At 62.5% G+C, this 57671-nt stretch carries 47 protein-coding genes (1 of these 47 running past the window's edge); 24 read left to right on the top strand and 23 right to left on the bottom strand.

Annotation, left to right across the window (positions count from 1 at the left end; translation table 11 throughout):
• The 3 genes from ASE11_RS26980 to ASE11_RS06770 all read left to right on the top strand — a co-directional run.
• A protein-coding gene (locus ASE11_RS26980) for a calcium-binding protein (protein WP_156406254.1) crosses the window boundary here: on the top strand, positions 1-3001 show its 3' end. It extends 4832 nt beyond the left edge of the window; 3001 of the gene's 7833 nt are visible here — the last part of the coding sequence; its start codon lies beyond the left edge, outside the window; its stop codon occupies positions 2999-3001.
• A gap of 104 nt (positions 3002-3105) precedes the next feature.
• Positions 3106-5295, top strand: coding sequence for a type I secretion system permease/ATPase (locus ASE11_RS06775; protein ID WP_414842433.1), 2190 nt, complete (start codon positions 3106-3108; stop codon positions 5293-5295).
• Between the two features lie 4 nt (positions 5296-5299).
• Positions 5300-6727, top strand: a complete 1428-nt coding sequence (locus ASE11_RS06770; protein ID WP_056268417.1) for an HlyD family type I secretion periplasmic adaptor subunit — start codon at positions 5300-5302, stop codon at positions 6725-6727.
• Between the two features lie 46 nt (positions 6728-6773).
• Here the strand turns inward: ASE11_RS06770 and ASE11_RS06765 are convergent, their stop codons facing one another.
• From ASE11_RS06765 to gspG, 13 genes are all read right to left on the bottom strand, one after another.
• Positions 6774-8552, bottom strand: a complete 1779-nt coding sequence (locus tag ASE11_RS06765; protein ID WP_056268412.1) for an ABC transporter ATP-binding protein/permease — start codon at positions 8550-8552, stop codon at positions 6774-6776.
• A 13-nt stretch (positions 8553-8565) separates the two neighbouring features.
• A complete protein-coding gene (locus tag ASE11_RS06760) occupies positions 8566-9462 on the bottom strand; it encodes a 5'-nucleotidase (RefSeq protein ID WP_056268409.1) in 897 nt (298 codons plus the stop codon).
• A gap of 2 nt (positions 9463-9464) precedes the next feature.
• Complete coding sequence (gene gspF / locus ASE11_RS06755; protein ID WP_056268406.1) at positions 9465-10694, bottom strand: type II secretion system inner membrane protein GspF; 1230 nt, start codon at positions 10692-10694, stop codon at positions 9465-9467.
• 5 nt (positions 10695-10699) lie between these two features.
• The gene (gspE, locus tag ASE11_RS06750) at positions 10700-12142 is read right to left on the bottom strand and encodes a type II secretion system ATPase GspE (protein ID WP_056268403.1); all 1443 of its coding nucleotides are present in this window, start codon (positions 12140-12142) and stop codon (positions 10700-10702) included.
• Between the two features lie 10 nt (positions 12143-12152).
• On the bottom strand, positions 12153-14324 hold the full coding sequence (gspD, locus tag ASE11_RS06745) for a type II secretion system secretin GspD (protein ID WP_082585591.1): 2172 nt from the start codon (positions 14322-14324) through the stop codon (positions 12153-12155).
• A gap of 44 nt (positions 14325-14368) precedes the next feature.
• Positions 14369-15163 (bottom strand): type II secretion system protein N, encoded by a 795-nt coding sequence (locus tag ASE11_RS06740; protein WP_056268401.1) that lies wholly within the window; start codon positions 15161-15163, stop codon positions 14369-14371.
• The gene (gene gspM, locus ASE11_RS06735; RefSeq protein WP_082585577.1) at positions 15160-15705 is read right to left on the bottom strand and encodes a type II secretion system protein GspM; all 546 of its coding nucleotides are present in this window, start codon (positions 15703-15705) and stop codon (positions 15160-15162) included. Before gspM ends, ASE11_RS06740 begins: the two co-directional genes overlap by 4 nt.
• A gap of 5 nt (positions 15706-15710) precedes the next feature.
• The gene (gene gspL, locus ASE11_RS06730) at positions 15711-17063 is read right to left on the bottom strand and encodes a type II secretion system protein GspL (protein ID WP_056268399.1); all 1353 of its coding nucleotides are present in this window, start codon (positions 17061-17063) and stop codon (positions 15711-15713) included.
• A gap of 70 nt (positions 17064-17133) precedes the next feature.
• Positions 17134-18105, bottom strand: a complete 972-nt coding sequence (gene gspK, locus ASE11_RS06725; RefSeq protein WP_235501215.1) for a type II secretion system minor pseudopilin GspK — start codon at positions 18103-18105, stop codon at positions 17134-17136.
• Positions 18106-18275: 170 nt separating this feature from the next.
• Positions 18276-19010 carry a type II secretion system protein J gene (locus ASE11_RS06720; RefSeq protein WP_268766277.1) on the bottom strand — a complete coding sequence of 245 codons (735 nt, stop codon included), beginning with the start codon at positions 19008-19010 and terminating at the stop codon, positions 18276-18278.
• Between the two features lie 187 nt (positions 19011-19197).
• Positions 19198-19566: a type II secretion system minor pseudopilin GspI gene (gspI, locus tag ASE11_RS06715; RefSeq protein WP_056268390.1), complete on the bottom strand. Its 369-nt coding sequence runs from the start codon at positions 19564-19566 to the stop codon at positions 19198-19200.
• Positions 19563-20027 carry a prepilin-type N-terminal cleavage/methylation domain-containing protein gene (locus ASE11_RS06710; RefSeq protein ID WP_056268387.1) on the bottom strand — a complete coding sequence of 155 codons (465 nt, stop codon included), beginning with the start codon at positions 20025-20027 and terminating at the stop codon, positions 19563-19565. Before ASE11_RS06710 ends, gspI begins: the two co-directional genes overlap by 4 nt.
• A 267-nt stretch (positions 20028-20294) precedes the next feature.
• Entirely contained in the window at positions 20295-20744 is a 450-nt protein-coding gene (gspG, locus tag ASE11_RS06705; protein ID WP_056268384.1) for a type II secretion system major pseudopilin GspG, read from the bottom strand.
• Between the two features lie 125 nt (positions 20745-20869).
• On the opposite strand from gspG, the gene ASE11_RS06700 reads away from it, so the two are divergent.
• Positions 20870-21379, top strand: coding sequence for a type II secretion system protein N (locus ASE11_RS06700; RefSeq protein WP_235501214.1), 510 nt, complete (start codon positions 20870-20872; stop codon positions 21377-21379).
• Between the two features lie 36 nt (positions 21380-21415).
• On the opposite strand, the gene ASE11_RS06695 is transcribed toward ASE11_RS06700, so the two are convergent.
• Both ASE11_RS06695 and ilvA read right to left on the bottom strand, forming a co-directional pair.
• The gene (locus ASE11_RS06695) at positions 21416-22513 is read right to left on the bottom strand and encodes a nicotinate-nucleotide--dimethylbenzimidazole phosphoribosyltransferase (protein WP_056268381.1); all 1098 of its coding nucleotides are present in this window, start codon (positions 22511-22513) and stop codon (positions 21416-21418) included.
• 17 nt (positions 22514-22530) lie between these two features.
• Entirely contained in the window at positions 22531-24075 is a 1545-nt protein-coding gene (gene ilvA, locus ASE11_RS06690) for a threonine ammonia-lyase, biosynthetic (RefSeq protein WP_056268772.1), read from the bottom strand.
• A gap of 285 nt (positions 24076-24360) precedes the next feature.
• On the opposite strand from ilvA, the gene ASE11_RS06685 reads away from it, so the two are divergent.
• Positions 24361-24810 carry an OsmC family protein gene (locus tag ASE11_RS06685; RefSeq protein WP_056268379.1) on the top strand — a complete coding sequence of 150 codons (450 nt, stop codon included), beginning with the start codon at positions 24361-24363 and terminating at the stop codon, positions 24808-24810.
• A gap of 11 nt (positions 24811-24821) precedes the next feature.
• Here the strand turns inward: ASE11_RS06685 and coq7 are convergent, their stop codons facing one another.
• The gene (gene coq7 / locus ASE11_RS06680; protein ID WP_056268375.1) at positions 24822-25481 is read right to left on the bottom strand and encodes a 2-polyprenyl-3-methyl-6-methoxy-1,4-benzoquinone monooxygenase; all 660 of its coding nucleotides are present in this window, start codon (positions 25479-25481) and stop codon (positions 24822-24824) included.
• Positions 25482-25795: 314 nt separating this feature from the next.
• Between coq7 and ASE11_RS06675 the strand changes: the two genes are divergently transcribed.
• On the top strand, positions 25796-26776 hold the full coding sequence (locus ASE11_RS06675; protein ID WP_056268373.1) for a porin: 981 nt from the start codon (positions 25796-25798) through the stop codon (positions 26774-26776).
• A 295-nt stretch (positions 26777-27071) separates the two neighbouring features.
• Complete coding sequence (locus ASE11_RS06670) at positions 27072-27998, top strand: porin (protein WP_056268370.1); 927 nt, start codon at positions 27072-27074, stop codon at positions 27996-27998.
• Positions 27999-28077: 79 nt separating this feature from the next.
• Here ASE11_RS06670 and ASE11_RS26470 read toward each other — a convergent pair whose 3' ends face one another.
• The gene (locus tag ASE11_RS26470) at positions 28078-28587 is read right to left on the bottom strand and encodes a ComEA family DNA-binding protein (RefSeq protein ID WP_235501213.1); all 510 of its coding nucleotides are present in this window, start codon (positions 28585-28587) and stop codon (positions 28078-28080) included.
• A gap of 45 nt (positions 28588-28632) precedes the next feature.
• Here ASE11_RS26470 and ASE11_RS06660 point away from each other — a divergent pair, with 45 nt between their 5' ends.
• From ASE11_RS06660 to ASE11_RS06620, 9 genes are all read left to right on the top strand, one after another.
• Entirely contained in the window at positions 28633-29412 is a 780-nt protein-coding gene (locus ASE11_RS06660) for a DUF3047 domain-containing protein (RefSeq protein ID WP_162258028.1), read from the top strand.
• A gap of 100 nt (positions 29413-29512) precedes the next feature.
• On the top strand, positions 29513-31099 hold the full coding sequence (locus tag ASE11_RS06655) for an ABC transporter substrate-binding protein (protein ID WP_056268360.1): 1587 nt from the start codon (positions 29513-29515) through the stop codon (positions 31097-31099).
• A 64-nt stretch (positions 31100-31163) separates the two neighbouring features.
• The gene (locus tag ASE11_RS06650) at positions 31164-32144 is read left to right on the top strand and encodes an ABC transporter permease (RefSeq protein WP_056268357.1); all 981 of its coding nucleotides are present in this window, start codon (positions 31164-31166) and stop codon (positions 32142-32144) included.
• A 12-nt stretch (positions 32145-32156) separates the two neighbouring features.
• The gene (locus ASE11_RS06645; RefSeq protein WP_056268355.1) at positions 32157-33437 is read left to right on the top strand and encodes a M20 aminoacylase family protein; all 1281 of its coding nucleotides are present in this window, start codon (positions 32157-32159) and stop codon (positions 33435-33437) included.
• Entirely contained in the window at positions 33434-35011 is a 1578-nt protein-coding gene (locus ASE11_RS06640) for an ABC transporter substrate-binding protein (protein ID WP_056268352.1), read from the top strand. Before ASE11_RS06645 ends, ASE11_RS06640 begins: the two co-directional genes overlap by 4 nt.
• Before the next feature lie 128 nt (positions 35012-35139).
• The gene (locus ASE11_RS06635) at positions 35140-36051 is read left to right on the top strand and encodes an ABC transporter permease (protein ID WP_056268348.1); all 912 of its coding nucleotides are present in this window, start codon (positions 35140-35142) and stop codon (positions 36049-36051) included.
• A gap of 3 nt (positions 36052-36054) precedes the next feature.
• Positions 36055-37029 (top strand): ABC transporter ATP-binding protein, encoded by a 975-nt coding sequence (locus tag ASE11_RS06630; RefSeq protein WP_056268345.1) that lies wholly within the window; start codon positions 36055-36057, stop codon positions 37027-37029.
• A gap of 71 nt (positions 37030-37100) precedes the next feature.
• Entirely contained in the window at positions 37101-38123 is a 1023-nt protein-coding gene (locus tag ASE11_RS06625; RefSeq protein ID WP_056268770.1) for an ABC transporter ATP-binding protein, read from the top strand.
• Between the two features lie 132 nt (positions 38124-38255).
• Positions 38256-38888, top strand: coding sequence for a hypothetical protein (locus ASE11_RS06620; protein WP_056268341.1), 633 nt, complete (start codon positions 38256-38258; stop codon positions 38886-38888).
• Between the two features lie 12 nt (positions 38889-38900).
• Here ASE11_RS06620 and ASE11_RS06615 read toward each other — a convergent pair whose 3' ends face one another.
• Positions 38901-39749, bottom strand: a complete 849-nt coding sequence (locus ASE11_RS06615; RefSeq protein WP_056268338.1) for a MurR/RpiR family transcriptional regulator — start codon at positions 39747-39749, stop codon at positions 38901-38903.
• 64 nt (positions 39750-39813) lie between these two features.
• Between ASE11_RS06615 and tal the strand changes: the two genes are divergently transcribed.
• Positions 39814-40755 (top strand): transaldolase, encoded by a 942-nt coding sequence (gene tal, locus ASE11_RS06610; RefSeq protein ID WP_056268335.1) that lies wholly within the window; start codon positions 39814-39816, stop codon positions 40753-40755.
• A gap of 300 nt (positions 40756-41055) precedes the next feature.
• Here the strand turns inward: tal and groL are convergent, their stop codons facing one another.
• Positions 41056-42699, bottom strand: a complete 1644-nt coding sequence (gene groL / locus ASE11_RS06605; protein WP_056268332.1) for a chaperonin GroEL — start codon at positions 42697-42699, stop codon at positions 41056-41058.
• 45 nt (positions 42700-42744) lie between these two features.
• A complete protein-coding gene (groES, locus tag ASE11_RS06600; RefSeq protein ID WP_056268329.1) occupies positions 42745-43035 on the bottom strand; it encodes a co-chaperone GroES in 291 nt (96 codons plus the stop codon).
• Between the two features lie 843 nt (positions 43036-43878).
• Here groES and ASE11_RS06595 point away from each other — a divergent pair.
• The 4 genes from ASE11_RS06595 to ASE11_RS06575 all read left to right on the top strand — a co-directional run bounded on the left by ASE11_RS06595 (position 43879) and on the right by ASE11_RS06575 (position 48321).
• Positions 43879-45210 (top strand): ImmA/IrrE family metallo-endopeptidase, encoded by a 1332-nt coding sequence (locus ASE11_RS06595; protein WP_056268326.1) that lies wholly within the window; start codon positions 43879-43881, stop codon positions 45208-45210.
• 21 nt (positions 45211-45231) lie between these two features.
• Positions 45232-46836 carry an adenylosuccinate synthetase gene (locus tag ASE11_RS06585; protein ID WP_082585573.1) on the top strand — a complete coding sequence of 535 codons (1605 nt, stop codon included), beginning with the start codon at positions 45232-45234 and terminating at the stop codon, positions 46834-46836.
• Between the two features lie 16 nt (positions 46837-46852).
• Positions 46853-47503: a DUF7002 family protein gene (locus ASE11_RS06580; RefSeq protein WP_056268314.1), complete on the top strand. Its 651-nt coding sequence runs from the start codon at positions 46853-46855 to the stop codon at positions 47501-47503.
• A gap of 254 nt (positions 47504-47757) precedes the next feature.
• Positions 47758-48321, top strand: a complete 564-nt coding sequence (locus ASE11_RS06575) for an AAA family ATPase (RefSeq protein WP_056268311.1) — start codon at positions 47758-47760, stop codon at positions 48319-48321.
• 348 nt (positions 48322-48669) lie between these two features.
• Here the strand turns inward: ASE11_RS06575 and ASE11_RS06570 are convergent, their stop codons facing one another.
• From ASE11_RS06570 to ASE11_RS06560, 3 genes are all read right to left on the bottom strand, one after another.
• Positions 48670-49857: a hypothetical protein gene (locus ASE11_RS06570; RefSeq protein WP_156406252.1), complete on the bottom strand. Its 1188-nt coding sequence runs from the start codon at positions 49855-49857 to the stop codon at positions 48670-48672.
• A complete protein-coding gene (locus tag ASE11_RS06565) occupies positions 49838-50887 on the bottom strand; it encodes a nucleoid-associated protein (protein ID WP_056268303.1) in 1050 nt (349 codons plus the stop codon). Before ASE11_RS06565 ends, ASE11_RS06570 begins: the two co-directional genes overlap by 20 nt.
• Positions 50888-51582: 695 nt before the next feature.
• A complete protein-coding gene (locus ASE11_RS06560; protein WP_156406251.1) occupies positions 51583-55563 on the bottom strand; it encodes a hypothetical protein in 3981 nt (1326 codons plus the stop codon).
• A 409-nt stretch (positions 55564-55972) separates the two neighbouring features.
• Between ASE11_RS06560 and ASE11_RS06555 the strand changes: the two genes are divergently transcribed.
• The 3 genes from ASE11_RS06555 to ASE11_RS06545 all read left to right on the top strand — a co-directional run bounded on the left by ASE11_RS06555 (position 55973) and on the right by ASE11_RS06545 (position 57649).
• Complete coding sequence (locus ASE11_RS06555) at positions 55973-56626, top strand: hypothetical protein (RefSeq protein WP_200959318.1); 654 nt, start codon at positions 55973-55975, stop codon at positions 56624-56626.
• Positions 56627-56891: 265 nt separating this feature from the next.
• Positions 56892-57266: a nucleotide pyrophosphohydrolase gene (locus tag ASE11_RS06550; RefSeq protein WP_056268768.1), complete on the top strand. Its 375-nt coding sequence runs from the start codon at positions 56892-56894 to the stop codon at positions 57264-57266.
• Positions 57263-57649, top strand: coding sequence for a hypothetical protein (locus ASE11_RS06545; protein ID WP_056268292.1), 387 nt, complete (start codon positions 57263-57265; stop codon positions 57647-57649). Before ASE11_RS06550 ends, ASE11_RS06545 begins: the two co-directional genes overlap by 4 nt.
• Positions 57650-57671: the final 22 nt, after the last annotated feature.

Raw genomic sequence — 57671 nt, 5'->3', positions numbered from 1 at the left:
CGAAGGCTTGATGAGTGTCGAAGGGTTTTTCACGAATCTGTCGCAGTCATGGGTGCTCCAACTGGACGGCGGCGCCACGCTGGACTTGCGTCGATGGGCGGCGTCTCGCTTGCAAGTAGACGCCTCGGATGCCAGTCTGCGTGAACAGCATCTGTCGGCGGCGCTGCCCTTTCTGCTGGCAGAACCGTATGAAGTGTTCACCGATGAGTCGGCTTCAGGCGACATTTATACAAACGAGTCCCTCTGGAATCGGATCAATGTGCAAGCCGATGGAACCCCCTTGCTTGTTGATCCAAGCGACTATGACACCTCGGTGTATTCCAGCGAAGTGTTGAGCGAGGCATGGGTGGAAGGCATACAAAGTGTCTATCAAGGCAGTCAGACCGTGGTGGTGGAGCCTGAGCGCATCCGCTACCTTGGGCCTCTTGATCTTTATCGCATGCAACTCACCGGCTCTTACCAGCTTCCACCCGGTGCTTTCACGCTATTTCTTGAAGACGGATACCACATCTATCAGCACATAGCTGCAGTGACACGGGTGGAGTACTTCTACGAAGATGTTTCGTATGCATATTGGCAAGCCACATACCACCATGTGTGGCGCGAAGAGAAGCCTGTGCTTGATGTCCTTGGGACATCGGGTGACGATCGTATCGTTGTTGAAGCGTCTCGCTGGTTCGAATCTTCAAACACGAGCGCGATGACCGGAGGAGAAGGAGCGGACTGGTTGCAACGCAAGATTGATCGTACGGACAGCACCTACGGAGGCGCTTACACCGGCGATCTGATGCTGGGTGGAGCAGGAAGCGATATTTTGCTCGGTGGCTTCTATGCGGACCAGCTCCTTGGGGGCTACGGCGCAGACTGGCTGTCGGGCGACAGCGGTGATGACACCTACTACATTGCAAGCTCCGACGATGGGGTTGACATTGTGTTCGACCTGGAAGCCTATCTGTACGACGCCTATCAGTACCAGCCCAACGGCGATGAGGGCTACGGCACATCAGAGTGGTATCTGGACGAGAAGGCGCGCGGCTTGGACCGCGGCGAGGGATACCGCGACACCATTGCGTTCGGTGTGGGAATCGACGCGAGTGCTCTGCATGTTGAACGTACCCGCCTGAGCCTGCCCACGTGGCTAATCGAGAACACCTTGCTGCAGATCGAGCCGTCGATGGACGTGAGCGGTTGGGATGAGGTAGACGCCCTGCGAATCAGTTGGGTGGGTGCGGACGGAGTCGACGTCGGATCGGTTGTCGTCGCGGATGACGAGCTCTTGGCGGCAGCAGTCGGATTTGGTATTGAGCGCTACACCTTTGCCGACGGCCGCACGCTGTCTCGCGCGCAGATACTGGACATGATTTCTGCACCAGCGGCCCTTTACGGCACAAATGGTGCTGATCGCTTGACTGGCAATACGCGTGGCAACGTGTACGTGGTGAATGACGCCGGAGATCGGGTGGTTGAAGCCGTTGATGCTGGTGTTGATGTCGTGCATAGCAGCGTCGACCACACGCTTGGCAACAACGTGGAAAATCTGATCCTTACTGGAATGTCTGCTCTGCGTGGCACCGGCAATTCGCTGGATAACCGCATCGGCGGCAACGACCTGGACAACCGGTTGGATGGTCGTGGAGGCGCCGACTGGCTGGAGGGGGGGCTGGGTGACGATGTGTACTTGGTCGACGACGTCGGCGACATTGTGGTCGAATCGTTCATCGCTGGGGGAACCGACACCGTTCATAGCCGGGTGGACTACGCTCTGCCGGATAGCATCGAACGCGTTTATCTGCAGGGCACAGAGACCATTCACGCCCGTGGTAACGAACTCGACAATGTCCTGTATGGACACGCCAATTCAGCAGCCAATACGCTCGACGGTGGGCTCGGCGACGATGCGTACCACGTGGGTACGGGCGACACTGTTGTCGAGGGTGTTGACGGGGGCACAGACAGGGTGATCACGGTTGTCAACTACGTTCTAGATAGAAACGTTGAGAACCTCAGTGGCAATGTCGACACCGGATTGCAACTGAGCGGCAATGAACTTAACAACACCATCACCGGACATCTTGGGGACGACACGTTGCATGGTGAGGCGGGCGACGACACCTTGAACGGCAAAAGCGGCGCAGATGTCATGGCTGGGGGTGTTGGTGAAGACCGCTACTTTGTGGACAACGCCGGGGATGTGGTGATCGAACAGGCGGGTGAAGGGACGACCGACATCGTCTACAGCACGGTCAGTTACAACCTGGGGTCCAACGTCGAGCGTATCTACCTGCAGGGGGCGGAAGCCATCAACGCTGGTGGTAACGAACTCGACAACATTCTCTACGGGCACGTCAATGCAGCGGTCAATGTAATGAGCGGAGGCTTGGGCAACGACACCTACTACGTAGGCGCGGGCGACGTGGTCATGGAAGCCGCTGACGCGGGCACGGACCGGGTCATCACAAACGCGAACCACACCCTGCGCAGCCACGTGGAGAACTTGAAGGGCAACGCCGACACCGGGCTGTACTTGAGCGGCAACGAACTGAACAACGTGATCACCGGCGACATCGGAGACGACACGCTGGACGGCGGCGCGGGCAAAGACACGCTGGCGGGCGGAGCAGGCAATGACACCTATGTGCTGGGCTTTGCGTATGGAGCCGATGTCATCAAGGAAGACGACGCCACCAGTGGCAACACGGATTTGCTTCGTTTCCTTGACGGAGTTTCCACCGAGCAGATCTGGTTCCGGCAGGTGTCCAACAACCTGGAAGTGAGCATCATCGGCACAAGCGACAAGGCCACCATCAGCAACTGGTACACCGGCAACCAGTACAAGGTGGAGCAGTTCCAAACTGCTGACAACCAGACACTCTTGAGCACCCAGGTCGATAGCCTCGTCCAGGCCATGGCGGCCTTCTCCCCACCGCCCCCGGGCCAGACCACGCTCACGCCAGCGCAGCAGTCGGCGCTGAGCCCGGTGATTGCGGCCAACTGGAACTGAGCTTCAGCCACTCGGCGCCACTTTCGCCTTGAGCCCTTCGACAGGCTCAGGGCGAACGGTGTTTCGCACAACCGTTACTCCGGCAACACAAAGATATGACTGAAATGACCCTGGGAGGGCCGGGCGCAGTGCGCCTCGGCGCGAGCGAACCCACAGCCGAGAGGCCGGCCGAACCACAACCGCTGGACACCGGCCTGGCCTGCCTGGTATTGCTGGCCCGCTTGCACGGTGTGGCGGTGGACGCGGACCAGCTGGCCCATGAGTTCACCAACATTGGCCAGCCGTTTCAGGTGCAGGACATCTTGCTCGCCGCCAAAAAGCTGGGGCTGCAGGCCAAGCAGGTGGGCGTTGGTGTGGCTCGGCTGGACAAGACGCCGCTCCCCGCCATGGCCATTGGCCGCGACGATCAAGGCCGTGTGGAGTTCTTCATCCTCGCCAGGGTCGAGGCAGACAAAGCCCTGATCCAGTCGCCCAAGGCCGGTCGACCGGAGTCGATTTCTTTGGTCGAACTGCAGGCGCGCTGGACGGGCGAGCTGATCCTGTTCACCTCGCGTGCCTCGCTGGCAGGGGACATGGCCCGCTTCGACTTCACCTGGTTCATCCCTGCCATCGTGAAGTACCGCAAGCTGTTGCTGGAGGTGCTGGCCGTCAGCTTCGTGCTGCAGCTCTTCGCGCTCATCACGCCATTGTTCTTCCAGGTGGTGATGGACAAGGTATTGGTCCACCGTGGTTACACCACGCTGGATGTGATTGCCCTCGGCTTTGCCGTGGTGGTGGTGTTTGAAGTGACGCTCACGGCCCTGCGCAGCTTCGTGTTTGCCCACACCACCAGCCGCATTGACGTGGAGCTCGGCGCCCGGCTGTTCCGCCACCTGCTCGGCTTGCCGCTGGCGTACTTTCAGGCGCGGCGCGTGGGCGACTCGGTGGCGCGGGTGCGTGAGCTGGAGAACGTGCGCTCATTCCTCACCGGCAACGCGCTCACCGTGGTGCTCGACTTGCTGTTCTCGGTGGTGTTCATCGCCGTCATGGCGTACTACAGCGGCTGGCTCACGCTGATCGTGGTGATCTCGCTGCCGTGTTATGCCCTCCTCACGGCGGTGTACACGCCTGTTTTGCGCGCGCGGCTGAACGATAAATTCAACCGAGGCGCGGAAAACCAGGCTTTTCTGGTGGAGACCATCAGCGGCATCGACACCGTGAAAAGCATGGCGGTGGAGCCGCAGTGGACGCGCCGCTGGGACAACCAGCTGGCGGCCTACGTGTCGTCGAGCTTTCGCACCGCCACCATCGGCACCATGGCCAACGGCGGCGTCACGCTCATCTCCAAGCTGGTGACGGTGGCCACGCTGTACTTCGGCGCCCGGCTGGTCATCGAAGGCAAGCTCAGCGTGGGCCAGTTGATCGCTTTCAACATGCTCGCCGGCCAAGTGGCGCAGCCGGTGATGCGTCTGGCTCAACTGTGGACGGACTTCCAGCAGACCGGCATCTCGGTGCAGCGCCTGGGCGACATCTTGAACAGCCGCACCGAGGTGGCCGGCGCCAAGAGCGCGCTGCCGCCGCTGGTGGGCCGCATCACGCTGGACGATGTGGTGTTTCGCTACCGGCCCGATGGGCCAGAGGCTTTGAAGAACCTCTCCATCGACATCGCGCCGGGCGAAGTCATTGGCGTGGTGGGCCGGTCTGGCTCGGGCAAGAGCACGCTGACCAAGCTGATCCAGCGGCTTTACGTGCCCGAGCGCGGGCGTGTGATGGTGGACGGCATGGACCTCGCGCTGGCCGATGCCAGTTCGCTGCGTCGGCAGGTGGGTGTGGTGCTGCAAGAGAACGTGCTCTTCGCCCGCAGCATCCGCGACAACATTGCCCTGGCCGACCCCGGTGCCCCGCTGAATGCGGTGGTGACCGCCGCGCGCCTGGCCGGCGCGCACGACTTCATCACCGAACTGCCCGAGGGCTACGACACGCTGGTGGGGGAGCACGGTTCCACGCTCTCGGGCGGTCAGCGCCAGCGCATTGCCATTGCGCGCGCGCTCATTTCAAACCCGCGCATCCTGATCCTGGACGAAGCCACCAGCGCGCTGGACTACGAGAGCGAACGCATCATCCAGGACAACATGAAGGCGATCGCCAAGGGGCGCACCGTGATCATCGTGGCGCACCGGCTGAGCGCCGTGCGTGACGCCCACCGCATTGTGGTGATGGAGCGCGGGCAGATCGTGGAGATGGGTTCGCATGCCGAACTGCTGCAAAACCCATCGGGCGCTTACGCGGCGCTGCACCGGCTGCAACAGGGGTGAAGCCATGAGCATGACCATTCGACTACAAGCCCTGGGCGATCTGCTGAATCGCTACGGCGCCGCGTTTCAACACGCGTGGCAGCGCCGGAGCGAGATGGAGCCCACGCCACGCCTGCCCCACGAGGCGCAGTTCCTTCCCGCGGCCCTCTCGTTGCAAGAGACGCCCGTGTCCCCCGCACCCCGCGTGGCCATGTGGCTGCTCATCGCTTTCATGCTGATCGCGCTGCTGTGGGCCATCTTTGGCCACATCGACGTGGTGGCCACGGCGCAGGGCAAGATCGTGCCCAACGACCGCACCAAGACCATCCAGTCTTTCGACACCGCGTCGGTAAAGGCGATTCACGTGACCGATGGCCAGCGTGTGAAGGCGGGTGATTTGCTCATCGAGCTGGACGCCACCACCACGCAGGCCGACACCGAGCGCGTGGTGGGCGAGCAGGCCGTGGCGCTGCTGCAGGTGGCGCGCGGCCGGGCACTGCTCGAATCCCTGCAATCGGGGCAAGAGCCTCGACTCGCCCGACCCACCGGTGTGGACGACGCGCGCTACCTGGAGGCTCAGCGTTTGCTGGCTGGGCAATACGCCGAATACACAGCGAGACTGAGCCGCATTACCGCCGACACCGCACGGCGCGAGGCCGAACTTCGCTCCACCCAGACGCTGGTGCGCAAGCTGGAGCAGACGCTGCCCATTGCCCAACAGCGCGCAGAAGATTTCAAGAACCTGGTGGACCAGAACTTCGTCTCGCGCCACGGCTACCTGGAGCGCGAGCAGGTGCGCATCGAACAAGAGGCGGACCTGGCCAACCAGCGCAGCCGGTTGCGCGAAACAGAGGCCGCGCTGCGCGAGGTGCAAGGGCAACGCCAGGCCTTGATGGCCGAGACCCGCCGCGCCACGCTGGACAGCACCACCGAAGCCCAGCAACGCCTGGACGCGCTGGATCAGGAGTGGAAGAAGGCCGACTCGCGCGGCAAACTCATGCGCCTGACCTCACCCGTGGACGGCACCGTGCAGCAGCTCGCGGTGCACACCGAAGGCGGCGTGGTCACCGAGGCACAGCCGCTCATGGTGATCGTGCCCAGCGACAACCCGCTGGAGGTGGAAGCGTTCTTCGAAAACAAGGACATCGGCTTTGTGAGGGCGGGGCAAGAGGCCGCGGTGAAGATAGAGACTTTCCAGTACACCAAGTACGGCACGCTCGATGCCGAAGTGGCCTCGGTTTCGCACGATGCGATCAACGACGAGAAGCGTGGGCTGATCTATTCAAGCCGCGTTCGCATGCCCAAAACCACGCTGATGGTGGACGGAACGGAGGTCAGTCTTTCCCCGGGCATGGCGGTGACGGTGGAGGTGAAGACCGGGCAGCGCCGGGTGATCGAGTATTTCCTCGCGCCTCTCATCCAGCACGGGAGCGAGGCTCTCCGGGAACGCTGAGGTGTACCGTTCGGGCTGAGCCTGTCGAAGCCTTTTTGCCTGGCGTTCACACAGCCGACGGCACGAGTTTGTAGCGCGCATCCCCCGTCGCATCGGGCGTGAACGTCCACTGCGTCCGGTGAAACGCGGCCACACCCGGCCGGTGGGCGATGGACACCAGCGCGCCATTGCTCTCTTTCACCAAGGCCTGCAGCCGCGCGTACAGCTTGGCTTCGGCCGCTTCGTCCAGCGCGCTCGTGGCTTCGTCCACGAACAGCCAGCGCGGCTTTTTCAGCAGGGCGCGGGCGATGGCCAGGCGCTGCTGTTCGCCGCCCGACAACTTCTGGCCCCAGGCATCTTGCTCGTCCAGGCGCGTGCTCAGGTCGGGCAGCAGGGCATCCATCAGGGCGTGTTGCAGGTCGGCGTCGCTGTAGTGGTCGGCGGGTTCGGGGTAGGCCAGGGCGTCGCGCAGCGAGCCCAGTGGGAAGTAGGGTCGCTGCGGCAAGAACATCACCTTGTCGGCAAAACCGGCCGGTGTGCGCAGGCTGCGCTGTGCCCAGGGCCAGATGCCCGCGAGGCCGCGGAACAGGGTCGATTTGCCGCTGCCCGACGGGCCCTTGACCAGCACGGTGTCGCCCGGTGACACCTTCATGCCCTTCACCGCCAGCAGCGCCACGCCACCGGGCAGCGAGAGCCGCATGTTGTCGAGGGCCAGCGCGTCTTCGGTGTTGGGCACAGGGGCGGCCAGGTGCTCGGCGGCTTCCAGTGCCTGGAAGCTTTCTTCAAAGCTGGTGATGCGGTCGGTGGTGGCGCGCCAGGCCGCCAGGCTGCTGTAGTTCTCGACAAACCACGAGAGCGAGTCCTGCACGCGGCCGAAGGCCGACGAGATCTGGATCAGCTCGCCGAGCTGGATGGCGCCGCTGAAGAAACGCGGAGCGGCCACGATGAAGGGGAACACCACGGCGGCCTGGCCGAAACCCACGGTGAACCAGGTCAGGCGCTTCTGTGCGTTGATGAGCTTGAAATAGTTGGACAACACGTCGGTGAAACGCAGACCGAGTTGCTGGCGCTCCACGGGTTCGCCTTTGTCCAGCGCGATGGATTCGCTGTATTCGCGCACGCGCACCAGATGGTGGCGGAAATCGGCTTCATAGCGCTGTTGCTTGAAATTGAGCGCGATCTGCGAGCGGCCCAGGTAGTGCGTGATCACGCTGCCGAGCGCGCAGTAGAGCACCGCCATCCACACCATGAAACCGGGGATGGTGTATTCGCTGCCGTTGAACGAGAAGGCAAAACTGCCTGAGAGCGCCCACAAAATGCCGACGAAGCTCACCAGCGTGACCACCGCGTTGAGCAGGCCCATGGTCAGGCTCACCGTGAAGCTGGTGAACAGGTTCATGTCCTCGGCGATGCGCTGGTCCGGGTTGTCGGGCGGGGCGTCTTCACCTTTGGCAAAACGCGCAAGTTCGAGGTGGTAGAAGGCCTTGTGGGAGAGCCAGCGGTCCAGGTAGTGGCCGGTCATCCAGGCGCGCCAGCGCATCTCGAGCAGTTGCGTGAGGTAGAAGCGGTAGACCGCGATGATGATGAAGCCGAAGGCAAGATAGGTGAAACGGCCGAGCTCGCGCCAGAACACCACAGCGTCCTTGTTCTGCAGGGCGTCGTAGAACACGCGGTTCCACTCGTTGAGCAGCACCAGCATGTAGACCGAGCCGAGATTGAGCGCCACGATGGCCGCGAGCAGCGCCCGCGCCTTCCACTTTTCTTCGGACTGGAAGTAGGGCATGGTGAGCCGGCCCACCTTGCGGGCGAACACCCGGAAGCTCTGAAATTTTTCGCTGAACGTCATGGTTTCACCTGTCTCAGGGATTCGAAATGCCGCTGGCCACGTGGCCCGAGGGCACATGGCGGGATGCCGATTCGATGTGACCGGTCTGGTCGTCGAAGAAGAAGTCGGGCTCGAACTCGCGCAGGAATTCGCCCTTGGGCAGGCCGCCGAGGAACATGGCTTCGTCGACCTCGATGTTCCAGTTCATCAGCGTGCGGATCGCGCGCTCGTGCGCCGGGGCGCTGCGCGCGGTGACCAGGGCCGTGCGCACACGCATGAGCGGCGTGCCCTCGCTCTGCAGGCGGTGCAGGGCTTCGAGCAGGGGTTTGAACGGGCCGCCGGCCAGCGGCGAGCCAGCGTGGGTGGCCTCGTGCGCCTGAAAGGCCGACAGCCCCTCGCTCTGGTAGACCCGTTCGGCTTCGTCGGAGAACAGCACGGCGTCGCCGTCGAAGGCGATGCGCACTTCGTGCGGGTGCGCGTCGCTGGCATGCACCGAATGCGGGTACACCTGCGCGGCGGGCACGCCGGCGTCCAGCGCGGCGCGCACGTCGGCCAGGTGGGTCGAGAGGAACAGGTTGGCGCGCAGCGGGCGCAGGTAGCGCCAGGGCGGCTGACCGCGCGTGAAGCTGCCGCGCTGGATGGGCAGGCCGTAGTGCTGCGCGGAGCGGAACACCCGCATGCCCGAGACCGGGTCGTTGCGCGAGAGGATCACCACCTCCACCCGCTGCGCATGCGCGTCGTTGAAGGCGAGCAGCTTGTGCACCAGCGAAAACGCCACGCCGGGCTGCGCGGGCGTGTCCAGGCGGTCAAGCTGCAGCTTCATGTAGGCGCGGTCGTCACCGGTTTCAAACAGCCGGTTCTCTTCTTCAAAATCGAACAGGGCACGGGAAGAAATGGCAACGACGAGTTTGCCGTCGAGAGATACACCCATGTTCAGGACACCAGTTGATTCAATTGGATGATGGGCATGAGCACCGCCAGCACGATCAGCATGACCACCACACCCATGCCCACGATGAGCAGCGGCTCCAGTATGGTGGCCAGGTGCATGGCGCGACGTTGCACCTCGGCGCTCAGTTGTTCGGCCGCGCGGTCCAGCATGGCGGGCAGCTGGCCGGTCTGCTCACCCAGTCGGGCAAACATCGACACCAGCGGCGGAAAACGCTTCTTGCTGGCCAGCGCGGAGGCCAGCGGTGCGCCTTCGCGCACCAGCACCAGCGCGTCCAGCGCATCGGCGCGCATGGCCTGGTTGTTCAGGGTTTCGGCGGCGGTCTGCAGCGCCCGAAGGATGGGCACGCCCGCGCCGGCGAGCATGGCCAGTGTGGCCGCGAAGCGCGCCGCGTTGAAGCCACGCGCCAGGCGCCCCACCAGGGGCAGGCGCAGCCAGGCGGCGTCCATGCGCAGGCGCAGCGGCGCGTTGCGCCGCGCCATCACCAGCGCGCCGCTGCCCGCCACCAGCGCGGCCAGCATCAGCCAGCCGTAGCTGCGCACGAAGCTGCTCAGGCCCAGCATCATCACCGTGAGCACGGGCAGGGCGCGCTTGCTGCCGGCAAACACGCTGGCCACCTGCGGCACCACGTACGACACGAGGAACACCACGATCACGATCGCCACGAGCGTGACGATGGCGGGGTAGAGCGACGCGGCGACCAGCTTGTTCTTGAGCGCTTCGCGTTCTTCGAGGTCGTCGGCCAGGCGCTCCAGCACCGTGCCCAGTTGCCCGCTCTGTTCGCCCGCGGCGATCACCGAGGTGTAGATGGACGTGAACTCGCGTGGGTGCTGCGCCAGCGCCTGCGCAAAGGGCGAACCGGCATTGACCTCGGAGCGCAACGAGGCCATGAGGTTGCGCTGCTGGTTGTCCTCGGCCTCTTCGGTCAGGGCCGAGAGCGCCCGCTCCAGCGGCAGACCCGCGGCCACCAGCCCGGCGATCTGCCGGGTCCACACCGCGAGCGAGGTGGCGCTGAACACGCGTCCGCCCCACAGCGTGACGTTGAGCCCGCTGCTCTTGACCTGCGTGCCACCGCCGGTGGCGGGCTCCACCTGCAGCGGCACCAGCGCGCGTGCGCGCAACATGCTGCGCGCCGAGCGGGCGGTGTCGGCATCGATCAGGCCCTTTTGTGTGGCGCCCTGGGCGTCGAGGGCTTCAAAGGTGTAGGCGGGCACAGCCTTCAGTCTCGGGTGACGGACATGACTTCTTCGAGCGACGTGATCCCCGCGTCGATCAACCGCTGCCCGTCGGCACGCATCGACTGCAACCCACCGGCCTCGGCCGCGGCAAGGATCTGGCTCTCGGCCGCCCGGTTGTGGATCAGCGCGCGGACCTGTTCGTTGGCCACCATCAGCTCGTAGATGCCGGTGCGGCCCTTGTAGCCGCTGTGGTTGCAGTGCTCGCAGCCCACGGGGTGCCACAGGCCGTGGTCGTCCTGGCGGCGGCAGTGCACGCACAGCTTGCGCACCAGCCGCTGCGCCAGCACGCCCAGCAATGACGAGCTGAGCAGGAAGGGCTCCACGCCCATGTCGGTCAGGCGGGTCACGGCGCTGGGCGCGTCGTTGGTGTGCAGCGTGGCCAGCACCAGGTGGCCGGTGAGCGAGGCCTGAATCGCGATCTGCGCGGTCTCGAAATCGCGGATCTCGCCGATCATGATCACGTCGGGGTCTTGCCGCAGGATGGCGCGCAAGGCCTTGGCAAACGTGAGGTCGATGCGGGCATTCACCTGCGTCTGGCCCACGCCCGGCAGCTCGTATTCGATCGGGTCTTCCACCGTCATGATGTTCTGCGTGCCGGCGTCCAGCCTTTGCAGGCCCGCGTAGAGCGTGGTGGTTTTGCCCGAGCCGGTGGGCCCGGTCACGAGGATGATGCCGTGCGGTTGGCCGATGAGTTTGCGAAAACGCGCGAGCACATCGCCCTGCATGCCCACCGATTCCAGGCTGAGCTTGCTCTCGCTCTTGTCGAGCAGGCGCAGCACGGCACGCTCGCCGTGGGCGCTGGGCAGGGTGGACACGCGCACGTCCACCGCACGGGTGCCGATGCGCAGCGAGATGCGGCCATCTTGCGGCAGGCGCTTCTCGGAGATGTCGAGCTCGGCCATGATCTTCAGGCGCGAGATCAGCGCGGCGTGCAGCGCGCGGTTGGGCTGCACCACCTCGCGCAGTGTGCCGTCCACGCGAAAGCGCACGCTGGACGTGCGCTCGAAAGGCTCAATGTGAATGTCGCTCGCGCCGTCTCGCGCGGCCTGCGTAAGCAGGGCATTGAGCATGCGGATGATGGGCGCATCGTCGGCCGTCTCCAGCAGGTCTTCGATGGCCGGCAGCTCCTGCATCATGCGGCTCAGGTCGGCGTCACTTTGCACCTCGCTCACCACGGCCGCCGCACTCGACTCACCTTGCGAATAGGCCACGCTGATGCGCTGTTTGAGGCTGTCGCCGTCCTCCCATTGCAGGTCCTGCACCGGGTGGCAGCGCAGGATTTCCGACAGGGCCGAGAGACGGCGGGTCTGCGCGGGGGCATCCACGGCGGGTGTGCTGCTGCCCAGCAAGGTTTGCGAGGCGCCGTCGTCCTCGATCAACCAGAGGTGTTCGCGCGCGAAGGCGTAGGGCAGCGGGTACTTCACGGCCCGGGCCTCACTGCTGCGGTGCGGGTGTGGGTGCCGCCGGCGCCGCGGGTGGGTTCAGCGGGGGCGACGACTGGGGGTTGGCCAGCGAGGGCGCCTGCGGCGTGAGTGTCATGCTGGCGGGTGAGAGTGGTGCCGGCATGACCGGCGCCTCGTTGATGCCCAGCACGCCGCTGGGTTTGGGCTGCGAGTCCTGCTGCACCGAGCGCATGAGTTCGTAGCGGTCCAGCGCCAGGGTGCTGGTCTCGCGCGCATCGCGCACCACCACGGGCCGCAGGAAGACCATCAGGTTGGTTTTGCGGCGCGAGCGGCTTTCGCTTCTGAACAGGTTGCCGAACACCGGTACATCGCCCAGGCCGGGCACCTTGTCCTGGTTGGCGGCAAATTCGTCCTGCAGCAAACCACCCAGCACCACGATGGCGCCGTCGTCCACCAGCACGGTGGACTCGATGGAGCGTTTGTTGGTGATCAGGCCCGAGGCCGAGTTGATCGACGAGGCCTGCACGCTGCTGACCTCCTGGAAGATGGTCAGCTTGATGGTGCCGTTCTCGCTGATCTGCGGCTTCACGCGCAAGGTCAGGCCGACGTCCTTGCGCTCGATGGTCTGGAAAGGGTTGACCGAGCCGTTGTTGCTGCCGGTGTTGGTGAACTGGCCGGTGACGAAGGGCACGTTCTGGCCAATCACGATCTTGGCTTCTTCGTTGTCCAGCGTGAGCAGGTTGGGGGTCGAGAGGATGTTGCCCTCGCCGTTCTGCTGCAGGAAGCGCGCGAGGAAGCCCAGCACGTAGACACCATTGGTGCGCCGGGCCACGCCCGCGTTCAGGCCCGGTGTGGGTGTGGCGTTGCCGCTGGCCAGGTCGATGATGTTCTGCCCGCCGGTGCCGAAGTTGGTGCCCAGCAGGCCGATGAGCGAGTCGCCCGATTTGCCTAGCGCACCTTGCCATTGAATGCCGAACTCGGCCGCCTTGTCGGCATTGACCTCGGCGATCAGGCTCTCCACATAGACCTGTGCGCGGCGCGAGTCGAGTTGGTCGATCACCGCGCGCAGTTGGCGGTATTGCGGTTCCGGCGCGGTGATGATGAGCGAATTGGTCGCCGGGTCGGCCTGGATCTGGCCGCCGGTGGACGGCTGCGCGCTGGCAGCCACCGGGGTGCTGGCCGGGCTGTTGGCCGGGTTGGCGGAACCTGAGCTGGCCACGGTGGTGAACGCGCGGGCGCTGCTGCCGTTGCCGCCCGCTGCCGCGGACTCGCCCGCCAGGGCCGCCCTCAAGGTGGAGGCCAGCGCCACCGCATCCGCGTTCTTGAGGTAGACCACGTGGATGTTGCCGCTGACATTGGCCGACGAAGGCTGGTCGAGTCGGGCCACCAGAGAGCGCACCAACGCCAGCCGGGCGGGGTTGGCCGCGCGCAGCACCAGGCTGTTGCTGCGCGGCTCGGCGATCAGCGTGGTCTTGTACGAGGCATCGGGCTGCCCGGCGCCGCCAGCGGCCACGGCCGGGTCGATCAGGCGCGTCACCAGGGCCGCCAGATCGGCCGCCACCGCGTGCTGCAGTGGAATCACCTCCACGTCGGTCGCGCCCGAGACGTCCAGCGCCGTGATGATGCGGCCGATGCGTTGCAGGTTGTCGGCGTAGTCGGTGATCACCAGCGAGTTGTTGCCGGGGTTGACGTTGATGGTGTTGTTGGGCCCGATCAAGGGGCGCAGCACCGGCACGAGGTTGTTGGCCGACTCGTGGTTGAGGCGGAAGATCTGTGTGACGACCTGGTTGGAGGTGGGCAACGCGTTCACCGAGCCTGCGTTCACCACATTGCCCTGCAGCTTGGCGTCGGCCTCGGGCACGATCTTGTAAAGCCCCCCGGTGTCCACGATCGAGAAGCCCTGCAGGCGCAGCACGGCGGCGAACTGGTTGAGCGCGGCGGTGGGTGACACCGGGCGCTCCGTGGCCAGGGTGATGGTGCCCTTGACGCGTGGATCGACCACCACGTTGCGGCCCGTGATGGTGGCCATGGTGCGCGCCACCGACTCGATCTCCGCCGCCACAAAGTTCAGCGTGACCGGCTCACCGTTGCGGTTTTGTGCCTGCGCGGGCGACACGGTGGAGAGCCCGAGCGCCAGCAGCGTGGCCAGGGCCATGGCCGTCAGGGTCTTGGCCGGTGCGGCAGCGGTGGAGCTCGGTTTCATGGCGCGATCGTAAGGGTAAGTGGGGTGCTGAAACATCGGAGATGTCAGCCAATGTTGAGCAGTGAGCGCAGACCCTGCCGGCGCCCGATGATGTTGAGCAGGTTGGCCAGGGCGGCCTCGCTGTCGGGTGCGGCCTCGGCCACCCCCTGAAAGCGCAAGCGCCCACCCACCCACTGGCCCTGGCCCTGCAGTTGCAGGCGCCCGCTGAGGGTGTGCAGCGACAGAGAAGTGTTGTTGCCATCGGCGCCGGTGCGCAGGTCCATGCGGTAGCTGCCCAGCGGGCGCAGCGTTGACAGGCGCGAGGCGATGTCTTGCGCCTCCAGCGCCAGGGCGCCTTGCAGGCTGCTCCCGCTGCCGTGCCAGCGCAGCGTCAGCCCCGCGGTCTGCAGGCTCAGCAGGCCTTCCACGCGCAGGGTGTTCCACGGTGTGCCCAGACCGATGAGCACGTTGGCGGGCCAGCGACTGCTGAAAGCGGCCAGGTGGATTTCCGCGCCGCCGAAGCGGGGCCTGAGCGTGAATGCCATGGGCTGTGGCGTGCAGCACGGCGCGCCAAGCTGCAGTGCCATGGCGGGCACGCCGGCCCACAGCGTGGGTGACAAACGCCATTGCACGCCTTGGGGCAGCGATGTCTGTGTCTGGCTGCCTTGGCCGCCGGTGAGCAGCACATCGGCCTGGCCGCGCCACACCGAGCCACGCGCATTGACCAGCTGGAGCCGCCCATCCGTGGCCGAGGTGATGGAGTCCGCCAGCCAGCGCGCTGGCGCGAACAGCAGCAGGGCCGTGACGAGCCCGAGAAGTGCGCCCAGCCAGGCAAGACGGGTGGGCCAGCGTGCGTTCATGGGCCACCGGCCAAACCTGGCCCGGTGAGCACCACGGTGCCGGTCCATCCGCCGGTGGCGGCGTCGCGTGTGAGCCGCGTCTCCAGCGGGAGCAGCCGGGCGTTGATGCGCACCTGTGCCAGCCATTGCGCCAGCGCTGCAGGCGCTGTGCCACGCAGGGTGGCGGTGGCGCGGTCGCCCAGCACCGAGAGCTGGACCGTGGTGCCCAGCGGGGCGGTGGCTGCTTCGAGCGCGCGCAGCACCGCGTCGCGTCCCGGCGGCTGGGCATCGCGTTCCGAGCGCAGCGCGTTGGCGGTGGCCGCCATGCCCTGCATCTGGCTCAGCTGGACATCCAGCCGGATGTGTCGCTCGGGGGCTTCGCGCAGTGTGGCGAGGGCGGGTGCCACCGCCAGCCACCACACCAGACCCAGCCCCACGACCCAGCCGGCGATCAGCACGGCCTTGCGCTCGCGGGGGGACAGGCGGTCCAGCGCGGCCGACAGCGGCGCTGCGAAGCGGGCCAGAGGCGGCGCGGGAAAAGGGGTGCGGTTGCGGGTGGCCATGGGGTTCAGGGTGCCGGAGGTTTGATGGACATCTCTTCGCCGTCCAGGCGCACGCGCCAGCCGCCGCGTTCCAGCGCCTGCTGCAGTGCGCGCAACTGGTCTTCGGTGGCGCGCCAACCTGAAAAGCGCCCGTCGCCCGGTGCGTAGGTGATCGTGGCCGGCAGGAAGCTCTGGCCGCCGGAGGCCTGGTCGATCGCGCCCAGCAGCGTTTCCAGGTCGCCCGACGACAAGGTCCCGCTGGCTTGCTGCAGACGCGCCAGCTCGCGCTGCATCTGCACCGGGGCGTCGAGCACCAGCGTGACCTGCGGAAAGGTCTGCTGCAGCGCCTGGCGCACGGCTTGCTGTTTCGCGGCGAGCATGCTGCGCTCATGCCAGGCGGCGGTGTTGAGTCCCACCAACTGGACCGCCACCAGTGCGGCCACACCCCAGCGGGCGGGGCGCCATTCGGGTGCGCTGAGCCAGCGCTGAAGGCTGCGCCGCCAGCGCTGGCCGCGCCGCGCGCCGGCGGACAGGCTGAGGTCGAACTGCGCCAGGTTCCAGTCGGACTGGGCGCAGCGCAGCAGCCACTGTGGCAATGCCACGAGCTCGAAGCGTTGGTTCAGCACCCGCTCGGCGACGGCGGCCACGCCGGGGTCTGCCAGCCAGATATCGTGCTCCCCGGGCTCCCCCGGGAGGTTGGGTGGGGAGGGCATCAAGGCCTTGACGGCGGCAGAACTGGTGCTGCCGCCCAGGCTGCTGCTGGTTTCGAGCAGCGGTGTGCAGCTCACGCCCAGCAGACTGGCACTGCCCAGCCAAGCCTGCTCGCCTTCGTTGTGTGCCCAGTGAATGGGGGCGGGCACGTCGAGTTCGAAGCTGCGTGAAGCGCCGGGCTGGGCCAGCGGTGCTCCGGCCTGGGTCAAAGGCCACATCGCGGGCACGATGCGGGTGACGGGTCGGCCCGCGCCTTCCAGGACCTGCAGCCAGCTGCGCAGCCAGACCTTGTTGCAGGCCGCCACCCACACCGTCTGGCCCGACTTGCCGCCCGGCTCCAGCGCGAAATGCAGTTCGGTCACCTCGGTGAGCAGGCGGTCTTCCAGCATGCCCTCGAGCGCGGCTCGCAAGCGGTTGGAGGCCACCTTGGGCAGCGCGACCCGGTGCCAGGACAGCGCGCGAGGCGGCAGGACCAGAACCACGTCATCGTCGCGGGGGAGCAGCGATGCGCCGCATTGGCCGGAGTCCTTGATCTGCTGGCCATTGGCCGACTCGGCCCAGTCGAACAGGGCCGACGCGGGCGCTGGTGTGGCAACAGAAAAGTCCGACGGGGTGACGATCAGCACAATGACTCGACTGGCGTGGCGCAAGGCCACAGAGCGGACCATTCTAGAGAGCCTGTGCGACAAGTGCGCACACAGCGGAAGGCGGCGCGAGGCCGGTTGTTGGCTGCGGGCATCACGGGCGGGCAAAACGCTCGCGCCAGCGCACACGCACATCCAGGTTGTTGCGCACGACCAGCGACCGCTCTTCGATCACCGCGTTCTCCAGCCGCAGGCGCCCCCGCACCTCGAAGTAGCGGCTGCGGGTGCCATGGGCCTGGTCGGTGAGGTTGCCTGCGGTGGCCGGCGCGGCCGTGAGCACGTCGCCCAGGGCCTTGAACGGATTGCGCTCGCGCGCGGTCACCACCTCGCGGGCCTGGGCCAGATCCAGCCCGGGCACGCTGGCAAAAATGGCCAGGGCGCTGGCGGTGTTGAGGTTGAGGGAGGTGCGCTCGGGCAACACGGTGACATGCGGCTCCAGCGCGGCCAGGCTGGCGCGGCTGATGCCCAGCCAGCCCAATTGCGAGAGCTTGTGTGGCACCAGCGCGGTCCGCGAGGGCAGGGGGTCGGTGAGCGCGAGCTGTGTGGTGTTGCGCAGCTCCTCGGTGGCGTTGACGAGCTCACTCAGTGGCAAGCCAAGTTGCTCGAAGAGCCGCGTGAACGCGAGCAGATCGGCTTCGGATGTCTCCACTTTGGCCGTGGCGCCACCCCCCGTGGTACGCACGAGGTTGTTGAAGTTCAGACGCGACTGCATGTCGAGGATTTCGCCGGAGAGAAAGGCCTGCAGGGTGTCGTTGTCGGCGTTGTTGGCCTTGTCGGCGGCCAGAAAACTGGAGAGGCGCGCTTCCTCCAGCGGCAACGCCCAGGGTTCACCCAGGTGGTCGGCGTTGCCGCTGCTCTGGTTGCCGCGCGCGTCTTCGCGCAGGATCAGCCGGGCCCAGTCGAGTGCGCCGGTCAGGATCCAGCCGGCCTGCACACGCTGGCGCTCGGCCTGCTCGATCTCGGTGGAACGCCACTGCTGCAAGAGCGCCGCCGAAGCCAGTGTGGCCACCAGCGTGACGGTGAGCATGGCCAGCAGCAGCGCCGCGCCGCGTTGTCTACTGCGCAAGGGAACGGCCGCCGCGCCGGGCCGCCCCAAGCAAGGCCAGCCCCCTCGGGGGGCAGCGACCCGCGAAGCGGCGGAGCGTGGGGGCATGGTTTCGCCGCCGGGCCGCCCCAAGGCGAAACAGCCCCCTCGGGGGGCAGCGACCCGCGAAGCGGCGGAGCGTGGGGGCAACCTCATCGGCCCGCTTCCAGGGTGGGGCGAACCCAGTCGCGCAGTAGCTCGCCGCTCAGAGCCTGGCCGGTGGCGATCGTGAGCTGCAGCCGCACGCCGTTGGGCATGCTGCCGCCGCCTGCAGTCTCGGTGCCCACTGACGAGAGCGGATTGCCCCAGGTTTCGCCTCGGTGGTAGAAGACCTGCCATTGGTCAATGGCGATCAGGGGCAGGGAGCTGTCAGCCCCCGCGTCAACGGCAGTGACGGCAGCCGAGGGCCTGGACGATGCGGCGCCGCGCCCCCAGTCGGCTGCCCGCTGCCAGGCCCGCGCCAGCTCATCGCGCTGCAGCAGCGGCCCCGATTGCCAACGCGACCATTGCCTGCCCGCTGCCGTGGGCTGCAGAGCCCAGGCCACCACCCGCACACCCCGGCTGTCCAGGCCTGTTTCGGCGCTGTCGCGTCGGGTGATGCGCAGTGTCTGCCCGTTGAAATCCACCGGCGTGACCTCACCCGTGTCGAACACCGCGTCCAGATCGGCGACCCATTGGCCCACCGCCGATTGCAGCCGCAGCAGACCGTCGGAGCGCTCCTGCGTGAGGGTCTGCGTGCGGGTCATGCCGTCGATGGAGCGCCAGCTCAGCAGCGCCAGCATGGCCATGACCGCTATCGCGACCAGCAGTTCGATGAGGGTGAAGCCGTGGGGGCAGCGTTTCGCCGCCGGGCCGCCCCAAGGCGAAACAGCCCCCYYGGGGGGCAGCGACCCGCGCAGCGGCGGAGCGTGGGGGCAAGGTTTCGCCGCCGGGCCGCCCCAAGGCGAAACAGCCCCCTTGGGGGGCAGCGGCGGAGCGTGGGGGCAAGGTTTCGCCGCCGGGCCGCCCCAAGGCGAAACAGCCCCCTTGGGGGGCAGCGACCCGCGCAGCGGCGGAGCGTGGGGGCAGTCCATGTCAGTAGCGCCCCAGGATGGTCGAGAGGGACAGCAATCTCACGGTGTTGCCGTCCACATCACCCTGCACGACAGCATCGATGCGCCTGAAGTTGGGGTTGGGCGTGGGCAGCACCGCCACCCGGACCAGCATGTCCCGACCAGCTTGCAAGCACGGCACCTCGCTGTCGCCCGTGCCCGGCAACTGGCGCAACAGGCGCAGCCGGGTGAGTTCGTTTTCAGCGCAGATCTGGGCCAGCCACTGGTCGCTCTGCCGGGTTGCTGCCCGTGTGAGTGCGCCGGTGGCCTGCAGTCCGGCGGCCAGGGTGATAGCGATCACGGCGAGCGCCACCAGCACTTCGATCAGTGTGAATCCCCGCTGTGCCGTCATGGCGTCTCGGGCACGACGGCAAAGGGCGAGAGGCCGTCGGTGGCCAGGGTCAAGCGCCGATCACCTTGTAGCAGCATCACGCGCTGCGCGGCAATGAGGGGCTCGGGGCCGAGCACCAAGGTCAACGCCCCCGGGGGCTGGATCACCTGCGACCGGGTGTCAGGGCTGAGCCAGCTGCGCGGCTTGTCGAGGCTGTCGGGGTTGGCGGCTGCGCCGTTGCGCGGGGGAGGCAGTCCGACGAACTCGAAGCCCTGCGGCAGGCTGCGCCACACCACCGGCAGACCCCTGGTGCGCGATTGCGCGCGGGCCGACTCGATGAGCGCCGACAGGCGCAACGCCTCCCGTTCCAGCCGCGTCGAGCCGTCGTCGCGCAAGGAAAGCGTCACGCCGGCGGTGGCCAGCGCCACCAGCGCCACCACCACCATGAGTTCGATCAGGGTGAAGCCGCGGTTGCGCTGCATGAGGTGGCCTCAGACCGCGGACGAAGCGGCGGAGCGTGGGGGCAAGGTTTCGCCGCCGGGCCGCCCCAAGGCGAAACAGCCCGGCGGAGCGTGGGGGCAAGGTTTCGCCGCCGGGCCGCCCCAAGGCGAAACAGCCCCCTTGGGGGGCAGCGACCCGCGCAGCGGCGGAGCGTGGGGGCAAGGTTTCGCCGCTGGGCCGCCCCAAGGCGAAACAGCCCCCTTGGGGGGCAGCGACCCGCGCAGCGGCGGAGCGTGGGGGCACCACCTTCACTGCCAGCTGCCGACATCGGCGTCGCGGTTCTCACCGCCGGGTTGACCGTCGGCACCCAGCGAGAGCACGTCCACCTCGCCCTTGAGACCCGGGTTGAGGTACTGATACGGACGACTCCAGGGGTCGGCAGGCAGTTTGTCGAGGTACGGGCGCCAGTTGGGCGGCACCGGGCTGGCGGTCGGCTTGACCACCAGCGCGTTGAGGCCTTGTTCGCCTGTGGGATAGCGCTGGTTGTCCAGGCGGTAGAGCTTGAGCGCCTGCATCAGGTTGTTCACATCGGTCTTGGCGGCGGTGACCCGCGCATCGTCGGCGCGGTCGAGCACGTTGGGCACGATCAGCGCGGCCAGCACGCCAATGATGACCAGCACCACCATGAGTTCGATCAGGGTGAAGCCACGCTGGAGCGCGCGCGCGCGAGGTTGAAGGCGCGAGCCGCCTAGAGACATGTGTTGGCTGTGGCTTGTCAAATCGAACTCCAGGTAACTGGCATCTGTGCATGGCCGCAAAAGTGGATCTGCAGGCTTGTTGCCCCGCCTCATCGGCAGGGGCCAAAAGATCATAATCCGGTCGTATGAACAAGCACCCCACGTTCGGTCATTCCGGATTTCCGATGGAAAGCCCGGCAGCGCTTCAAAGCGCCAGCCGGCGCGCGCCGGCGTGGGTGGCGGGTCTGTTGTGGTTGGCCGCTGGCCTCAGTGCTGGCTATTGGATCTTGCTCGCCGCAGGGCGTTCACCGGTCACGCCGCTCAGTGTTGCAGCGTCGTCGACCCCCCCGGTGGACTCGGCCGCCGTGGCGCGTGTGCTGGGAGCATTGCCCGAGGCAGCACAGTTGCCTGGCACGCCCGTCGCCAAGGGTACCGAATACAGCCTGTTGGGGGTGGTGGCCGCCAACGCACCGGATGGCGCGGCCCTCATCGCCGTGAATGGCCAGCCACCCAGGCCCTACCGGGTGGGGGCCTCGCTGGAAGGCGGACTGGTCCTGCAAGCCGTGTCGCGCCGGGGTGCGCGGTTGGGCGCGTCGATCAACGGGCCGGTCACCGTCGAATTGACCATGCCCGAGACCAACCTCGCTCCCTTCTGATTTCAAGGGTCATCACGCCGCCGCGCGGCGTATGACCTACCGCTCCAGCAGACTCTGCGCGGCCAGCAGCATGGGCCACGCCATCAAGGCACCCGTGCCCTGACCGATACGCAAACCCATGTCGAGCAGCGGTTGTGTCTGCATGTGGATGAGCAACAGGCGGTGCCCGGCATCGGCTGCGCGGTGGGTGAACACCAGGTAGTCCACCACATCCGGACACAGGCCACGCGCCACCAGGGCCGCGGCCCCGGCCACGTAACCGTCCACGAGCACCACGCGGCGCTCGCTCGCGGCCTGCAGCATGGCGCCAGTCATCATGGCGATCTCGAATCCACCGAGCGCCGCCAAGGCTTCAAACGGGCCAATGGCGTTGCGGTGCCGTGCGGCCGCCGCAGAGAGCTTCTCCACCCGCTGCACATGCAGTGTGTCGTCCAGGTTGCCGGCCTCGGTATCGTCGCGGCTGAATGCGTCCACCAGCGGCACGCCACACAAACGCGACAGCAGCAAGGCCGCGCTCACCGCATTGGCCACGCCCACATCGCCCAGTGCGATCACGTTGCCCGGCAGGTGGCGCACCACGTCCATGCCGGCATGCACCGCTGACACCGCCTGCGCGGTGGACATGGCCGGCCCGAGCAACACATTGCGCGTGCCGTAGGCGATCTTGCGCAGCAGCAGGGAGCCGCGCAGCTTGGTGTCGTTGGGCGGCGAGATCGGCTTGGCCATGCCGGCGTCAACCACAGTGAGATCAAAACCGTGCAGCGCGGCGAGCGCGTTCACGGGCGCCTGACCGCGCAACAGCTGCATGACCATCTGTTCCGTCATGGACGCACCCATCGACGACATGCCTTCGTCGGCGATGCCGTGGTCGGCGGCAAACACCACCAGCTGCGGCGAGTCGAAGGCCAGCAGATCGAACTCGATGGACATGCCGTTTTGCGCGCGCGCCAGCTGCAGAACCAAGGACTCCATGCGACCCAGTGCGTGCTCCGGCAAGCCTTGAGGTGTCAGGCGCTGGCGCAGTGCGAACTCCAGCATGGTGTCTGCAGTGCCCGCCACCATCGGCAGCCGCAGCGTCTCGGGCAGCGCCGCCGAACGTTTGAAGATGGGTGCGAAGATGGGATCTTGTGCCATGGTGCGCTCCGTCCCTTTCAACTCCGCAGGAACAGGCGGTAGACCGGATTGTTGGTCTCTTCCACGCAGGGGTATCCGAGGGTTTCCAGAAACTTGTCGAAGGCCTTGTGGTCCTTGGCCGGCACCTGCAGGCCCACCAGGATGCGCCCGTAGTCGGCGCCCTGGTTGCGGTAATGAAACAGGCTGATGTTCCAGCCAGGTCGCATCAGGCTCAGGAACTTGAGCAGTGCACCCGGACGCTCTGGAAACACGAAGCGCAACAACCGCTCGTCATGCGCCAAGGGCGAATGCCCGCCCACCATGTGCCGGATGTGTTCCTTGGCCAGATCGTCGTGGGTCAGGTCCAGCGTCAGGAAACCGTGCTTGATCAGGTTTTTCGCGATCTTGGCCGACTCGCCCTTGCCCTGGGTGGTCAGCCCCACGAACACATGGGCCTCGCTGCCGTCGTGGATGCGGTAGTTGAACTCGGTCACGTTGCGCACGCCGCCTGGCAAATCGCCAATGAGCTCGCAGAAACGCCGGAAGCTGCCGCGTTCCTCGGGAATCGTCACCGCAAACAGTGCTTCGCGTTCCTCACCCACCTCGGCGCGCTCAGCCACGAAACGCAGGCGGTCGAAGTTCATGTTGGCGCCACACAGGATGGCAGCGTAGGTCTGGCCGCGTGTCTTGTGGGTGGCCACATATTGTTTGACGGCCGCTACCGACAACGCTCCGGCCGGCTCCACGATGCTGCGCGTGTCCACGAACACGTCTTTGATGGCAGCGCACACGGCATCCGTGTCCACGGTGATGAATTCGTCCACCAGGCCGCGGGCGATGCGGAAAGTCTCTTCGCCCACCAGCTTGACCGCCGTGCCGTCCGAAAACAGCCCCACGTCGGCCAGCGTGGTGCGCTCACCCTCGCGCACCGAACGGATCATCGCGTCCGAGTCGTTCATCTGCACGCCGATCACCTTGATCTCCGGGCGCAGCGCCTTGATGTAGTTGGCCACGCCCGAAATGAGGCCGCCACCGCCGATGGCCACGAACACCGCATCCAGGTGGTCGGAGCCCAGGCTCTGCAACTGGCGCAGGATTTCCATGGCGATCGTGCCTTGCCCGGCGATCACGTCCGGATCGTCGAAAGGATGCACAAAAGTGAGTCCCTGCTTCTTTTGAAGCTCGACCGCGTGGTTGTAGGCGTCCGTGTAGCTCTCACCATGCAACACGACCTCGCCACCAAAGCCGCGCACCGCATCGATCTTGACCTGCGGCGTGGTGGTCGGCATGACGATCACCGCCCGTGTGCCCAGCTTGCGCCCGCTCAGCGCCACGCCCTGGGCATGATTGCCGGCCGAAGCGCAGATCACGCCGTTCTTGAGTTGCTCGGGCGTGAGGTGCGCCATCTTGTTGTAGGCGCCGCGCAGCTTGAAACTGAAGACCGGTTGCTGGTCTTCGCGCTTGAGAAGCACCGTGTTGTGCAGCCGCTCGCTCAGGTTGCGTGCCGGCTCCAGCGCAGACTCCACCGCCACGTCATACACGCGAGCGGTCAGGATCTTTTTCAGGTAGTCGGCCGGCCCCATGGTGGTGACGGGCGACGGTGTCGGTTGAGGCGGTTTTTGAGGCTTGGCTGCGCGGGCGGTCATGAATTTTCTCCAACCGCATCATATCGATGGCGAAAAAAAGCCCGGACTGGCAGAACCGGTCCGGGCTTGAATCCACCCAGGGAGGGTAGAGGAGACAACCTTACATACAATGCCGCGAGTATATCGAAGCCATGTTGCGACGCAACATGTGCCGTCGTTTTTTGGCGCTTTCTAGGGCGCTGCCCCCAACTCTGTTGACTATTTCACGACTGGACATCTTCCATGGAATGCACCGTCACCTGGACCGGCGCGGCCGGCACCCGTTCCCACATGGGGTTCGTGGCAGAAACCGGCAGTGGGCACGTGATCACCATGGACGGTGCTCCCGACGCCGCCAAGCCTGAAAACGGCGGCGCCAACATGGCGCCGCGCCCCATGGAAACCGTGCTGGCCGGCACCGGCGGTTGCACGGCCTACGATGTGGTGCTCATCCTCAAGCGCGGTCGCCACGATGTGCGCGGCTGCAGCGTCAAGCTCGAGACCGAACGCGCCGAAACCGATCCGAAAGTCTTCACCAAGATCCACATGCACTTCACCGTGAGTGGCAAAGCCATCCCGCCCGTCGCGGTGGAGCGCGCCATCGCCATGAGCCACGACAAATACTGCTCAGCCAGCATCATGCTGGGCAAGACGGCAGCCATCACCACCAGCTTCGAGGTTCTGGAAGCCTGAGCCCCACCGCTTCAGATTCGGTGCGCCACCGTCGTCATGACTTTGGCCGCCAGCTTCATCAGCCCCTTCACCGGCGCCGGCAACTCCACCGCCCCCGCGTCCCGGGCTTCGCGCGCATGCCGGGCTTCGTCCTGCTTCATTTGCGCCACGATGGCGCGCGAAGCGTGGTCGCCTGCTGGCAGACGCTCCATGTGCTCGGCCAGATGTGCCTCCACTTGCCGCTCGGTCTCCACCACGAAACCCAGGCTCACCGCTGGCCCCAGGCGCCCCGCCATCAGACCGAGCCCGAAGGCCCCCGCGTACCACAGCGGGTTCAGCAGCGAAGCACGCGCTCCCAGCTCGTCCAGCCGTGTCTGGGTCCAGGCCAAGTGATCGGTTTCTTCCTTGCATGCAGCTTCCAGCTGTACCGCCAGGGCGGTATTCGGCTGGCCTGAACGCCTCGGCCAGCGTGCCGTGAGGGCTTGCGCCGTGTACAGCGCTTGCGCGCACACCTCGCCCACATGGTTCACGCGCATCAAGGCACCAGAAAGGTGCTTGTCGGCCTCGCTGAGCTCGTGGTCGGTGGCTCGCTCGGGCAGCGTCGGACAGTCTCGTGAGGCCCTGGGGCTCACGAACAAGGTCCGCAAAGCGGAATCAGCGGCATTGATCAAGGCGTCTGTGGCTGTGGTCATGGATGGATTGTGATCAATAGCGAAGAAGAGATGCTGCCACGATCTGTCGGATACGGACTTGTCGAAGCTCAAGCTCGAAAGATCGCCGTGAGGACATTCCGAGTTGCTGGACGAAGTGTCCGTGAACAAATCCCTACGGGTTACTACCAAGTGCGTCGCGGTGGTGCAACAGAAGCACCGCCATAGGGCAGAAATGAGGCCTTCACCAATGGCGCCCTCCATTACTTTCTGATGCAATCCATTCAGCTTCCTGATGGAGGTCGGCTCGGCGGCACAGACCACCAGTCCTTATTCAACCCCTGGAGAACCCTTCCATGAAAAAGACCCTGATCGCTCTGGCTGCAGTCGCTGCAACCGGTGCAGCTTTTGCACAATCTTCCGTCACGATTGACGGCCAGGTGGACCTTGGCGTTGTTCGCCCAGCTGCTGACAACAACTCCACCCGCCTTGACGCCGCCAACGGCTCGACCCAGATCCGCTTTCGCGGCACCGAAGACCTCGGTGGTGGCCTGAAAGCCAACTTCATTCTGGCGCAGCGCCTGAGCTTGGAATCCGGTGCCAATGACGGTTCAGCCAATGGTCGGCCCACCTTCCAGGGTGAGTCCACTGTCGGCTTGTCGGGTGGCTTTGGCTCCGTGAAACTTGGTCGCGCTCTGACCGCCCTCCAGGGCCCCATCAATGCGACCGACCCATGGGGCACCCTGCAGCAAGGTTCCACTGCTGTGTTGGCCGCTGGCTACGCAACCGATCCGGCAAACAACACGGATGGCGCCGGTCTGGGCCGTACCGATGCGATTCACTACAACTCGCCCAAGTTTGGTGGTTTCTCGGCTGCAGCCAGTGTTGGCTTCAAGCAGCAGGCCACCCCTGCTGCCGAACAGGCCAAGAACTTCATGAGCTTGTACGCTTCTTACGCTGCTGGCCCCTTGGTTGTGGGCATTGGCCATGAGCAAAACCGCAGTGACGACGATGTCACTTTCATTCACGCCATTTATGACTTCGGCGTCGTGCGGTTGGGTGCGGGTGTTTCCACCATCGATACCGCCGCCCCGGCTGGTGTTGATCGCAATGCTTTCAACATCATGGCTGTTGCGCCTATGGGCGCCTTCACCATCAAGGCTGGCTACGGCGTGAGCGAAAACGACACTACGAACGTCAAGCTGACGAAAAAGCTGGGCCTGGGTGTTGACTACGCATTGAGCAAGCGCACCCTGATCTACACGTCGCTGGGTCGCGATACGGCTCGTACCACCAACAAGACTGGCTACGACATCGGCATTCGCCACACGTTCTGATCGCTGGCCGGCTTTGTGCCGGTCTTCGCCTTCAGCAAAAAACCCACTGCGCAAGCGGTGGGTTTTTTTTCGAGCTTCAAAGGCTGCAACGGCAGGCTTGTCGGATTCGTGTGTAGCTATTTAGGAGTCATTCTGGGTCGGAGTGTTTCAAAAAAAAGACAAATTCGATCGCTGTCCCACCGATTTTCAGGGATTACCCTTGTTGGTCATGTGCGCGGGGATAGGATCACTTTTGTCGATTTTTCAACCTTTTGGTTTTTCAAGAAAAGCCAAAACCTACTCAAGGAAACTTCCCATGAAAAAGACTCTGATTGCTTTGGCTGTTTTGGCCGCTTCCGGCGCCGCAATGGCCCAGTCCAGCGTGACCCTGTACGGTATCGCTGACGCCGGCATCTTCAAAGACAAGGGCCAGTCGGCCGACATGCGCAGCGGTGGCCTGAACAGCAGCCGTCTGGGTTTCAAGGGCACGGAAGATCTGGGCGGCGGTCTGTCGGCCATTTTCCAACTGGAGCAGGGCATTGACCTGACCAGCGGCGCAGCCAGTGGTTTCGGCCGTCAAGCCTACGTTGGCTTGGCTGGTGGCTTCGGTACCTTCAAGATGGGTAACGTTTACTCCGCTTACGACGACATCGCCGCCAACGCAGCCCTCGGCTTCGATTCGGGCAAGTTCGACTCCCAGGACATCTTCGGCAGCATGGGCTACGCGTCGAATCCTGGCAGCAATGTGTACTACGCTTCGCCTTCGTTTGGTGGCTTCAGTGGCGCCGTGAGCTCCTCCGTCAACACGCTCAAGCAAGACTCCACCTCGGTGCACCTCAAGTACGAAGGCGGCCCGCTGTACGTTGGTCTGGGTTACCAGGATGACAGCGATCTGGCTGGCAAGGGCAAGTACACCATCTTGAATGGCTCGTATGACTTCGGCGTGGCCAAGCTGTTGCTGGCATATGGCAACAGCAACGTTGCTGCTGCCGGTGGCGACACCGACGACGTCTCCATCGGTGCTGAAGTGCCAGTGGGCCCGGCTCTGGTCGTGTCCGTTGGCTATGCACGCTCGGAGCCCGATGTCGGCGCTTCGCGCAGCGGCTTTACCCTGATGGGCAACTACTCCCTGTCCAAGCGCACCATCGTGTACGCGGGCTTCCGCAACGACAACGCTGCTGCTGTTGCCGCTGGTGTTGGCGTTGATTCGCGCTTCGGTGTCGGCATCCGCCACGCATTCTGATCTTCGCGTTTAGCGAAGTCTGAATCAAAAAAGCCACCCGGCACGCCGGGTGGCTTTTTTCATGGGCGTGACTTCTCCGTCACTTGGCGGCAGCAGCGGCCTTCTTGTCTGCTGCCTTTTTCTCGGCCACGGGCTTGTCCACCGCCTTGAATGCTTCACCGTTCACGGTCAGGCCTTCCGAGGACAGTTTGGCAGCGCGTTTGTCACCAATGCCGGGTACCCTCTGAATGAGATCCCCCCAATCCTTGAATGGTGACGTCTTGCGTTCGTCGAGGATCTTGGTGGACGTGCTGGGGCCGATGCCTTTGATGCTGTCGAGGTCAGCCGGGGTGGCTTTGTTGATGTCGACTGCAGCGAAGCTGGCTGCAGCGAGCAATGCCAGCGAACTGGCCAGAAATTTCTTGAACATGAGTCCTCCGTTTTTGAAGTGGTTTGAACGCGCCAGACTCGAACGGCTGGTTTGCAATGTCGGGTCTGCCACGGAAGCCTGATGGCAGGCTTCGGTTTTGAAATTTAAATCAAAACAATTACAAAAATGCCGGATATCAGGATATTTATTGGGCCTTGTTGACTCATTTGCAACATGCATCCTTGGCTGCCTTTTTCGTGCCCCTCCACCTTTGTTCGCGCATTCATGCACGGGCGTTGGCTGGGGGTGCTTTTTCTCACCCTGGGTGTGGTGGCTTGCACGGTGCCGCCCGAAGCGGGCGACAGCGACAACGAGGTGGTTGCTTCAGGGCGCCAGTTGGCGTTGGACCGGACCGCAGAGCGGCTGTTGATCACTCCGCACAGCGCAATGGCGTGGCAACCGTTTGCCTTGCCGGGCAAGCGCTTCGTGGCATATGAGCCGGTGGACGTGTTGGCGCGGCCGTCGTTGCGCGTGAAGGCGGACAACTCCGTGAGCATCTTGCGGCGCAGGTTCGAGCCCGCCTTGCTCGCGCCGGGGCGCTTGGCGTTTTCGTGGCGGGTGGATGCGTTGCCCATGGCTGCCGATCTGGCGAAGGCCGACGCATCTGACTCGCCGGTGGGCATCGTCCTGGGGTTTGAAGGCGACCGCACGCGCTGGACGCCCAAGATGCACAGGCTCTCGGAATGGAGTCGCCTGCTCACGGGTGAGGAGTTGCCCTACGCCACGTTGATCTATGTGTGGGGCAACAAGGAGGCTCCTGGCACCGTGGTGGTGAATCCTCGCACCGATCGCATACGCAAACTGGTGCTCGACAGCGGCCCAAGTCAGCTGGGTCACTGGCGCGACCATGTGCGCAATGTGCAGGCGGACTACCGACATGCCTTTGGCGAAGAGCCAGGGCCATTGCGCGTGGTCGCCCTCATGACCGACACCGACAACACCGGCAGCGCACTCACCGCCTGGTACGGTGCGCTGACGCTGGAGAGCGTGGCACCAGCTCGTTGATCCGAGATGCGTTGGCGTCTTCGATTCGGGTAACCCCGGTTCGGAGGCGGGAACGTTTGTTGCATAGTCCCAGCCAGTCCTTTCAATCTGGGGTTTCCTCATGAATTCACATGTATTGAATCTGCGCCTCGCTGTTCTGTCTGCCGCGCTTGTCATGGGGGTTGGCGGGCTGCAGGCGAAGACCTTCAAATGGACCAGCGCCAGCGACATCCCGACCTGGGACATTCACTCGCAGAACAACGCCCTGGCCAATGGCATTCACGCGTCGGTGTATGAGTCGCTGGTGTACTACAACAGCAAGACTTTCAAGCCCGAGCCGATCCTGGCCACGACCTGGAAGCAAGTCACGCCCACGCAGCTGCGCATCAATCTGCGCACCGGCGTGAAGTTCCACGATGGCTCCGCCTTCTCGGCCGACGACGCGGTGTTCTCGATCGAGCGAGCCATGAGCAAAACATCGAACTTCGGCATCTACGCGCAGGGCATCGACAAGGTGGTCAAGGTGGACGCCAACACCATCGACATCTTCACCAAGGATGCCAACCCAGTGCTGCTGAACCAGCTCACCGAGCTGCGCATGATGAGCAAGGCGTGGGCCGAGAAGAACAACTCGACCTCGCCCAAAGACATCAAGACGCAAGAGGAAAACTTTGCCCACCGCAATGCCAATGGCACCGGCCCGTTCGTGTTGAAGGAATGGCAGCCTGACCAGAAACTGGTGCTCACACGCAATGCGAACTGGTGGGGCAAGGCTGACGGCAACGTGACCGAGGTGATCTACACCCCGGTGAAGGCCGTGGCCACGCGCATGGCCGCGTTGCTTTCGGGTGAGGTGGATTTTGTGTTGGATCCCAGTCCGCAGGATCTGCCGCGCGTGCGTGCCGAGGGAAACCTCAAGGTGATTGATGGCATCGAGAACCGCACCATCTTTTTCGGCATGGACCAGTTCCGCAGCGAATTGCCCGGCAGCAACATCAAGGGCAAGAACCCGCTGAAAGACCAGCGCGTGCGCAAGGCGCTCTACCAGGCCATCGACATGAACACCATTGCCCGCGTGACGCTGCGCGGTCTGGGTCAGCCCACCGGTGCGCTGGTGGCGCCGCAGGTCAATGGCTGGACGGACGCGGTGCACAAGCGCTATCCGTTCGATGTGGGTGCGGCGCAAAAGCTGCTGGCCGATGCAGGCTACAAGGACGGCTTCGAGGTGGACTTCGCCTGCCCCAACAACCGGTACATCAACGACGAGCAGATCTGCCAGGCGGTCACAGCCATGTGGGCGCGCATCGGTGTGAAAGCCAAGCTGCGCACGCTGCCGCTGGTGACCTACTTCCCCATGATTCAGCGCTATGAAGCCAGCATCTACATGCTGGGCTGGGGCGTGCCGACGTTTGACGCGCTGTACAGCCTGCAGTCGCTGGTGCGCTCGGTAGGCGCGGGCGGCGACGGCAACTACAACGTGGGGCGCTACAGCAACCCGCAGATGGATGCGCTGGTGGAGCGCACCAAGAAGGAAACCGACCTGAAGCTGCGCACCGAACTGCTGACCAAGGCGCTGGCCCTGCAGAACGAAGACGTGGCGCACATCCCACTGCACAACCAGGTCATTCCCTGGGCAATGAAGAAGAACATTGACGTGGTGCACCGCGCTGACAACCGACTGGATTGGCGCATGATCAAGGTAAACTGATTTCAGCCCATCTGCAGAGGGTCGCTCACCTAGGGTCGCGACCCTCTCTTCATTTGTACCCACGATGTTTGCATTCATTCTCCGGCGACTGGCGCAAGCCGTGATTGTCATGATCAGCGTAGCGCTGATCGCGTTCATGTTGTTTCAGTACGTGGGTGACCCGGTGGTGTTCCTGCTGGGGCAGGACGCCACGGCAGATCAGATCCGCGAACTGCGGGCCGACCTCGGTCTTGATCAGCCTTTCTTCGTGCAGTTCTGGCACTTCCTTGTCAACGCAGTGCAGGGTGAATTCGGCTTGAGTTTGCGCCAGGGTGCGAAGGTGTCGCGCCTGATCACCGAGCGGTTCCCGGCCACGCTGGAGTTGGCCATGGTGGCCGCCGTGCTGGCATTGGCCGTTGGTATCCCGATGGGGGTTTACGCCGCGCTCAAAAGAGGCACGTTTGTGAGCCAACTGTTCATGACCGTGTCCCTGCTCGGTGTCTCGCTGCCCACGTTCCTGATCGGCATTCTGCTGATTCTGGTGTTTGCCGTGAACCTGGGCTGGTTTCCCAGCTTTGGGCGAGGTGATGTGACGCAGATTGGCTGGTGGTCGACTGGCCTGCTCACCGCCAAGGGCTGGCTGCACATCACACTGCCGGCGATCACGCTGGCGATCTTCCAGCTCACGCTGATCATGCGGCTGGTGCGCGCCGAAATGCTGGAGGTGCTGCGCACCGACTACATCAAGTTTGCTCGCGCCCGGGGACTCACCGACCGCGCCGTGCATTTCGGCCACGCGCTGAAAAACACCCTGGTGCCGGTGATGACCATCACGGGCCTGCAGCTCGGGGGCTTGATCGCGTTTGCCATCATCACCGAGACGGTGTTTCAGTGGCCGGGCATGGGCTTGCTGTTCATCCAGGCGGTCACGTTTGCGGACATTCCGGTGATGGCCGCCTACCTGTGTCTGATCGCCTTGATATTCGTGGTGATCAACTTGATCGTGGATCTGCTTTACTTCGCCGTTGATCCGCGCTTGCGCGTTGAAAAATCCGGCGGTCACTGAACCTGCAACGACATGCTCACTTCCCGCATCAAGGCCCATGGGCGCGCGTTTGCGCACATCGCAGCCTTCCACCCCGATCTCACTGCGCTGCGGCGCGATCTGCACGCCCATCCTGAAATCGGCTTCGAAGAACATTACACGGCGCAGCGAGTGGTGGAGTCGCTCAAAGTGTGCGGTGTTGACGAGATCCACACCGGCATCGGCAAGACCGGTGTGGTGGCTGTCATTCACGGTCAGCAGCGCGAGAGCGGCCGCATGATCGGGCTGCGCGCCGACATGGACGCGTTGCCCATGACCGAGCACAACGACTTTGCCTGGAAGTCCACCAGGCCCGGAATGATGCATGGCTGCGGGCACGACGGGCACACCACCATGCTGGTGGGGGCCGCCCGCTACCTCGCAGAGACCAGGCAGTTCGATGGCACGGCGGTGTTGATCTTCCAGCCTGGGGAAGAAGGGTTTGCGGGCGCCAAGGCCATGATCGAAGACGGGCTGTTCGAGCGCTTCCCGGTGCAGTCGGTCTACGGCATGCACAACTGGCCGCAGATGAAGCCCGGCACCGTGGGTGTGAACCCCGGCCCGATGATGGCGTCGGCCGACCGCATCACCATCGAGATCACCGGCAAGGGCGGCCATGGCGCGCATCCCTACCAGACGGTGGACCCGGTCCTGGTCTCCGCGCACATCATCACCGCGGTGCAGAGCATCGTCTCGCGCAACGTGCGCGCCATCGACAGCGCGGTGATCAGCATTTGTGCCATGCAGGCCGGGGACATGGGTGCCTTCAGCGTGATGCCGGGCAAGGCCACGCTGGTGGGCACGGTGCGCACCTTCAACGCCGAAGTGCAGAACATGATCGAGCAGCGCCTGCAAGAGGTGTGTTCGGGCGTGGCGCTGGGCCTGGGCGCTGCGGCCCATGTGAAGTACGAGCGCATTTACCCTGCCACGATCAACAGCGCCGCTGAGGCGCGCTTCGCGGCCGACGTGGCGCAGAAACTGCTGGGCCATGACCACGTGGACCGCAACATGGACCCGAGCATGGGCGCCGAAGATTTCTCGTTCATGCTGCAGGCGAAACCCGGTGCCTATCTCCGCCTGGGGCAAGGCCTGGAGAGCGGCATGGGTGGGTGCTACTTGCACAACAGCCGCTACGACTTCAACGACGAGGTGCTGCCTCTGGGTGCCGCGCTGCACGCCGGCCTGATTGAGCATGGCATGCCGCTGGCCGACGCACACGCCAATCCTGCTCAAATGGCTTCCACAGTTTCCAACCACGTAAGGAGTGATGCATGAAGTTCAAAAAGACACTGGTCAGAGGTCTGGTGATGTCCGCGGCCTTCGCCGTGGGCTCGACCAGCGCACAGACCATCCGCATCGGCAACCAGGGAGATGCGCTCTCCATGGACCCGCATTCGCTTAACGAATCGCTGCAGCTCAGCGTGACGAACAACGTGTACGAACCACTGGTGGGGCGCGACCGGAACCTCAAGCTGGTGCCCGCACTGGCCACGAGCTGGAAGCAGACCTCGCCCAGCGTCTGGCGCTTCGAGTTGCGCAAAGGCGTGAAATTCCACGACGGCGCGCCGTTCACGGCCGATGACGTGTTGTTCACTTTCGCTCGCGCGTCTGGCGAAGGCTCGGACATGAAGAGCTACACCAACGACGTGAAAGAGGTCCGCAAGGTCAATGACTTCACGGTCGACATCGAGACCAAGGGACCGTTCCCCATCCTGCCCGACGTGCTCTCGCTGTTGTTCATCATGAACAAGAAGTGGTCCGAAGAGAACCAGGCCATGCGCCCGGTGGACCGCCGCAAGGGCATCGAGAACGCCGCCTCGTTCCGAGCCAACGGCACGGGTCCGTTTCGCCTGCGCGAGCGCCAGCCCAACATCAAGACCAGCTTCGTGCGCAACGGCAACTACTGGGGCAAGATCGAAGGCAATGTGATCAACGTGGAGTACACGCCCATCGGCAACGACTCCACTCGCGTGGCCGCGTTGCTGTCGGGCCAGGTCGACGTGATCGAGCCGGTGCCGCTGCAGGATGTGGCGCGCATCAACGCCAGCGGCAAGAGCAAGGTGATGCAGGGCCCCGAGCTGCGCACCATCTTTCTCGGCATGGATCAGAAGCGCGACGAATTGCTGTTCTCGAACGTCAAGGGCAAGAACCCGTTCAAGGACAAGCGCGTGCGCCAAGCTTTCTACCAGGCGATCGACATCAACGGCATCCAGCGCACCGTGATGCGCGGCGCCTCCAAACCCACCGCGCTGTTGGTGGGCCCCGGCATCAACGGCTTTGACGAGTCGATGAACACGCGCCTGCCTTACGACCCCGACGCGGCGAAGAAGCTCCTCACCGAGGCCGGCTATCCCGCCGGGTTCGAGGTGACCATGAACTGCCCGAACGACCGTTACGTGAACGACGGATCGATTTGCCAGGCAGTGGCGGCCAACCTTGCGCGGGTGGGCGTCAAGATCAACCTGCAAGCCGAGACCAAGGGCACCTATTTCCCCAAAGTGCTCAAGCGTGACACCAGCTTCTACATGCTGGGCTGGACCCCTGGCACCTACGACTCGCACAACGCCCTGAATGCGCTGATACGTTGTGTGGACGACAAGGGCAGCGGCCAGTTCAACCTGGGTGCGTACTGCAATCCCAAGATTGACGAGTTGACTGTGCAGATCCAGTCGGAGACCGACAAGGCCAAACGCGACGCCTTGATCAAGCAGGCCTTCAAGATGCATTCCGACGATATCGGCCACCTGCCTCTGCACCAGCAGGCGCTGGCCTGGGGTGTGGCAAGCAACGTGACCTTGGTCCAGCTGGCCGACAACTTCATGCCGTTCCGCTACATGTCCGTGAAGTAGAAAGCCCCCCTGCGCCGCCTGCGGCGTCTTCCCCCCGGTGGGGGGACGCCCGCTGGGACCGGCGGAGCCGGATCCTTGCGGGCTCTGGTCGGGGGACCGTTACACCGTTGCACTCTTAGGACTTCACGTTGACTTCTCTTCTGCACCGCTGGTTCGACAGCGATGTCGGCCACAGCTTCCGCACCTCACCGACCGCCATCGTGGCGGCGGTGATCGCGTGCATCTGCATTTTCTGCGCGGTGTTCGCGCCCTGGGTGGCGCCGCACAATCCGTTCGACCTGGCCTCCTTGGAACTCTCCAACGCGCGCCTGCCGCCGGCCTGGAGCCCCGAGGGGTCGCGCAACTTCCTGCTGGGCACCGACGACCAAGGCCGCGACATCCTCTCGGCCCTCATGTACGGTGCGCGCATCTCGCTGGCGGTGGGGCTGGCTTCGGTGGTGCTTTCGGTGGTGATCGGCGTGTCGTTTGGCCTGGCCGCCGGTTTTCTGGGCGGATGGGTCGACAGCCTGCTCATGCGCTTGTGTGACGTGATGTTGTCCTTCCCCGCCATCCTGGTGGCATTGTTGATTGCCGGTGTGGGTCGTGCCTTGTTTCCCAATGCGCACGAGGCGCTGGCTTTCGGCGTGCTCATCATCTCGATCACACTCACCGGCTGGGTGCAGTACGCGCGCACCGTGCGCGGCTCCACGCTGGTGGAGCGCAACAAGGAATATGTGCAGGCGGCTCGCGTGACCGGCGTGGCACCGTTGCGCATCATGCGCAGCCATGTGTTGCCCAACGTCATGGGACCGGTGCTGGTGCTGGCCACCATCCAGGTGGCCACGGCCATCATCACCGAGGCCACGCTGTCCTTTCTGGGTGTGGGCGCGCCGCCCACGTCGCCGTCGCTCGGCACGCTCATCCGCGTGGGCAACGATTACCTGTTTTCCGGCGAGTGGTGGATCACCATCTTCCCTGGCGCCATGCTTGTGCTGATCGCACTCAGCGTGAACCTGCTGGGCGACTGGCTGCGCGATGCATTGAACCCACGGCTGCGCTGAAACATGAGCCTTCTACAAGTCAAGAACCTCGTCGTCGAATTTCCCGGCCGCCGCGGCACGCTGCGCGCCTTGGACGACATTTCCTTTGACATCGCACCGGGCGAAATCCTCGGTGTGGTGGGCGAGTCCGGCGCAGGCAAGTCGCTCACGGGCGCCTCCATCATCGGCCTGCTCGAACCGCCGGGCCGCGTGGCCTCGGGTGAGATCCTGCTGCATGGCCAGCGCATCGACAATCTGCCACACGAAGAGATGCGCAAAGTGCGCGGGCGCAAGATTGGCGCGATCTTTCAGGACCCGCTGACCTCGCTCAATCCGCTGTATTCGGTGGGCCGCCAGCTCATCGAGACCATCACCACCCACCTACCCGTCACGCAGGCCGAGGCGCGCAAGCGTGCCATCGAACTGCTCAAGGACACGGGCATTCCGGCGGCCGAGCAGCGCATCGACCACTTCCCGCACCAGTTCAGTGGCGGCATGCGCCAGCGGGTGGTGATCGCGTTGGCGCTCGCCGCCGAGCCGCAACTCATCGTGGCCGACGAGCCCACCACGGCGCTCGATGTGTCGATCCAGGCGCAGATCATCACGCTGCTCAAGACGATCTGCAAACAGCGCGGCGCGGCGGTGATGCTGATCACGCACGACATGGGTGTGATTGCCGAAACCTGCGACCGCGTGGCCGTGATGTACGCCGGACGCATCGCCGAGATCGGACCGGTGCACGAGGTCATCAACCACCCCGCCCACCCTTACACCGCAGGTCTGATGGCCTGCATTCCAGACATGAGCATGGACCGCGAGCGACTGCACCAGATCGATGGCGCCATGCCGCGTCTCAACGCGATTCCGACAGGATGCGCCTACAACCCGCGCTGCGAGAAGGTGTTCGACCGCTGTCATGTGGACCGACCCGATCTGCTGGCGGCCGGCGCCACGCGCGCCGCCTGCTGGCTGCATGCCACTGCGGGTGTCCCTGCATGAGCGCCGACATGTTCGAGCGGGCCGTGCAGGCCCAGGCCACCCGGTCGCAGACCGCGCAGACACACGCAGCCGTGTCCGCCGCCACCAACGAGGCCGCCACCAGCGCACCGCTGGTGCGCGCCACCGACCTGGCCAAGACCTTTGATGTCTCGGCACCTTGGCTCAATCGCGTGATCGAGCGCCAGCCGCGCCAACTGCTGCGCGCGGTGGACGGCGTGTCCTTCGACATCCCGCGCGGCCAGACGCTGGCACTGGTGGGGGAATCGGGCTGCGGGAAAAGCACCGTCGCGCGATTGCTCGTGGGCCTGTACGAGCCCACCCGCGGTGGCTTCGAGTTCGACGGGCAGGACGCGCATGCGGCGTTCAAGACACCCGAAGGGCGCAAGCTGCGCCGCCGCATCCAGATGATTTTTCAGGACCCATACGCCAGCCTGAACCCGCGCTGGCGCGTGGAAGACATCATTGCCGAGCCACTGCGCGAACACGAGATCGAGACCGAGCCGGACGCCTTGCGTGCTCGGGTCGACGACTTGCTGAAGTCGGTCGGCCTGTCGCCCCTGGACCGCGTGAAGTACCCGCACCAGTTTTCTGGCGGGCAGCGCCAGCGCATCTCGATCGCACGTGCACTGGCCACGCAACCCGAGTTTCTGGTGTGCGACGAGCCCACCAGTGCGCTGGACGTGAGTGTGCAGGCGCAGGTGCTCAACATCATGAAGGACCTGCAACGCGAGCGTGGTCTGACGTATCTCTTCATCAGCCACAACCTGGCCGTGGTGCGCCATGTGAGCGACCAGGTGGGCGTGATGTACCTGGGCCGGCTGGTGGAGCTCGCGCCCAAGCACACGCTGTTCGACAGCCCGCGCCATCCCTACACGCGCATGCTGCTCGATGCGATTCCGAAGATGCACGACACGGGCAGGGCGCGTACGCCGGTGTCAGGCGAAGTGCCCAACCCGCTGAACCCACCCAGCGGCTGCGCCTTCAACCCGCGCTGCCCGCACGCGAACGACCGCTGCCGCAACGAGCGACCGAACCTGCTGACGCTGGGGGGCATTCGCATTGCTTGCCATGCAGTGCAAGAGGGGCGGATCTGAGCTGAGCGTTTCCTACCCAGATGGGGGAGTCCCCGGGCGTGGGACTCACCCTATTCTGTGCAACTGTGCGCGAACGGCTTGCCTGGCCTGCTTTGGGTTGGCGCTGTCCCTGCGCACCGACAGGAGAGCGGCATGGACAAGCATTTCTGGTGGGTGGGCGTGGCTTTGGTTTCCGTTAACGCATGGGGGCAGGCCGATGGGGCGGTCAGGCCGGTGGCGAAGGTGGGCGATGTGGCGATCTACGCCGTGGATCAGCGAGGTGACAAGCGCACGTTCGACGAAACCGTCACCGTCACTTCGGTGGACCCGACGCACATCAAAAGCAACCACATCAGACCCCACCGAGCTCCTCCAGAGATCGAAGCCGTCGTGACCCTGGATTTGGCCACCGTGGTGTCAGGCGCCAGTGGCACTCGCTATGACCCACCCGTCATGGGGTTCAAATTTCCACTGGTCGTTGGCGACACCTGGAAGTCCAGCTTTGTGGGGGAGAGTGCCACAGGAAAGGCAAAAGCCGATCTGGACTTCAAGGTGGTGGCGCGCGAGAACGTGAAAACACCTGCCGGAGAATTCGATGCATTCAAGATCGAGTCGGAAGGCTGGATCAACGGCATCACATGGGCTGGGGCCATTCGCATGACCGAGGTGCGGTGGTATGCCCCGGCCATCGGCCGCGTGGTCAAGAGTGAATACAAGGACTTCCGCGGTGGGCGTCTCTGGTCCGACACCGTAAGCGAGTTGAAGTCGTTCAAACCCGGACCCTGAGCGTGGTCGATATCAAGCGTAGCGCTTGCTTTTCAGGTTGTTCTTCATTTCCTTGAGCAGCGGCTGCAGTTTGGTTCCGCCAATGCGCAACGCCAGGCAGGTGGCCACGATGTCGATCACCATCAGGTGCATCAGGCGCGAGGTCATGGGGCTGTAGCGGTCGTAGCCCTCGGGGTGGTCGGCCGAGAGGTGGATGTGGCCGGCCTGGGCCAATGGTGTGCCGCTGGTGGTGATGGTGATCACGGTGGCACCATGCTTGCGCGCGATGTCGGCTGCGTCCATCAGGTCGCGCGTGCGGCCAGAATTGGAAACGATCACCACGCAGTCGCCCGGGCCGAGCAGTGAGGCGCTCATCACCTGCATGTGGCCGTCGCTGTACGCAATGGCGTTGATGCCCAGGCGGAAGAACTTGTGCTGCGCGTCCTGCGCGACGATGCCGGAGTTGCCCGCGCCGTAAAACTCGATGCGGCCCTTGTGCTTGTAGGTCGCCACCAGCGCGTCCACCGCCTTTTCGATGGCGTGGCTCGACGCGTCGTTGCGGTACTTCAGGAACGCCGCCACCGTGTTGTCGATCACCTTGACCAGCACGTCGCTCGTTTTGTCGTCCACGTCCACGCTGCGGTGGATGAAGGGAACGCCCTCGCTCACGGTGCCGGCGAGCTTGAGCTTGAAGTCGGACAGGCCGTCGTAGCCCATGCTGCGGCAGAAGCGCACCACAGTGGGCTTGCTCACGTGGGAGCGCTCGGCGAGCTCGGTCACCGGAAGGCTGGCAAAAGTGCGGGGGTCCAGCAGCACGAGCTTGGCAACACGTTGCTCGGCGGGCGCCAGCGAGGGCAGGGAGGCTTTGATCCGGTCGAGCATGGGGAGTACCTGGTGACAGCGAGGAATGAAATTTTATTACCAAGCTTGTCGGATAATCCGTTCCATGAACCAGCTCGACGCCCTCAAACAATTCACCACCGTGGTGGCCGACACCGGCGACTTCAAGCAGATCGCCGCGTTTGCCCCGCATGACGCGACGACGAACCCGTCTCTGATTTTGAAGGCGGTGCAAAAGCCCGAGTACGCTCACTTGCTGAAGGACGCCGTGGCGCAGCACGGCGCTCAGGGGCTCGACGAGGTGACGAACCGGTTGCTGGTGCGTTTCGGCTGCGAAATCCTGCAGCTGATTCCGGGGCGTGTGTCGACCGAAGTGGACGCCCGCCTGAGTTTTGACACCAAGGCCACGGTGACCCGTGGGCGCCGCATCATCGAGCTGTACCAGAGCGAGGGTGTGTCTGCGGAGCGCGTGCTGATCAAGGTCGCCTCCACCTGGGAAGGCATCCAGGCCGCGGCGCAGCTGGAGCGCGACGGCATCCACACCAACCTCACGCTGCTGTTTTCGTTTGCCCAGGCGGTGGCTTGCGGGCATGCCAAGGTGCAACTGATCTCACCTTTCGTAGGCCGCATTTACGACTGGTACAAGAAGAACGCCGGCGCCACCTGGGACGAGGCCGCCATGGCCGGCGCCAACGACCCCGGTGTGGTGTCGGTGCGCGCCATCTACAACTATTACAAGAAGCACGGCATTCCCACCGAGGTGATGGGTGCGAGCTTTCGCAACGTGGGCCAGATCACGGCGCTGGCCGGCTGCGATTTGTTGACCATCAGCCCCGACCTGCTGGCCCAATTGGCCGCCAACGAGGCGCCCTTGAGCCGCGCGCTCGATGCCGAAGCCGCAAAAGCCATGGACATACCTGTCGTGACCCACGACGAAGCCAGCTTCCGCTTTGCTCTGAACGAGGATGCGATGGCGACTGAGAAGCTGGCTGAAGGCATCCGGGCGTTTGTGGCTGACACCATCAAGCTCGAAGCCTTGATGCGCTGAGTCCTTGTTCGTTGGCCCGGAGCGCATGGGCGCCCGGGCTGGCCGGACGGCTCATCAGCCGCTTCGCGTCAGCAAATCGCCGTCCGGCCAGCCCGAGCACCCATGCTTTGGGTGAGCGAACAGCATGAAAAGAAAAAACCCCGCGAGGCGACTCGCGGGGTTTTTTTGGGCGTTTGCAAGCACACCAGGGTGCACCTACGACGCAGCATGAGGGCCTAGCGCAAGGCGCATGGGCGCTGACAGTAGCAACGCTACGGCAAGCCCATGCAACGCGGCGATCGGCCCTCAGGCAAGGAGAGCTTACATGCCCATGCCGCCCATGTCGCCCATGCCCATGCCGCCACCACCCATGGCAGGCGCGTCATCCTTTGGGGACTCGGCAACCATGGCTTCGGTCGTCAGCATCAGGCTGGACACCGAAGCGGCGTTCTGCAGCGCGGTGCGGGTCACTTTCGTGGGGTCCAGAATGCCCATTTCGATCATGTCGCCGTAGGTGTCGTTGGCGGCGTTGAAGCCGTAGTTGCCCTTGCCAGCCAGGATGGCGTTGACCACCACCGACGGCTCGCCACCGGCGTTGGCCACGATCTCGCGCAGGGGCGCTTCGATGGCTTTCAGCACCAGCTTGATGCCGGCGTCCTGGTCGGCGTTGTCACCCTTGATGGTGCCAGCAGCCTGACGGGCGCGCAGCAGGGCGACGCCACCACCGGCCACGATGCCTTCTTCCACCGCAGCGCGAGTGGCGTGCAGGGCGTCTTCGACGCGGGCTTTCTTTTCCTTCATTTCGACTTCGGTGGCAGCGCCAACCTTGATCACGGCAACACCGCCGGCCAGCTTGGCCACGCGCTCTTGCAGTTTTTCGCGATCGTAGTCGGAGGTGGCTTCTTCGATCTGCACGCGCACTTGTTTCACGCGGGCTTCGATGTCAGCGGCAGCGCCGGCGCCGTCGATGATGGTGGTGTTTTCCTTGCCCACTTCGATGCGTTTGGCCGAACCCAGGTCGGCCAAGGTCACTTTTTCCAGCGTCATGCCGACTTCTTCGGCAATCACTTTGCCGCCGGTCAGGATGGCGATGTCTTCCAGCATGGCTTTGCGGCGATCGCCGAAGCCAGGAGCCTTCACAGCCACCACTTTCAAGATGCCGCGGATGGTGTTGACCACCAAGGTCGCCAGGGCTTCGCCTTCGACGTCTTCGGCAATGATCAGCAGCGGACGGCCCGCCTTGGCCACCTGCTCCAGCGTGGGCAGCAGGTCACGGATGTTGGAGACCTTCTTGTCGTACAGCAGCACGAAAGGGTTGTCCAACAGGGCCGACTGCTTCTCGGGGTTGTTGATGAAGTAGGGCGACAGGTAGCCACGGTCAAACTGCATGCCTTCGACGACGTCGAGTTCGTTCTGCAGCGATTTGCCGTCTTCCACGGTGATCACGCCTTCTTTGCCCACTTTGTCCATGGCGTTGGCGATGATGTCGCCGATGCTGGAATCGCTGTTGGCAGAAATCGAGCCGACCTGGGCGATTTCCTTGCTGGTCGTGGTGGCCTTGGAGGCCTTCTTCAACTCGGCAATCAGGGCTTCCACAGCCTTGTCGATGCCGCGCTTCAGGTCCATCGGGTTCATGCCGGCGGCCACGTACTTCATGCCTTCGCGCACGATGGCCTGGGCCAGCACGGTGGCGGTGGTGGTGCCGTCACCGGCGTTGTCGGAGGTCTTGGAAGCGACTTCCTTGACCATCTGGGCGCCCATGTTCTGAAGCTTGTCCTTCAGTTCGATTTCCTTGGCCACGGACACACCGTCCTTGGTCACGGTGGGGGCGCCGAACGAGCGCTCGAGCACCACGTTGCGGCCTTTGGGGCCCAGGGTGACCTTGACCGCGTTGGCCAGGATGTTCACACCCTCGACCATGCGTGCGCGGGCTTCGCCGCCGAAAATGACGTCTTTTGCTGCCATGTTGATTTCTCCAGAATTCAGTTAAAAGAAATGAAAAGAGAAGAATTACTTCTCAACAACCGCAAACAGGTCGTCTTCTTTCATCACCAGCAATTCGTTGCCGTCGACCTTGACGGTCTGGCCGCTGTACTTGCCGAACAGAACGCGGTCACCGACCTTGACGTTCATGGCGGCGAGTTCGCCTTTGTCGTTTTTCTTGCCAGGACCGACCGCCAGGATCTCGCCCTGGTCAGGCTTCTCTGCGGCTGCGTCGGGGATGACGATGCCGGAAGCGGTTTTGGTTTCGCTGTCAATGCGCTTGACGATCACGCGATCGCCGAGAGGACGAAGGTTCATTGCATCTCCTGGATATGGAACGGATGGGAAGGGGGCTCAGGTCGGCGGTGCCGACGTGGAGCCGGGCGGATGTCGCCGATCACTTGGGGAAAAGTTTGTTAGCACTCAACCCCAGCGAGTGCTAATGATAAGGGCGACGGCACCCCATTTCAAGGCCGGCGTGCTTTATTTCTGGTGCAAGCGGTGCATGAGTGCGGAAAGCCACTCATCCTTCTCTTCCGCGCCACTGCACTTTCTCTCGCTGCGAGAATTCTCATATTGTGAAAAATATGGACGCTGCAGCCACTATCTGCCTGATTTCCTGGATCTAGGCCGCTGACATTTGGAAGCGGTATCCGCCGTCATGAATCGAGCAAGGAAGAGCCGAATGCCTGCCGCAGAGTCGAGGCGGCGACTAAATGCCCCGTCTGAGGCTACCTGCTGCGGGCCAGTCGTGCAGCGGTTGCCGACGACGGTTGCGGCCAAGCGCACTCAATGACTGCCAGAAAGCGGCTGTAGGGAACAGCGATCCGCTCTTGCACGAACTGCGGCTGTGCGAAGTACTGCGGTCATGAGGCTCCCGCGACTCGGCTGTGCCAAGGCCAAAGCTTGTCGGGCACCTGGTCTTGCAGGGACAGATGTCGTGCAACGCGCTGCCCATCGAATGCCCGACGATGGGCGCCGCTGTCCTTCCAGACGTCGTGCTCGAATGATTCAGTCCAGTCTGGACCAGTCACCCATCCGCGAGATCTCCAGGCGTACAGTCCTGACTCATTACACCGCTAGGAAGTACTTGGGGCGAGCGAGAAAGACACTACGCCAGGCGTACGAGACGCGCAAAAAAAAGGACACAATTGGGCAGAGATGGAAATCATGGCAACAGCGTACAAGTGGACTAACCCCTCCGTTCTAGCATTCGCACAAGGGCAAGACCCTGTGGAGATGATGGAGCGTGCGGCCAGGGAGGTTGCTCTTGCAGCTATGGACGAGGGATGGACCGGCCCCCCGTTTGATCCACTGAACCTCGCAGAGCGGCGAGGTCTCAAGATTGACGCGCGCGGCGATATTCCCGATGCGCGATTGATTCCGACGGCATACGGGTCGGTGCTGCAGTACAACCCGACACGCCCTCGCGGCCGCTTGCGATTCTCGATCGCTCACGAGATTGCCCACACACTCTTTCCAGACCACGACGAACAGGTCAGAAACCGACTTACCCACGACACCTACGCCCGAGGGGACAACTGGCAACTTGAGGTGCTCTGCAACATTGGTGCTGCGGAACTGCTCATGCCTGCTGGCAGCTTCTCAGATTGGGCAAAAGAGACGCCGTCCATTCAGAAGGTAATGGATCTCCGCAAGCAATTTAACGTGTCCGTCGAGGCTTGCATCATCAGACTCGTGAAGCTGTCAGCCCAGCCTATGGCGGCTTTCTGCGCCTCTGTGCACGACGATGGGTCCCGTCGGGTTGACTACGTCATCTCGAGCAGTGGATGGCGCTGCCCGGTTAAGGTTGGGCAAAGAGTGCCTGCAAGTAGCGTACTCGAAGAGGCTACAGAGATTGGTTTCACCGCCATCCGTCAAGAAGAGTGGGTGAATCAACATCCATTGCAGGTCGAGTGCGTTGCGCTTGCGCCCTATCCAGGTTCGGCAGAGCCACGCGTGGTTGGGTTGCTGATTGAACCTGAGACCGCAGGGTATTCGCCTCGAGCTGTCGACGAAGTGGATGGAGATGCGTTACAGCCGCGTGGCGGAGGCAGAAAGTTGCTCGTGCATGTGGTGCCCAATACCTCACATGCCTGGGGTGGGGCTGGTTTTGCCTCGTCTCTTCGTCGCAGGTTTCCTGACACTTGGAGCACCTTCCGCGACCACTATGCGCGGGAGCACTCCACGCCGCGCCTGGGTGAAGTCGTCTTTGCTGATGTCAGCGATGACCTCTCGGTGGCACACATGGTTGCTCAGGCCGGCATCGGCCAGTCCTCCGTGCAACGGTTGCGCTATGCCGCGCTATCCGAATGCTTGAAGAAGGTGCAGGAGCACGCGTGTGACCTAAATGCAACGGTTCACATGCCTCGCATAGGAACTGGTCACGGTGGAGCCAATTGGCAGCTGATTCGCGAGTTGATTTCTGATGAATTGGTGGATAAAGGGATAAAAACAACCGTGTATCGGTTGCCTCCAAGACTTGGGGCATAGCAAACACAAAGTGGAGGGTGGGTGAAGCTAGGCGTAATCGTCATAAGCGGCAAAGTCTGTTCAGGAAAGACCACTCTCGCAAAGGAGATTGAGTCTCGCTTCGGCATTCCCGTCCTCACCAAATCTGAACTGTTGGCTGAGCGACTTCATGAATTGAGAGTCGTGCCGAATTCCCGGCAGGAGGCGCGCCTTGAAACGGACACGGAAGGCAGGTGGCTTAAGGAAGCCATTGCACGCCGAATGGTCCTGGGTCCGCTGGACCAAACAAAACCCTTTCTGATTGAGGGCGTTGAATCTCCCCAGCAAATTCGAGGCGTCCGCGACCTGGGGCCTCGAGTGCTGCACGTGCATCTGACAGCTCCGCAAGCAGTGCTACGCACGCGCTACAAAGCAGCGAAAACGCCATCACAAGTGGCCTTCGAGACGCGCATGAGGCGCTGGGACGCGAAGACGGAAGAGGACTTTGTTCGGGATGCTGATGTGGTCATCGACACGGAACGCTGCCGCCCGCAAGACGTTTTCGAAAGAGTGAGGGCGCGCCTAGCGCCCAATCCGTTGACAGCGAGCGCTTGTGTTGATGTGCTCATTGGCGGCCAGTACGGCAGTGAAGGCAAAGGCAACATAGCGCACTACCTCGCTGGTGAGTATGACGTTCTGGTGCGTGTGGGAGGTCCCAATGCGGGCCACAAGGTCTATAGGCACAATGACGAGGCATATACGTTCAGGCAACTACCCTCGGGCTTCCTCGGTAACCGCAATGCCAAGTTGGTACTTGGGGCAGGCGCCGTCATCGGGCTGGATACGCTGCGCAAAGAGATTGGCGAGCTTCAGATTACCCCTGACAACCTAATCATCGACCCGCAGGCGCTGCTGATTGATGATGCAGATAAGCGCTGGGAGGACGAGGTGCTCAAGGGGGCCATTGGCTCAACGGCACAGGGCATTGGCAGAGCGACGGCGCGCAAGATTCTGAGGGACCCCAACGATAGTGTTCGCCTTGCGAAGGACGAGCCTCGACTCAAGCACTTCGTCCACGACACGGTCGACTACTTTGCCGACTGCCTGAGCTCTGGCAAGAAGTTGATGCTTGAGGGGACTCAAGGAACGCTGCTCAGTCTGCACCATGGGTTCTATCCGCACGTCACCTCTCGCCTGACGACAGTGGCTGCATGCCTGGCTGAAGCGGGCCTTTCCCAGCGCCATGTGCGCCGCGTGGTCATGGTGTGCAGAACCTATCCGATTCGGGTAGGCAACTCCATCACCGGCAACACATCGGGCTACATGGGTAAGGAGCTCGAGTTCAAGGAGATTGCCAAACGCTCTGGTGTCCCCTTGGAGGAAATTAACAAGACCGAAGTCGGCTCGGTGTCTCACAGGCCGCGCCGCATTGCCGAGTTTGATTGGCATCTTCTGCGCCGCGCGCTTCTTTTGAACGGACCGACCGACTTGGCGCTGACGTTTGCGGACTACTTGGGCGTCGAGAATCAAAAATCGTACAGATACGAGCAGCTCAATGAGGAGGCTCAGCGCTTCATCATTGAGCTAGAAAAAGTCAGTGGGCTGCCGGTGTCGATGGTGTCAACCGCCTTTGCACAGCGCAACATCATTGACCGCCGGCAGTGGTAATTTTGGGGAGTAATAGATGGATATCGACAGATTCGTGCAGCGCTATCCCACGCTGCATCACATGGCAGAAGTGGGCACTTGGCAGTCCATCAAGGAGCGCGGGCTTCTCAGTACCTCCGCAGCGCTCGACCATTTCAAAATCAATGGGCGACAGCGCATCGACCTGGAGGCTACTCATCGTCCGGAGAAGGTGGCCATTGGTCCCGCCGGCGCACAAATCGTACTCCGTGACCAGAAGCCGATGCCGCGCGAGCGGATTGCCAAGGCGTTGGTTGGGGGCACCACGCCAGAGCAGTGGTACAAGTTCTTGAACGGCAAGGTCTTCATGTGGGCAGAGGAGGAGCGTCTGATGCGCTTGCTCGGTGCCCGCATGTATCGCGCGTTAGAGCACGACGTGCTGACGATTGACACCGCCGCTCTGGTTGGAAGCTACAAGGACCAGATTTCCCTTTGCCGCATGAACTCAGGCAACACCTTGCCTTACTGGCACGAGAGGGGCCTGGCCGACTTCACCTCGATTGAGGCGTATCCCGTGAATACACGCGGTGCACCGGTGAAGAATGTGGTCGAAGTGGTGGTCAACTACGCCGTCCCTGATATCCAGAAGTTCGTGATCAAGGTCAGACGGATAAAAGGAGAGCAGGTTCTTTCGAATCTGCCTCTTTAAATCAGCCAGCGCCTGCGGTTCTCTGCTTCAGCTGCGCTCGCAATGCCTCATGGTTCTTTGAAAGTGCCACTATGCGATCAGCGAAGTAGACCAGAACAAGTTGAGCCATCGGTGCCCAGGCGTCATCGCGGCATTGCACGCTTGTCGTAGGTACTTTTTGATGTCATCAATGGGATCTGTGCGCTGTCCCGTTCGGTTCTCCCAAGCAAGCTTTGACCCCTGGTATAGCAATAACATATCTGGAGCTAAAACGCATGTCCCAGACCTTCCTACTTCTTAGTGGTCCCCTTGCCGTGGGGAAAACCACCCTGCGCGACCTGTTGGTGCAGCGACACGGCTTCCAGATTGTTCGTTCGAGCAATTTCCTGCGCTCGAAAGCGGAGCAAGAAGCGGGTGGGGACGGACGCTTCGATTTACAGGAGCTTGGCGACCGACTTGACCGGGAAACCGACTACCGGTGGCTTCTTGATGAGGTGGCGAAGCCCCTACTAGCCGCTGCGCCTGAGCAAAAGCGCTGGCTCGTCGACGCTGTTCGAAAGCGCAGACAGGTGGAGCACTTTCGAGATGCGTTTGGGATTAATGTGCTTCATGTGCACCTCGTGGCTCCTGAGCAAGTCCTAAAGGAGCGCTATGAAGCCCGGGCGAAGCAACAAGGTGCGTTTTACGATGGCTGCTATGAGAAGGCTGTCGACCACGACAACGAGATGCAGTCCAGGTCGTTGGTTAGCCTCGCCGACCGAGTCATTGATACCAACGCGAATGACAGCGCGAAAGTGCTGGCCGATGTTGTTGCGGCGATTGCCCCCCAGTTCACATGACAATACGCACAGATCCTAGGGCGGTAGGTCGACAGTCTTGGACTGGTCCGGGAGAACTAGCCTTCGGCTTCGCAGCGATCGCGGTCGTTCAGGCCTATTCGTCCAGAGTCCGCTGTCAAAAGCGGTCACACACGGGAGGGGTAGACGCGACGAATTTTGAGAACTCGGTGGGCTTCATAGGACCGATGAGCGTTGCACCGATCTCTTTGTAGAGCGCTGCGACGGAGGCTTCTCGCATGGAAGCGGGTAACTCGAGTAGTTCGATGGGCGCATCACACCGACACCTCGCTTCTTCAGCTAACCTGTCATCGGTCTCGTTTGCGCAGGGTATCGTACGTCGCTAAGACCTCAGGTCGTGGAAAGTTCGGGAGCCGGGAACGCGCGCCCATCTCGCACCAAGTCAGCCAGCCATGCCACACACATCGGGAAGAACTGTGGCCACTGCGCATGTATCACCACAGCGGTGGCTGCAAACCAGACGAGCCAAACAGACCAACCGATTCTCCTCAGTGTCTTTTGCTGTCGAGTGACGCGGTCCTCGAGGCCCTTGAACAAGGGAAGCACTAGTTTTGATATGTCTTCAGGCTGAACGGCCACCTTGGCGATACGCAGTTGTGCCTCCTGCTCAATGGCCGAAACAGAATGTCGCTGGTTCGCCACCAGCTTGCCCATCACCCATGCGAAGACAGAGACACCGAGCCAAATGGTGACGTTCGATGCCAGGGAGTCAGGCCTCACACTCGCTCCGGCAATCAACAACGCGGCAGGCAAGGCAAGAAGTTGGTTCTGTATATCTGCCAGCGTCTTGTTCAGGCGCAGCATGTCATCGACGTTCTTGGCATCGACTTCCGAGCGCAGCTTCTCAAACGAGAAGTCAGCCGTGTAGAGGGTGTAGGAGGCCTTGACTCGGTCAACCAGGTCGCCAAACCTAGGAAGAAGCTCGGCCAAGCGAACGACCTTTTGACCTTTGCAGGTCTCCAGGAGTGCCGAGCGGACGATGTTGCGCTTCTCTTCCCGGTGGTGGGCCGCCACAAAGTACACCTCGCCGAACTCAGACAGACCAGGGAGCGTGACGAGGTCGCAGGCCTGGTAGTCAGGCCGCAACTCCACCTTCGCGTCGTAGCTCTTGATAAATCCTGCCGACTGACCGACCTCGTAGTCGGAAAAGGAGTGAAGCAACTGCCACAGCTTCACCGCGTCCAAGTAGTTGCGCACTGAATGAGGAGGCGATGTCTGACCATGCTCGTAACCGAGTTGGCGCACCGTGAACGCGAGCGGAACCTTGCGCAGTCTTGAGCCTTTAACGAGAGCGTCCATGTCCGCATAGACATCACCAGCCTCTGGATGAAACTCGACTTTGCGGATGTGAATGTCGGCCAGGCCTCGAACGGTTTCGGGGATGGAGTCAACCGTGGATTTGAAGTCGACGTCTGCCGGCAGCCGCCCCTCCCAGTGTGCACCTGCGTGCTCTACCCCTTCGAGATTCTCGAAGAGCCAGAGCACCCATTCATGAGGGCTAGTCGGCAATTGGGGCATGTTCCTGAATGGACCTTTTCAGTGCTTCAGTCGGGGACTTCAGGACGATGGCGTCAGCGCCCGAATCGTAAAGCACCCGCTCAGCCTGAACGTCGGCAACATCGAAAGACAAGGACACTGTACCCATCTTGCCACGCACTCGCTTGAGGAGGACATACGTCGCGCGGTGTGGCTTGAAACGGTCGTCCAGGTCGTACCCCTGACCCTCAGGGCGGTTTCTGACGTGCTCGAGAAAGTCACCTGGAGAACCGGGATTGACGTTCGCGGCAATGGTAGCCAGGGGAACCTCTTCTCGATTGTTGTCGAAGCAAGCGAAAAGCCTCTGTCGCATGACTGCCATCTCTTCGCGCTTCTGCTCTACCGTCAAGTCTTCACGCGCGTTCACAAAGTCGTGAGCGGCTCGCAGCACTGCCTCTGTGTGGTGCTTCGAGTCGGTAAAGCTGGTGCAAGCCAAGGCGTCGCGGAAATACTCACTGACCTCCGCCTGCCTTGTAGCGCCCTTGATAAACGTGAGGTAAGGCTGTTGATTGGTTTTCCATCGTGTGATGTTCACCCTGGCCGCCTCGTTAAGGTGAGCCAGGTCGATGTTCAACGTCTCGGTAAGGCTCAGCGTTCCCGCATCAATGCCGGCGCCAGGCTTGAGTTTGAGCATCGCCACAAGCATGAAATCGTGAGCGTCGCTCCGGTAACGCAGAAACAGCGCATATCCACCGCTTGCCAAGAAGGAGTCTTCCATCTGCATCGCGACCAGGGATGCAGCATGGCGCGTGAACGGGATGAACTCTAATTGTTCATCCACATAGGCACCGAGGTGAACGGGAAATCGATGCGCGGTGGGGTCAACCCCGAGCGTTCCGTTGCTATTTGCTGCCCTGGCGTACATGAGAACCAAGCTCTCACATAGACGCTGAAGCACCGGGTCTAGGGGCAACGTTTCTTCTCGCGGTTGCACAGCGACACTACCGGCGCCACGGGTTTGGACGGCCTTGTCAAGGCGGTGGATGGTGGCTTCGACAATCTCAACTGGCATGTATTTCCTCCCTTAGTTTATTTCCGCATTCGTGTGTCCTCTGCACTCGCGCCCGCAACAATGCTCACGGTGCATCAGCGTTGAGGTAGCGTAAACGCATATGACTATCGCCGAAAACGACTGCTTGCCCAACCACAGCGCTCGGTTGAGTCTATGAACACCATCTTTTGCAGCTCATGGCGTCACTTCTTTCTCCCTGCAATGTCGGTACCTCTGGGAGCGCTCATGAGCTTTAAACGCCTCAGGGCTCGTACACAGTCGAAAAGATCAAAAGTCGCCCCCTCTAATCTTGCGAGCCGCTCTCCCCTACCTGGGTGAGGTGGTGAAAATTAACAAGGTCGCAGGCGCCCTGGCCACTGTTGCCGCTTTGTTCGACTCCACGCGCTAGCGAAACTCACTGCTCTCGGAAGCAAGCCTGTCCAAGAGAGGGCTGACGGAGAACGAATAACCATCATCGTATGGGCCATGTCGACCGGGCTTGCTCACCTCGAGCTCGTCAGATACGCATCCGCAGCTTGGAGAACAACTCTGCATTCGACAAAGAAGCTGGTGCTCAAGGGATGTGGTGCTGTGCCTTCTTGAGCAAGTTGACCTTCGTCTGCTCCCTTTCGGAAAGTCCCTCGCGCTTGATGGAATCTGTCATATCAGCTCTTCTCCGCTACCTAACGACAACCTCGCATCGACCCAGCTTATCCCTAGCTCCTTATTGGCTTCGGCTTCAGGAACGAAAGAACAACCGACACCATTTGCGCATCACCGAGTTCATCTAGAGAGTTCTCATCGAGATTCTCAAGCTCACCGGCGATGATGTGACGCACCGCAGGATGCAATCCGGGCAGCATCCTCGCAAGCGCATGCCGAAAACTCGCGTCGTCCTCAGTGACCCAGAGCATCAAGAGAAGCAATATCCTTCTACTAGCGCTAGTGGCCAGTTGCTCCGCGAGTCCAATTCGTAGTTCGTCGGACGCTCGTAGTGCAACGAGCATAGCGAGCATTGCGGCAATTCGTGGCGGCCTGGAGCGTAGCACCGGCGCAGTTATTGTGCTGAGGGAGCCTTCCTGGACGAAAGCGCTTTTCACGAGCAGCGCCCTGGCGGATGTCTGACTCGATTGGCCTGAACCGTTTGTCGCTTCTGCCAACAGCTCATCACAGAAAGAAGCATCGCCCCTTTCCAATAGCAACTGGAAGATTTCGAATTGAAGGTCATAGTCCTTCGTCTCCTGCCCAATCAGCAACAGGTGGCGTGCGACCGTTTCTTCAATTCCTGGATACTGAGCCAGCGCTTTCACGGCAGCCACAGCTATTGGGAAATCAACTGCGTCCCCATACTGAGGATGCCCGCGCGACCATCTATCTGCCGCCAGTGTCAGCAGCGCGGGGATGTGTTCCGGTTGAGGGTTTGCGGCAAGAACCTCCACAAGGGCCCATCGAATAGGGCTGGGCTCGGCACGAGCCATATCCAGGAATATATCGGGTAAGGGCGTTCGCAACGGGCCTGCGAGGTAACGCACCGCCTCAGCAGTCACCCTAGCGTAGCGGTGGCCCAAGTTGTCTTCCAGGACGGATTTCATGTCATGCCGAGCGGCCACTTGAATTGCTAGCGCGCAGCTATCTCGTGTCTTCGAGTGCTCCAGAACCCAGGCCACATCTTCAAGCGGGTCTCCCTGAAGTAGCTCCTCGAAATTCAACCGGAAAACACGCACCTCCTCAGTCGCATCGGCCACGTGCCCAATCCAAGCTCGGACCGCCGAAGAGAGCACAACGTCTTGCTTCTTCTGCTGATTGAATGCTGCAAGCACTACCTCTTGGAGGACAGGAGGAAGCATCCCACCAGCCACCACCAACTGCCTCTTAAATGCCGCGTCTTCTTTCTCCGAGTCAACCCTGTTATGTGACTGGAGACGCCCCAACACCATCGCAATCTCCATCATTCGCGAGTGCCGACGGGCTGCTTCGAGCTCTGATATCACGTCCGCAATACGGCTTGGCGTCTTTTCAACGAGACAACTGAGTGCCGATGTCCAGATATCAGGGTGCGAATCCTGCTGTGTCAAACGCTTGGTCAACCGTTCGAAGAATGGTTCCAACTCAACTCTAGATACCGCGTGCCACAAGGAGGATTCCGCTTCGTGCCCCTCCATCTCGGAGAAAGCAGCATGAAGCTCGACTACGTCCAGAGCATCGTCCTTTGCAAGATCTCTTGCCCACGGTCGCAGCATATGAAGCTTATGTCGATGGTGAGGTATGGCACTCCAGTGACCGTCACGGCGAAGACGGCTGACGTAACTTTCAACGATTTCGCTTGCGGTGTACCCGTCGTCGTTCTCAGAGAGGTGTTCGGCGTAGTTCTCGCTGAAGACTTCGTTCTCAATCTGCAAGATCTCGTCTCGGATCTGCGCCAATTGCGCGGGGGTATGCTCTAGCTCTTGAACCGCTCTGTCTAGCACGAGCTCAAAACTCTCCAAGTCGTCGAGCGCGCCTTCGACTACCACGTCACTGGAGTACACGACACCGTACGAGGCGATGCGCAACGCAGCGCGAACGAACGCCTTGGTGACGTCAGGTGATAGACGCTTTAGTTCCTGTGTGAGACTGATGTGGAAGTGGTCGCGGCTATCCACCAAGACTCTTTCCACGAAGGCATCAATAAGCCTTGGTACTCTTGAATCCTGCCGAAGCCTCTCGTACCAGTCCTCCTCATGGGAAGGTGCATGCCAGTACGAAAATCTTGGAAAGGTCTTGTCCGGTCGATGCTCAATGAAACGGGCAAACTCCGCAAGATTGTTGCGTGCCGACCCGACAATCGCAGCCAACTGAAGTGCTCGTCCAAGCCCTTCACCTTCTTTGAGCAACTCGCGTGAAAGCCACTCGTCAATTTTTGAGGTGACATCAGCTCCGAGTTGCAGATTCAGTGCAAAAGTCTGAACCGCCGCTTGGACCACTCGAGCAGCTGTAGACAATCCCCACTCAGCATCCTCGTCCGGGAGCGAGGCTAGCACCACTATCAGGCTTTTCACACCTCTGCGCAGCTTCGAGTGTTGCGAGCGCAACGCATGTCCAAGGCCTGCTTCGACACGGGGGTGGTAGTACGAGAGCAGTGTATCTTGCTGACGAAAATTCCTTGCAGCGACGAAGAATGAAGCAAGTGCCACCAATCCACCGTCGTACTGCCTGTCAGCATCGGAAAACAGGTCTTCAAGACGGATGAGAAGCGGCGTCGTCACTTTGGTAGTCACCTTCAGCAATGCCCAAAGCACACTCGCAGAGTGGAAGTCGCCTCGATGTTCCACTTGGAGCCGAACCGTTTCTTCAATAGACCTCTCATGCGCACGCTCGATTGCCTTTGTTACATGCGACGCAGGGTTTCGGGTCACATCACCTTCGATGATTGGAAGCTCATCAAAGAACTTCTGGATCTCTAGGGGCGTACTGAGTTGTCCCAAAACCTTCATCTCTGCGCCGGCAGCCATGGCCCGTAGATTTCGAGGCAAGTCGTCGATGCGCGAGCGGTAGAGCAATTGGCGTTGAGCTCGGCGATAGTGCTCAGCTTCCAGTGGAATGGCCCATGGCATAACTGAATTTTTCACGTGCGCGGCGACGGCGACGTCGTGGCGCGTGGTGGCCACGATCATTCGACCAGGCGTCGCTTCAGCAAAGAACGTGGTGATCTGGTCATTCCAAGGCCGACTCTGAGGGTCAAAATCAAATCGGCCCCAAGGGTCCTCAATGTCGTACAAGACCGGGGGCAGAGTTCTGTCGTTCTTAAGCTGAGTTGGCCCAAGTGTTATGGGAACGCGAGTGAGTCCTGGAATCTCCGCGCGCAACTCCTCGAAAAGCTTTCGAGTCGCCATCGTCTTTCCTGTGCCTGACTTTCCGATGATGAGCGCAGCCGACTCTTTCCTCATCTTCTCGCGCAAGTCCTCCCAGTTCGACGGGTGGACGTATCGGTCAAGTTCATGCGAGTCCGCCAGGTAGCCGTCGTGCCGTCTGATGACCGTCGAAATCTCTTCTCGTCGCCACACTCCTGCTCCAGCACCCTTGATCCGTATGCGTGCCTCGTCCCACAGAGCTCGGACGCAGTCATTCAGCTTGGAGTTCGGGACCCTGAATCGCTGGAGCAAGATGTCTTTGATGTAGAAATCTATCAACTCCTCGCCCTTGCTGGCGAGAACGGCAACCCGTCCGGCCGCTCCCTCGTACAGTTCAGAGGAAATGCTGTGAGGCATTTCCGATGGCGACGGCCAGGCACCCGGCAGCGATACAACCATCCCGCGCGCGACACCATTCACAGACGAATCTGTCACGAGCAAGTACCGAACGTTCTTCTCAAGGAGCCTTTCTTTCACTGAGGTTCGACGGTTCCCGTGCAGCAGGAGTGCCTTGATCCCAGCTGCCGTCCAAGCATCGCCACTTCTCTTCTTCGCCTGGACCACCAGGCGGTAACTTTCGACCTGCACAATGCCGGTGACTCTTCCCGGTTCAAACTCATCCAGATCGGACTCAAGGTCCTCTTCGCTCATGGGCTCAAGCACGACTTGATCAGTCAGTCGGTTGACCATTACCAAAGCCAGTGCGATCCAGACGGATACCTCAATCTGGTAGTCGTAACCGTCTAAGGAGTAGCTTCCCGAACCCTGGGCCTCAGGGTCGCCTCCGCTACGCGATTCGTCTGTCAAAATGACTCCCTGAATGGTGCTCGCGAAAAGTCCAACTGCTGAGGCTATCCCTAGTGTTGCGACCGTTATCTATCTGCCTGTGGCCGATGACCGCCATGCTAGCTCAGGCGGGATCGGGCCCGAAGCTGCTGTGCTCTCGCCCCGAAGCTGCAGTTCGGTTGACCGCGGCTATAGTGCAAGCACAATGGCAAACACACGCCTTTCAAGGGCCCTCTGTAAGGCAGTGGGCGATGTCATCCAAGGTATGGGTGGGCACGACACGCTCAATACTCTCTTTTCGACCTCTGGCGCCCCAGGCGAGCCTCCGGCGTTGGCGCACCACTCGAAGTGGAAGGAATGGTTGTTTCGAGCAGGTCAAGATGCCAACACGGATAGCTTGCAGGTTTTGGGCAACGTGCTTGAAGAGTACATGGACACGAAGCCGGTTGACGAGGCAGAGTTTCAGCGTTGGAAAGAGGGCAAGGCAAGAATCGAGGCCGTATTAGCGGATGACGGACTGCGCTACTACCGACACGGACGGGTTCTGCCGGTGGGACGGGCAGCTGAGAGCGATCATGTCAGTCAAGTTGCCGCTCGGATGGTTCCCGCGAAACCCGGAACCGTTGATGAGGTAGTTCTGGTCGTCATTCAAGGGCTCCGCCGGGCGATGCACCCCCTTACATACCGGCGAAAGGGTGCGGAAACGATGCACTTCGTCAATGAATACGACGTGCAAGACTTGCTCCATGCCCTGCTCCGGCCTTGGGTCGTGGACGTGCGGGCTGAAGAATACACACCGAGCTATGCAGGCAGAAGCACGCGCATGGATTTCTTTCTTCCTGCACACGACCTTGTCATCGAGACAAAGTGCGTGCGGGACAGGTCACATGCAAAGGCGGTCGGCGATGAGCTTGTGCTCGATATTGCGCACTACGCGGCACACCCAGGCTGCAAGAAGCTCTGGTGCGTGGTCTATGACCCCGAGCACTACCTCACGAATCCAGAGGGGCTTAAGGATTTGCGAGGTGACCACCGGAAAAGCGACCGTAGCGTCGAGGTTAAGGTCTTCGTCGTGCACAAGTGAAAGACAGAGGGAATCTAAGCTTCTCTTCGTGGTGCAGGTGCGAGGTACAAGGTGAGTATTCAGGGGTGTCAGAGAGTTGGGTTCGAGTCTTTTTTGGCTAGAGCAAAGGCTGATTTCATCGGAGGCCTGTATTCAGCAAGCTACGTTGTTCCACTGTCGCACTTGCTTCCCTTTCGCTCGAAATGGGTTTCGCCAAACTGTCGCTAAACCTCGCAATCGTCTGGACCGTAGAGTCGGTAACAATCTGTCCTGAAAGGTGCAGGACGTGAAAAAGACCCTCATTGACATTGATGGAGCTGCGCAGGCGCTCCGGCGGTTTGCCGAAGAGCGAGACTGGCAGCAGTTTCACTCGCCCAAAAACTTGGCCATGGCCCTTTCTGGCGAGGTTGGCGAGCTCACCGAAATATTTCAGTGGATGACGGAGGCAGACTCGCACGCTGCAGCGTCCTCTCCGAAGACAGCCCAAGCCGTGCGCGATGAACTCGCGGACGTCGCTCTGTACCTGATTCGGCTCGCCGACGTCCTGGGCGTCGACCTCAACGCAGCCGTCGTCAACAAGCTCGCATCCAACGCCGCCAAGTACCCCATCGAGGCCGCGCGGGGTGTCAGCACCAAATACGACCAATTGCCCAAGCCATGATCGTCTACCAGGCTGACAAGAAGGAGTTTTTGCGCGACTACAACGACCGAGACATCGAAGAAGTTATTCATGCCAAGTACCGAGCGGCGACGAGTCGGAAGGTCGCCCAGGCAGAAGTACGGTCGTGGCGCGAGTCACTTGGGTACGTCGCCCGAGTTCTGAGCGATCAGGACATTGCAGACGATGTGGGAGTGGCCATCGAATTCATCCTTCCCCAGTCGGCCAAGCGCATCGATGTGATTCTCGCTGGACATGCTGACGATGGTTCACGGCGCCTGATCGTTGTGGAGCTAAAGCAGTGGTCTGAACCGCCCCGTATTTTGAGGAGGCTCTTTTCTCTGAGAGGATTGAGCCATGAAGAAGTCGAACCACTTTTCACCTGAGGTCCGCGAACGCGCCGTTCGC

This window comes from Hydrogenophaga sp. Root209 (assembly GCF_001428625.1).
Taxonomy (GTDB): domain Bacteria; phylum Pseudomonadota; class Gammaproteobacteria; order Burkholderiales; family Burkholderiaceae_C; genus Hydrogenophaga.
The sequence above is the reverse complement of the archived record's forward strand: the minus strand, read 5'-3'. Positions and strand labels throughout refer to the sequence as shown.

Excerpts from the sequence above, each read along its gene's own strand:
- ASE11_RS06775 (WP_414842433.1), top strand. The coding sequence starts at position 3,106 with ATGACCCTGGGAGGGCCGGGCGCAGTGCGCCTCGGCGCGAGCGAACCC.
- ASE11_RS06770 (WP_056268417.1), top strand. The coding sequence starts at position 5,300 with ATGAGCATGACCATTCGACTACAAGCCCTGGGCGATCTGCTGAATCGC.
- ASE11_RS06765 (WP_056268412.1), bottom strand. The coding sequence starts at position 8,552 with ATGACGTTCAGCGAAAAATTTCAGAGCTTCCGGGTGTTCGCCCGCAAG.
- ASE11_RS06760 (WP_056268409.1), bottom strand. The coding sequence starts at position 9,462 with ATGGGTGTATCTCTCGACGGCAAACTCGTCGTTGCCATTTCTTCCCGT.
- gspD (WP_082585591.1), bottom strand. The coding sequence starts at position 14,324 with ATGAAACCGAGCTCCACCGCTGCCGCACCGGCCAAGACCCTGACGGCC.
- ASE11_RS06740 (WP_056268401.1), bottom strand. The coding sequence starts at position 15,163 with ATGAACGCACGCTGGCCCACCCGTCTTGCCTGGCTGGGCGCACTTCTC.
- gspM (WP_082585577.1), bottom strand. The coding sequence starts at position 15,705 with ATGGCCACCCGCAACCGCACCCCTTTTCCCGCGCCGCCTCTGGCCCGC.
- gspL (WP_056268399.1), bottom strand. The coding sequence starts at position 17,063 with ATGGTCCGCTCTGTGGCCTTGCGCCACGCCAGTCGAGTCATTGTGCTG.
- gspI (WP_056268390.1), bottom strand. The coding sequence starts at position 19,566 with ATGACGGCACAGCGGGGATTCACACTGATCGAAGTGCTGGTGGCGCTC.
- ASE11_RS06710 (WP_056268387.1), bottom strand. The coding sequence starts at position 20,027 with ATGCAGCGCAACCGCGGCTTCACCCTGATCGAACTCATGGTGGTGGTG.
- gspG (WP_056268384.1), bottom strand. The coding sequence starts at position 20,744 with ATGTCTCTAGGCGGCTCGCGCCTTCAACCTCGCGCGCGCGCGCTCCAG.
- ASE11_RS06700 (WP_235501214.1), top strand. The coding sequence starts at position 20,870 with ATGAACAAGCACCCCACGTTCGGTCATTCCGGATTTCCGATGGAAAGC.
- ASE11_RS06695 (WP_056268381.1), bottom strand. The coding sequence starts at position 22,513 with ATGGCACAAGATCCCATCTTCGCACCCATCTTCAAACGTTCGGCGGCG.
- ilvA (WP_056268772.1), bottom strand. The coding sequence starts at position 24,075 with ATGGGGCCGGCCGACTACCTGAAAAAGATCCTGACCGCTCGCGTGTAT.
- ASE11_RS06685 (WP_056268379.1), top strand. The coding sequence starts at position 24,361 with ATGGAATGCACCGTCACCTGGACCGGCGCGGCCGGCACCCGTTCCCAC.
- coq7 (WP_056268375.1), bottom strand. The coding sequence starts at position 25,481 with ATGACCACAGCCACAGACGCCTTGATCAATGCCGCTGATTCCGCTTTG.
- ASE11_RS06675 (WP_056268373.1), top strand. The coding sequence starts at position 25,796 with ATGAAAAAGACCCTGATCGCTCTGGCTGCAGTCGCTGCAACCGGTGCA.
- ASE11_RS06670 (WP_056268370.1), top strand. The coding sequence starts at position 27,072 with ATGAAAAAGACTCTGATTGCTTTGGCTGTTTTGGCCGCTTCCGGCGCC.
- ASE11_RS26470 (WP_235501213.1), bottom strand. The coding sequence starts at position 28,587 with ATGCATGTTGCAAATGAGTCAACAAGGCCCAATAAATATCCTGATATC.
- ASE11_RS06660 (WP_162258028.1), top strand. The coding sequence starts at position 28,633 with ATGCACGGGCGTTGGCTGGGGGTGCTTTTTCTCACCCTGGGTGTGGTG.
- ASE11_RS06655 (WP_056268360.1), top strand. The coding sequence starts at position 29,513 with ATGAATTCACATGTATTGAATCTGCGCCTCGCTGTTCTGTCTGCCGCG.
- ASE11_RS06650 (WP_056268357.1), top strand. The coding sequence starts at position 31,164 with ATGTTTGCATTCATTCTCCGGCGACTGGCGCAAGCCGTGATTGTCATG.
- ASE11_RS06645 (WP_056268355.1), top strand. The coding sequence starts at position 32,157 with ATGCTCACTTCCCGCATCAAGGCCCATGGGCGCGCGTTTGCGCACATC.
- ASE11_RS06640 (WP_056268352.1), top strand. The coding sequence starts at position 33,434 with ATGAAGTTCAAAAAGACACTGGTCAGAGGTCTGGTGATGTCCGCGGCC.
- ASE11_RS06630 (WP_056268345.1), top strand. The coding sequence starts at position 36,055 with ATGAGCCTTCTACAAGTCAAGAACCTCGTCGTCGAATTTCCCGGCCGC.
- ASE11_RS06620 (WP_056268341.1), top strand. The coding sequence starts at position 38,256 with ATGGACAAGCATTTCTGGTGGGTGGGCGTGGCTTTGGTTTCCGTTAAC.
- ASE11_RS06615 (WP_056268338.1), bottom strand. The coding sequence starts at position 39,749 with ATGCTCGACCGGATCAAAGCCTCCCTGCCCTCGCTGGCGCCCGCCGAG.
- tal (WP_056268335.1), top strand. The coding sequence starts at position 39,814 with ATGAACCAGCTCGACGCCCTCAAACAATTCACCACCGTGGTGGCCGAC.
- groL (WP_056268332.1), bottom strand. The coding sequence starts at position 42,699 with ATGGCAGCAAAAGACGTCATTTTCGGCGGCGAAGCCCGCGCACGCATG.
- groES (WP_056268329.1), bottom strand. The coding sequence starts at position 43,035 with ATGAACCTTCGTCCTCTCGGCGATCGCGTGATCGTCAAGCGCATTGAC.
- ASE11_RS06595 (WP_056268326.1), top strand. The coding sequence starts at position 43,879 with ATGGAAATCATGGCAACAGCGTACAAGTGGACTAACCCCTCCGTTCTA.
- ASE11_RS06580 (WP_056268314.1), top strand. The coding sequence starts at position 46,853 with ATGGATATCGACAGATTCGTGCAGCGCTATCCCACGCTGCATCACATG.
- ASE11_RS06575 (WP_056268311.1), top strand. The coding sequence starts at position 47,758 with ATGTCCCAGACCTTCCTACTTCTTAGTGGTCCCCTTGCCGTGGGGAAA.
- ASE11_RS06570 (WP_156406252.1), bottom strand. The coding sequence starts at position 49,857 with ATGCCCCAATTGCCGACTAGCCCTCATGAATGGGTGCTCTGGCTCTTC.
- ASE11_RS06565 (WP_056268303.1), bottom strand. The coding sequence starts at position 50,887 with ATGCCAGTTGAGATTGTCGAAGCCACCATCCACCGCCTTGACAAGGCC.
- ASE11_RS06555 (WP_200959318.1), top strand. The coding sequence starts at position 55,973 with ATGGACACGAAGCCGGTTGACGAGGCAGAGTTTCAGCGTTGGAAAGAG.
- ASE11_RS06545 (WP_056268292.1), top strand. The coding sequence starts at position 57,263 with ATGATCGTCTACCAGGCTGACAAGAAGGAGTTTTTGCGCGACTACAAC.